This is a genomic window from Bifidobacterium myosotis (assembly GCF_002259745.1).
Lineage (GTDB): Bacteria > Actinomycetota > Actinomycetes > Actinomycetales > Bifidobacteriaceae > Bifidobacterium > Bifidobacterium myosotis.
Genome location: NZ_MWWW01000032.1, coordinates 1 through 54,693, shown reverse-complemented (window position 1 = coordinate 54,693; position 54,693 = coordinate 1). Strand labels below are relative to the sequence as shown.

43 protein-coding genes and 2 pseudogenes are annotated in these 54,693 nt (G+C 62.0%); 10 read left to right on the top strand and 35 right to left on the bottom strand.

The window, feature by feature from the left end:
• Both BMYO_RS11040 and tenA read right to left on the bottom strand, forming a co-directional pair.
• On the bottom strand, positions 1-285 hold a 285-nt coding region (locus tag BMYO_RS11040), incomplete at its 3' end, for a transposase family protein (RefSeq protein ID WP_143249183.1).
• Between the two features lie 280 nt (positions 286-565).
• A complete protein-coding gene (gene tenA, locus BMYO_RS11035; RefSeq protein ID WP_094668503.1) occupies positions 566-1,333 on the bottom strand; it encodes a thiaminase II in 768 nt (255 codons plus the stop codon).
• 356 nt (positions 1,334-1,689) lie between these two features.
• On the opposite strand from tenA, the gene BMYO_RS11030 reads away from it, so the two are divergent.
• Positions 1,690-2,436: a metallophosphoesterase family protein gene (locus BMYO_RS11030; protein WP_094668502.1), complete on the top strand. Its 747-nt coding sequence runs from the start codon at positions 1,690-1,692 to the stop codon at positions 2,434-2,436.
• A gap of 170 nt (positions 2,437-2,606) precedes the next feature.
• Complete coding sequence (locus BMYO_RS11025) at positions 2,607-3,455, top strand: aldo/keto reductase (RefSeq protein ID WP_094668511.1); 849 nt, start codon at positions 2,607-2,609, stop codon at positions 3,453-3,455.
• 276 nt (positions 3,456-3,731) lie between these two features.
• Here the strand turns inward: BMYO_RS11025 and BMYO_RS11020 are convergent, their stop codons facing one another.
• The 9 genes from BMYO_RS11020 to glgA all read right to left on the bottom strand — a co-directional run bounded on the left by BMYO_RS11020 (position 3,732) and on the right by glgA (position 12,914).
• Positions 3,732-3,965 (bottom strand): hypothetical protein, encoded by a 234-nt coding sequence (locus BMYO_RS11020; protein WP_094668501.1) that lies wholly within the window; start codon positions 3,963-3,965, stop codon positions 3,732-3,734.
• Positions 3,966-3,968: 3 nt separating this feature from the next.
• Positions 3,969-4,760: a DUF1295 domain-containing protein gene (locus BMYO_RS11015; protein ID WP_094668500.1), complete on the bottom strand. Its 792-nt coding sequence runs from the start codon at positions 4,758-4,760 to the stop codon at positions 3,969-3,971.
• A 235-nt stretch (positions 4,761-4,995) separates the two neighbouring features.
• Entirely contained in the window at positions 4,996-5,859 is an 864-nt protein-coding gene (locus BMYO_RS11005; protein WP_169834143.1) for a nitrilase-related carbon-nitrogen hydrolase, read from the bottom strand.
• A 128-nt stretch (positions 5,860-5,987) separates the two neighbouring features.
• The gene (locus BMYO_RS11000; protein ID WP_094668499.1) at positions 5,988-6,986 is read right to left on the bottom strand and encodes a hypothetical protein; all 999 of its coding nucleotides are present in this window, start codon (positions 6,984-6,986) and stop codon (positions 5,988-5,990) included.
• Between the two features lie 23 nt (positions 6,987-7,009).
• Complete coding sequence (locus BMYO_RS10995) at positions 7,010-7,918, bottom strand: TerB family tellurite resistance protein (RefSeq protein ID WP_233428268.1); 909 nt, start codon at positions 7,916-7,918, stop codon at positions 7,010-7,012.
• A 9-nt stretch (positions 7,919-7,927) separates the two neighbouring features.
• Positions 7,928-9,535 (bottom strand): hypothetical protein, encoded by a 1,608-nt coding sequence (locus BMYO_RS10990; protein WP_094668508.1) that lies wholly within the window; start codon positions 9,533-9,535, stop codon positions 7,928-7,930.
• Between the two features lie 135 nt (positions 9,536-9,670).
• Positions 9,671-10,513: an HAD family hydrolase gene (locus BMYO_RS10985; RefSeq protein ID WP_420807312.1), complete on the bottom strand. Its 843-nt coding sequence runs from the start codon at positions 10,511-10,513 to the stop codon at positions 9,671-9,673.
• A gap of 11 nt (positions 10,514-10,524) precedes the next feature.
• Positions 10,525-11,376, bottom strand: a complete 852-nt coding sequence (locus BMYO_RS10980) for an ABC transporter ATP-binding protein (RefSeq protein WP_094668497.1) — start codon at positions 11,374-11,376, stop codon at positions 10,525-10,527.
• Positions 11,377-11,666: 290 nt separating this feature from the next.
• The gene (gene glgA / locus BMYO_RS10975; protein WP_094668496.1) at positions 11,667-12,914 is read right to left on the bottom strand and encodes a glycogen synthase; all 1,248 of its coding nucleotides are present in this window, start codon (positions 12,912-12,914) and stop codon (positions 11,667-11,669) included.
• A gap of 299 nt (positions 12,915-13,213) precedes the next feature.
• Between glgA and BMYO_RS10970 the strand changes: the two genes are divergently transcribed.
• A complete protein-coding gene (locus BMYO_RS10970) occupies positions 13,214-14,842 on the top strand; it encodes a proline-rich domain-containing protein (RefSeq protein WP_143249182.1) in 1,629 nt (542 codons plus the stop codon).
• Positions 14,843-15,058: 216 nt separating this feature from the next.
• Here BMYO_RS10970 and BMYO_RS10965 read toward each other — a convergent pair whose 3' ends face one another.
• The 13 genes and pseudogenes from BMYO_RS10965 to BMYO_RS11600 form a co-directional block, all read right to left on the bottom strand.
• Positions 15,059-15,523 carry a hypothetical protein gene (locus tag BMYO_RS10965; RefSeq protein WP_094668494.1) on the bottom strand — a complete coding sequence of 155 codons (465 nt, stop codon included), beginning with the start codon at positions 15,521-15,523 and terminating at the stop codon, positions 15,059-15,061.
• A 153-nt stretch (positions 15,524-15,676) separates the two neighbouring features.
• Positions 15,677-17,554 (bottom strand): annotated as a pseudogene (locus BMYO_RS10960) (DUF5696 domain-containing protein); the annotation flags it as partial.
• A 316-nt stretch (positions 17,555-17,870) separates the two neighbouring features.
• The gene (locus tag BMYO_RS10955) at positions 17,871-19,511 is read right to left on the bottom strand and encodes a peptide ABC transporter substrate-binding protein (RefSeq protein WP_094668492.1); all 1,641 of its coding nucleotides are present in this window, start codon (positions 19,509-19,511) and stop codon (positions 17,871-17,873) included.
• A 231-nt stretch (positions 19,512-19,742) separates the two neighbouring features.
• Positions 19,743-20,612 carry a C39 family peptidase gene (locus BMYO_RS10950; protein ID WP_158216992.1) on the bottom strand — a complete coding sequence of 290 codons (870 nt, stop codon included), beginning with the start codon at positions 20,610-20,612 and terminating at the stop codon, positions 19,743-19,745.
• A gap of 416 nt (positions 20,613-21,028) precedes the next feature.
• Positions 21,029-21,766 carry a hypothetical protein gene (locus tag BMYO_RS12265; protein ID WP_233428267.1) on the bottom strand — a complete coding sequence of 246 codons (738 nt, stop codon included), beginning with the start codon at positions 21,764-21,766 and terminating at the stop codon, positions 21,029-21,031.
• A complete protein-coding gene (locus BMYO_RS10940; protein ID WP_233428266.1) occupies positions 21,763-22,317 on the bottom strand; it encodes a hypothetical protein in 555 nt (184 codons plus the stop codon). The genes BMYO_RS12265 and BMYO_RS10940 overlap by 4 nt, the downstream gene beginning before the upstream one ends.
• 367 nt (positions 22,318-22,684) lie before the next feature.
• The gene (locus BMYO_RS10935; RefSeq protein ID WP_094668490.1) at positions 22,685-24,223 is read right to left on the bottom strand and encodes a glutamate synthase subunit beta; all 1,539 of its coding nucleotides are present in this window, start codon (positions 24,221-24,223) and stop codon (positions 22,685-22,687) included.
• A gap of 1 nt (position 24,224) precedes the next feature.
• Positions 24,225-28,796 (bottom strand): glutamate synthase large subunit, encoded by a 4,572-nt coding sequence (gltB, locus tag BMYO_RS10930; protein WP_094668505.1) that lies wholly within the window; start codon positions 28,794-28,796, stop codon positions 24,225-24,227.
• 222 nt (positions 28,797-29,018) lie between these two features.
• A complete protein-coding gene (locus BMYO_RS10925) occupies positions 29,019-29,948 on the bottom strand; it encodes a XamI family restriction endonuclease (RefSeq protein WP_094668489.1) in 930 nt (309 codons plus the stop codon).
• Between the two features lie 3 nt (positions 29,949-29,951).
• The gene (locus tag BMYO_RS10920) at positions 29,952-31,469 is read right to left on the bottom strand and encodes a methyltransferase domain-containing protein (RefSeq protein ID WP_094668488.1); all 1,518 of its coding nucleotides are present in this window, start codon (positions 31,467-31,469) and stop codon (positions 29,952-29,954) included.
• The gene (locus BMYO_RS10915; protein WP_094668487.1) at positions 31,466-31,645 is read right to left on the bottom strand and encodes a hypothetical protein; all 180 of its coding nucleotides are present in this window, start codon (positions 31,643-31,645) and stop codon (positions 31,466-31,468) included. The genes BMYO_RS10920 and BMYO_RS10915 overlap by 4 nt, the downstream gene beginning before the upstream one ends.
• A 540-nt stretch (positions 31,646-32,185) precedes the next feature.
• Positions 32,186-33,343, bottom strand: a complete 1,158-nt coding sequence (locus BMYO_RS10910) for a glycerate kinase family protein (RefSeq protein ID WP_094668486.1) — start codon at positions 33,341-33,343, stop codon at positions 32,186-32,188.
• Between the two features lie 16 nt (positions 33,344-33,359).
• Positions 33,360-33,557, bottom strand: coding sequence for a hypothetical protein (locus BMYO_RS11600; RefSeq protein WP_143249181.1), 198 nt, complete (start codon positions 33,555-33,557; stop codon positions 33,360-33,362).
• A gap of 73 nt (positions 33,558-33,630) precedes the next feature.
• Between BMYO_RS11600 and BMYO_RS10905 the strand changes: the two are divergent.
• Positions 33,631-34,743, top strand: a pseudogene (locus BMYO_RS10905) (oxidoreductase); the annotation flags it as partial.
• A gap of 45 nt (positions 34,744-34,788) precedes the next feature.
• Complete coding sequence (locus tag BMYO_RS10900; RefSeq protein ID WP_094668484.1) at positions 34,789-35,577, top strand: SDR family NAD(P)-dependent oxidoreductase; 789 nt, start codon at positions 34,789-34,791, stop codon at positions 35,575-35,577.
• Between the two features lie 30 nt (positions 35,578-35,607).
• On the opposite strand, the gene BMYO_RS10895 is transcribed toward BMYO_RS10900, so the two are convergent.
• From BMYO_RS10895 to BMYO_RS10885, 3 genes are read right to left on the bottom strand one after another with little or no spacing between them, the layout of a single operon-like run.
• Positions 35,608-37,131 (bottom strand): amidohydrolase family protein, encoded by a 1,524-nt coding sequence (locus BMYO_RS10895; RefSeq protein ID WP_158216991.1) that lies wholly within the window; start codon positions 37,129-37,131, stop codon positions 35,608-35,610.
• 28 nt (positions 37,132-37,159) lie between these two features.
• The gene (locus BMYO_RS12365) at positions 37,160-40,504 is read right to left on the bottom strand and encodes an ABC transporter permease (protein ID WP_094668482.1); all 3,345 of its coding nucleotides are present in this window, start codon (positions 40,502-40,504) and stop codon (positions 37,160-37,162) included.
• A gap of 5 nt (positions 40,505-40,509) precedes the next feature.
• Entirely contained in the window at positions 40,510-41,211 is a 702-nt protein-coding gene (locus BMYO_RS10885; RefSeq protein WP_094668481.1) for an ABC transporter ATP-binding protein, read from the bottom strand.
• 231 nt (positions 41,212-41,442) lie between these two features.
• On the opposite strand from BMYO_RS10885, the gene BMYO_RS10880 reads away from it, so the two are divergent.
• On the top strand, positions 41,443-42,063 hold the full coding sequence (locus BMYO_RS10880) for a TetR/AcrR family transcriptional regulator (RefSeq protein WP_094668480.1): 621 nt from the start codon (positions 41,443-41,445) through the stop codon (positions 42,061-42,063).
• A 61-nt stretch (positions 42,064-42,124) separates the two neighbouring features.
• Here the strand turns inward: BMYO_RS10880 and BMYO_RS10875 are convergent, their stop codons facing one another.
• Positions 42,125-43,189 (bottom strand): LacI family DNA-binding transcriptional regulator, encoded by a 1,065-nt coding sequence (locus tag BMYO_RS10875; protein WP_094668479.1) that lies wholly within the window; start codon positions 43,187-43,189, stop codon positions 42,125-42,127.
• Positions 43,190-43,533: 344 nt separating this feature from the next.
• On the opposite strand from BMYO_RS10875, the gene BMYO_RS12360 reads away from it, so the two are divergent.
• Positions 43,534-43,662 carry a hypothetical protein gene (locus BMYO_RS12360; protein WP_258186142.1) on the top strand — a complete coding sequence of 43 codons (129 nt, stop codon included), beginning with the start codon at positions 43,534-43,536 and terminating at the stop codon, positions 43,660-43,662.
• A gap of 145 nt (positions 43,663-43,807) precedes the next feature.
• On the opposite strand, the gene BMYO_RS10870 is transcribed toward BMYO_RS12360, so the two are convergent.
• Positions 43,808-44,299 (bottom strand): formate/nitrite transporter family protein, encoded by a 492-nt coding sequence (locus BMYO_RS10870; RefSeq protein WP_211276859.1) that lies wholly within the window; start codon positions 44,297-44,299, stop codon positions 43,808-43,810.
• Positions 44,274-45,152 (bottom strand): LysR family transcriptional regulator, encoded by an 879-nt coding sequence (locus BMYO_RS10865; RefSeq protein WP_094668478.1) that lies wholly within the window; start codon positions 45,150-45,152, stop codon positions 44,274-44,276. The genes BMYO_RS10870 and BMYO_RS10865 overlap by 26 nt, the downstream gene beginning before the upstream one ends.
• A gap of 240 nt (positions 45,153-45,392) precedes the next feature.
• Here BMYO_RS10865 and BMYO_RS10860 point away from each other — a divergent pair, with 240 nt between their 5' ends.
• Positions 45,393-46,241: an SDR family oxidoreductase gene (locus tag BMYO_RS10860; RefSeq protein ID WP_094668477.1), complete on the top strand. Its 849-nt coding sequence runs from the start codon at positions 45,393-45,395 to the stop codon at positions 46,239-46,241.
• 30 nt (positions 46,242-46,271) lie between these two features.
• Here the strand turns inward: BMYO_RS10860 and BMYO_RS10855 are convergent, their stop codons facing one another.
• The 3 genes from BMYO_RS10855 to lepA form a co-directional block, all read right to left on the bottom strand.
• A complete protein-coding gene (locus BMYO_RS10855) occupies positions 46,272-47,264 on the bottom strand; it encodes a Gfo/Idh/MocA family protein (protein WP_094668476.1) in 993 nt (330 codons plus the stop codon).
• A gap of 180 nt (positions 47,265-47,444) precedes the next feature.
• Positions 47,445-48,821, bottom strand: coding sequence for a radical SAM family heme chaperone HemW (gene hemW / locus BMYO_RS10850; RefSeq protein ID WP_094668475.1), 1,377 nt, complete (start codon positions 48,819-48,821; stop codon positions 47,445-47,447).
• Positions 48,821-50,707, bottom strand: coding sequence for a translation elongation factor 4 (lepA, locus tag BMYO_RS10845; RefSeq protein ID WP_169834142.1), 1,887 nt, complete (start codon positions 50,705-50,707; stop codon positions 48,821-48,823). Before lepA ends, hemW begins: the two co-directional genes overlap by 1 nt.
• Before the next feature lie 140 nt (positions 50,708-50,847).
• Between lepA and rpsT the strand changes: the two genes are divergently transcribed.
• Positions 50,848-51,108 (top strand): 30S ribosomal protein S20, encoded by a 261-nt coding sequence (rpsT, locus tag BMYO_RS10840; RefSeq protein ID WP_094668474.1) that lies wholly within the window; start codon positions 50,848-50,850, stop codon positions 51,106-51,108.
• Positions 51,109-51,456: 348 nt separating this feature from the next.
• Here the strand turns inward: rpsT and BMYO_RS10835 are convergent, their stop codons facing one another.
• Positions 51,457-52,242: a trimeric intracellular cation channel family protein gene (locus BMYO_RS10835; protein ID WP_094668473.1), complete on the bottom strand. Its 786-nt coding sequence runs from the start codon at positions 52,240-52,242 to the stop codon at positions 51,457-51,459.
• 355 nt (positions 52,243-52,597) lie between these two features.
• Entirely contained in the window at positions 52,598-53,569 is a 972-nt protein-coding gene (locus tag BMYO_RS10830; RefSeq protein WP_233428269.1) for a MazG nucleotide pyrophosphohydrolase domain-containing protein, read from the bottom strand.
• 644 nt (positions 53,570-54,213) lie between these two features.
• Between BMYO_RS10830 and BMYO_RS12255 the strand changes: the two genes are divergently transcribed.
• A partial coding sequence (locus BMYO_RS12255) for a helix-turn-helix domain-containing protein (RefSeq protein ID WP_143249180.1) occupies positions 54,214-54,693 on the top strand: 480 nt, incomplete at its 3' end.

The window sequence follows — 54,693 nt, the reverse complement described above, 5'->3', positions numbered from 1 at the left end:
CGTCACCCCGTGCTCGCGGCACGCGACGCGCGGCGGCGCGTACTCCAGCAGGAGCCTGGCGCACCCGAGGTCGAGGTGACGCCAGCGTCGCGTGCCCAGCCAGTCGTACGGACGGCCGTGCCTGCCGCACTTCGCGCACCGGTCCATGTCGTTCGCGTACGGGCGCACCGGCACCGTTACCACGGTGCCGCCATGTGGATCCTCCCCGATGCGGGGCTTGCGGACCACGATGTTGGAGGGCAGGCTGAGCATGCGCTTGAGCGCGCCGGCTGATATGGTGGGCACAGGCGTTCCCCTGTTCTTCGGTTCCATTTCTTGGCGGAAACAAACCATACAGGAGAACGCCCCTCTCACACCCACACACGAAAAAGCCCCGGCGAAGACGCCGAGGCTCAACACCCCACCACACAAACTGGCGAAGGCTCAAATAATTGAGGGCTTCAGCTTTTTCTCCCCAGTCGTCTTCGCTGACAGCCCTCTCATTAGAGAGGGCCGATACCACTCAAACAATTGAGAAACAAACCATTAGCATCCAAGGAACGACGACGTCCCCGCTTGGCAGCGCTCACGCGCGTGCCCTGTCCCATTCGGGCTTCCACGAGTACTGCATGTCGTAGGCGCTGGCCCAGAACATGTACTCGTTTTCGACACCGACGACGAAGATCTCTGTGAGTTCAGCCTTGCGCTCCTCGCTCAGCCCCTCCACGAGCGTCTCGATGTGCTTGAGCAGCCACGCCGCCGAGCTCCAGAACTCGTCGGTCTTGTACGTGTCGACCCAGCTCTTGTATGGGTTCGACTCCAGCGAATCGCCGAATTCGCGGGCGAGGCGCTGCCCGTAATCGGCGTACACCCAAGCGCAGGGCAGCACGGCCACGAGAACGTCAACCAGCGGATTGCCGTAGGCGATGGACAGGATGTTCGACGTGTAGGCGCGTGCGAACGCCGACTGACGCACCGAGTTCATCTCCGCCTCGGTCACGCCGAAGCTCGCCATGTACTTGCGGTGCATGGCGGATTCCACATTGAAGATGGCGTTCTGCACATCGACCATGAAGCGCATGATCTCGGGGTCGTGCGTCTTGGTGAGCGCGAGGGCGTGGACCTTGGCATAGTCGTCGAGGTAGCGGTAGTCCTGCAGCAGGTAGAAAGCGAACTTCTCACGGTCGAGCGTGCCGGCGCCAAGTTCGCGCAGGAACGGCTGGCGGTATCCCTCCTCCCAGACGTGGTCGGCGGCCTTGCGCAGACGCTGAGCGAACGGCGGCAGATGGTCGAGCGTGATGGGTCCGAATGCGGCGGCGTCGAACGACGATGACGTGACGGTGTCGGCGGTCATATGCGATTGCTCCCTTCGATGGTGTTGGCCAACAGGTTCCAAGGGTCAGGCCCGCGCCTTTCTCAACCTCGAGCCGGCCGAGCGGATATCCAAACGTCCAGATCATCCAGACGGGATTCGCGCGGCCGGCTCAGGTTCCCCTGCAACGTCGCTCATTATAACGGCAGACCGGGCGCAGCGCCATGGCGGCAAAACCGCAGTAGATGCGATCGACGATTCGGCCGGCGTATAACGCCTCCCCGCGGAACCGCCTACTCTGGAATCAGAGGTTGATGAGGGTTGTTGAGGGGTCCGCAGGAGCAAGCAACAACAGACGCGACCGCAGGACAGTCTCAGCCGTCGAGAAGGAGCATACGATGCGATATTTCACCACCGACACGCATTTCGGGCATCCGCTGGTCACCGTACTACGCGGATTCACCACGTTCGATCCGAGTCGTTCGACCTACGAGGAGATTCTGCACACTTACGGGCGCAAGGCCGCCGAGGACTGGGCCAAGAAAACCGCGCTCGATTCGGGGCTCACCTTCCGTAAGGCGGCCGACACCGACGCCCACGACCGGGCGGTCATCGATGCCATCAACGCACAGGTCCGGCCCGATGACGAACTCTGGATTCTCGGCGACATCGGATTCCGCACGTCGCTCAATCATTTCAAGGATTGTCTGCGAGCGCTTAACTGCAGGCATCTGCATGGCGTGATCGGCAATCACGACGATTGGTGGCTCGAAGACAAGCCTGCGTGCAACCTGTTCGAAACCCTGGAGCCCAACGACGTCGTCGATATCGGCGGGCTTGGCACGGTCAACCTGTCGCATTTCCCCTATCGTGAGGATCTGGCATACAGCTGGCCCGACGATGTGTCGAAATTCAGCGCGAAGGCACTGCCATTCGACGGCCGGATGCTGCTGTACGGGCACACCCACCAGCTCTCCCCCGACGGTGCCCGCCGCGAGGCGTTGAACGTCGGGCTTGACGCTTGGGCGCTGCAGCCGGTGAGCGAGTCGCAGGTCATCGCATGGTTCCGCGAACACACCACGGCGAGAGACATGGGCAGGGCCAACGCCGCGGGGACTCCGTCGCTCGACATGCCTACGTTCTGAGCGCATCAGGACTGATCGCAATCGTCGCAATAGCCTAATCAGCTTCCGGCGCAGCACGGTTACGACGAGTACAGTTGTCAACGGCGGGGCATCCGCCTCGGCACACTGGCCAAGCACTGGCCCAGATATGCATGCAAACAGCACAAGACAGCAAAGGAGCGATGATGACGCTGATGGAACCGCCGGCAATCCCCACGCGCAAGGCACATGACGGGCTGGAATTGCCCGCCATCGGATTCGGCACATACAAAGTGACCGGCTTCGCGGGCGCGGAGGCCATCAAGTCGGCACTGGAGGTGGGCTACCGGCTCATCGATTCCGCGTTCAACTACGAGAACGAGGGCGTGGTCGGCAAGGCGATCCGCGAGTCCGAAGTGCCACGCGAGGAGATCATCGTGGCCTCGAAGCTGCCCGGCCGCCATCACCAGTATGACCAGGCGCGCGTGACCATCGAGGAGTCGGTTGCCCGCATGGGACTCGACTACATCGACCTGTACCTCATCCACTGGCCCAACCCCTCGCAGGGTCAGTTCGTGGAGGCGTGGCAGGCGCTGGTCGATGCGCAGCAGCAGGGCATCGTCAAGCATATCGGCGTGAGCAACTTCCTGCCCGGCCACATCGACCTGCTCATCCGTGCCACCGGTGTGACGCCGGCCGTCAACCAAGTGGAGCTGCATCCGTTCTTCCAGCAGAACGAGCAGCGCGCTTACGACGAGGCCCATGGCATCATCACCGAGGCGTGGAGCCCACTGGGCCGTGCCAACCAGATGCTCAAGGACCCGACCATCGTGCGCATCGCCGAGAAGCACGGCGTCTCCCCCGTGGCCGCCATCCTGCGCTGGCATCTGCAGCTGGGCGACGTGGCGATTCCGAAGTCCATGCACCGCGAGCGCCAGCGTGCCAACCTCGACCTGACCGGTTTCACGCTTGACGAGCAGGACATGCAGGACATCGCCGCCATGGACAACCCGGAGGGCTACACCTTCGGCCAGAACCCCCACTGGCACGAGGAGGACTGAGGCAGCGGTTCGGTGTGGTCGGCATGGTGTAGTCGGTCGGCCTGCAATGATGCCGGATGCCAAGCCCCCGTCACTGACAGGCCGGTGTCCGGCGGATATCGGGTCCCAACGTCATAACTTAGATACTTCCGTCGTTTCTTTAGGATGGGTCACGAGGATAGGTCACGGAGGAAAAACACGTATGCAAAGGCTGAAATACGTGTTCAACGCCCGGAGGCACGTACCTAAGAAACGACGGAAGTACCTAAGAGACAAGCCACGCCCAGGCCGGAGCCGTCAAGCCCCCTGCCGGCTGATGCCGCCCTTGTGTCCTGTGGCCTTGAATGGCTTGGTGCGAACGGAAACGGCGCCTGACAACGACGTCTTGCCTCTCGTGCGCCGCTCGGCATGTTGAGTGGGTTGAGTGGATTGATTGGGCTGCCGGCCGCGTACGCCGGGCTTGGCGTTGATGCCTTTGGCCTGCAGCGCCTTCACCCAACGTTCATCCATATCGTTCTTGTCGTCCTCCATCGCTCACCCCACCAGCCACTTGAATCGGGCGACCGAATACAGTGGAACGAACGGAATCAGAATCGGCGTATGGCTGGCATAGGCACGGTATTCGGGATTGTCGTCATAATTCTTGGTCTGGCGGATTTCGAGCCGACGAGCCCCACCGAACATAATCCAGACAATGCATGCCCAGCCGGCGACGGCCGCCAGCCACTGCCAGATACCGTGCATCGCGGTCCAGCCGGATACGAATACGCCGGTCCATGTCAGGACTTCGCCCAGATAGTTCGGGCAACGCACGAGACGGAATACGCCCACGTCGCAGAATCGTTTCGGATGCTGCTGCTTGAATCGGTTTTTGGTGGCGTCGGCCACGGATTCCAAGACGATGCCAACGGCCATGATCACCGCACCAACGACGGCCACCACATCCGTCGTCGCATTATTGGACAAGCGGAACAGCACCGGAGAGGTCTCGCAGGCATATAGCAGCGCACAGGCAGCCCAGACCAGGATCTTCACGAGGAACGGCGTGCTCGAACCGTCCTTGATTTCGTTCTTCATGGTGGCCTGATATGAGGCGCTGCGGTGCTCACGTATCAGCAGGTATCCGCCCAACCGACATCCGTAGATGACGAGGAGCACAGCCATAATCGCCGTCACCGGCGTGAGCTGTGCCGCGAACATCGCCAGTAACGCCACGCCTATGCCTGCGATTGAAAACCCGTATCCAAGCGAAATGAACCAGACGAATTTCCTGAACCCGATGGCGCTGATTACCAGCGCCACGATGAACATCACCAGAAAGCCCATATCTCTCCTATCACATATCACACTGTTGTGGTCAATCCCGCCAATCAGTCCCCGTCGGCCAGTCGGTCAATCAGCGGTGTGGACACGGATGCCGTCGGCACTGCGGTAACCGTAGCTCATGGTCTCGCTTTTGTACGCCACGAGGCCACGGCCGGCCACCGGCAAGACGATCATGCCGTCATCACCATGATGGTCCGCGACCTCATAGCGTCGCTTACGGCGGTATCTTACCGAATCAGGGTAGTTGCGGGTCGGCGAACCGCCGATCTTTCAGTACCGGCAATACCTCACGTACTCGTTTAAGTCGATTCCGGTCCAAAACAGCGTTGATCAGGCCAGATCGTGTATCGTCAGCCTCAGCCATGGTCTCGCCCATGGGATCGATGATGCGGCTGCATCCGATATTACGTTTGCTCACTTCGCTGCAAGCCAGTACGTAACAGGTGTTTTCCACGGCCCGGGCCGCCGTCAGCAACCTCCAGTGCCGTTCTTTGGAATCGCCTCGCACCCATGCGGCGCTGACCGCGATCGCATCCGCACCACGCACCGCCAATGATCGCGCGGTCTCCGGGAACCGCACATCGTAGCAGGTCATCACACCGATGCGCCACCCATCGAAGCCGACGATGGGAGGAAGTTCCGTCCCGGGCCGAACCACATCGGATTCGTGTGCGGCAAACGCATCATACAAGTGGAGTTTCCGGTAGTCCGCGATGATGTCGCCTTCGCGAACCACCAGAAAGGCGTTGGAAACGCGATTGTCCGGCTGACTATCCCGATGATCGTCGGGGCGATCCTCATCTCCTCGCATATTTCGCGCATCCGGCACGACGTGGACCGTCCCCATCAACGTGATGTGGCGCTTGGCGCTGATCCGCCGCAACCCCGTGACGAACGGACCGTCGATGGGCTGCGCATGGGCGGCGGCGAACGAATCGTCATCACCGTCACGCGCGATAAGGCCCTCCGGCAGCACCAGCAGTTTCGCACCATCCTGCGCCGCATCCCGCGCGAACGCATCAATCAATTCCAGATTGCGTTCCGGCTCCTGTGCAACCGTAAACTGTGCGACTGCCACCGGCATGTACTCGCCGTTCACCAATGCCTCCTCATAGCCAGTCACGAGATGTCCCGCTACAACGTCATACCGTTCGCCATAAAGTTTATGTAACTGTCAGATGTCATTCGACATTGTTTGCATTACCCTCCTCGTGCACGTCCCGCCCATCATTCATCGTTATTCGAACGAATAAGCAGCGCATCGGATTCTGCGGTCAAAGACCCGTCCTCAGATAACAGCGGCGTATCCAATACAGCTTTGATAGAAGCCGCTGTGGCGGCTGCTGAGGCAACGATATGTCTGCTATCAACCGTGAATTGCGAGTAATCCTCTCCTTCGGTGTCGATGACACGCTCCAGTTCGTAGATAAGAGGCAAAAACCTGGCATCAAGCCTGGCTAGCAGTGCGTAGAACATTGCACTGCGCCTGCGAATGGCGATGCACTGGTCGATTCCCGCCATCATTTCCTCGCAGTACTGGCTGGTCTTTGCGGATTGCGTTTTCGCCTCCTCCAGATTCTTGCCGCCTTTGGCACCGACGATGGCGCCCATGACCAGCAACGCGGGACCTGCCACCAGACCGCCAAGCACGGCAACCCCACCAGCCATGCCCATGCCTCCTGCAGCCAACGATCCGCCTCCGAAGAACGCCAAGGTTGCATTGGAGGCAGCGGCTCCGCTTAATGCACTGATGGCGGTACCGGTTGAAGCCGTGGCAAAAGTGGAAGCGGCACTATATGCACCGAACGCGGTAAGAGCTCCGCTGATGGCTCCTGTTGCGCCGCCTTCCAGCAACGACGATGCGACGTTCCCCATTACCTTGAGCTCATCAAACGACGCTTCGTCAATACGAAGACGCTCCAGTTCATCCAAACCTTCCGAGGCTGTGAAATCCACGTTCTTCAACCGCCCAAATCCCTCCAGGAAACGACGCATGTTCCCATCCAGGATGATGATCTTCTCTTTACCCAGCGCGCTGAGCGATTCCGAGCATTGCCCACGCAACTGTTCGAGACGATTCGCCGCCCAAAGAATCCGATCATTGGAATTGGCGTTCAATCGGTCGGCCTTGAACTGGTCGAATCCGCCTTTAGCTCCCATACCCACACCGGCTACACCACCTGCTGCGGCAAGCCCTAAAAACAATGGTGCCATGAAAATCGGCATAATATAACCTTCCTCTACTCCGTCTAATGCTTGCCGCCGAACAGTCCGCCAACGAATCCTTTGACCGCGTTGGCCGCATTATCAGCCTGTTTCTTCGCCTCTTGAGCCGCGTTTCCGGCTTGCTTGCGTACTTCGTCACCCACCGGGTTCAATGCGTCGCCCATGGTTTTTACCGCGGAATTCACGGCGTCACCGGCCTTCGCGACACCAGGAACCTTGACCACGGCTTGTTTGACGGAGTCGGCAGCCCCCTGAACGCCTTGTTGAACCTGTCCCAATACGGGGGTCACGGCTTTATCGACGTTTTCCGCTGCAATGTCGAACATATCCTTACGAACGGTCATCGCCGCGGGAGGCTCGGGCACCATCTCATCGGCGACCAACTGCGTGGCTGCCAATTGGATTGCCGCCTCACGTTCCTGAAGGATCTCCACCACAGGCTGCACCTCGGCGTATGGCCTATCTGAGGATGTAATCCACGCGAGTTCATCCCTCACCGAATGCGCGGATCGCATGAGATGTTCCATTTCCGGGTATAGTGAACGTTCCTTGACCACCGTCCGCGCGATATGCCTGATGAGTTTGCACTCGGCGGGATCATAATTCCCATCCGCATATGCTGCAGCCAACATGTCCCATAACAGCAAACGGGGAACAACACCATCATCCTGGGCATCGGTCCGATGGGACACCGCTTCATCGACGCCCTCGACAATCACATCGTAGCAATCCTCATCAGGATACGAGTGCAGTCTGCTTTCGCATGAATCGATCAACTTCTGCCGATAGTCATGGAAATGCTCCGCGTCGAGCTCTTCACCGATATGGTCGAACAGCTCGAGTTCCTCGTCATCGATGGAACCGTCCACCGCCATCAAGTAATAGAACGCTTGCAGCGCATGTTCTTTTTGAATGCACGTCATCGTGTACATGTTCCTTTCTCACAAAACGAAGTTCTCATCGGAGCTCATCACGTCATCGAACTCCTGTTGTGTACGGAATTGCGGCTTATATCCCAACGCTTCCTGAATCATGGCGTTACCAGCCAAATAGCCATTGACATCATTGGCAGCGATGGCCTGGTCCATGGCCTCGAATCCGGCGTTGAAGGCTTCGGTGTTGTCCGCCAGATACGTGTCCACGGTGTTGTTCAGTTCAATGCGATACTGACGAATCAATTCAATGGTCTCGGCGCATTCGCGTTCCACAAGAATGCGTTCCTCCTTGGCCATCTCGTATTCATTCAATGCCGTGGATAGTTCCTCATACACTGCGATGGCGGCGGTATAACCGATGGTGCTACCCACCATACCCGCAGCGACAGCAGCCAAACCGGTGACTCCAACAGCGGAAGCGGAAGACATGACAGCAGCCGTGCCCATCAGAGCGCCAAGCTGGCCAAGCCCCTGCTGCCCCATCTGTTCAACACACTGTGCGCCGGTGATTTCTCCCCGGCAATATCGCGCAATCGCCTTGGAGACATCCACAGTGGTGGAAACCAACGCGGCAGCCACATTCGTACGGGACAGACCACGCACGTATTCGCTTGACGCATTCTGCATGGCGCCCTTGATGGCGGTGCCCGAAAACGCGGTGACGTAACTGAACGCCGCGGCCATGCCTGCATCCATACCAACGTTTTTGGCCGCTTCCGCCGGCTCGATAGTGCCATTAATACAGCCGACAAGATTACGGACCAATGAAACACCTCCGCCGATCAGAGCACCGGTCTTGGCCTGTTGAACTCCGGCCTTATGAGCCAGCTTGGCCACATCCTTGGCCACAACAAGTTTTGGATGCACAACGGCATTTTCCGCTTCGTGCTTGGTCAGTCCGCTTTTTCGAAGACTCTTCTTGATGGTCCGCAGTTTATCAATCTCCTGCTGGACTTTTTCAGAAGATTCCTTCGAGAGCTGCCCCTCATCAAGCTTCTGTTGCATGCTTCGTATCTGCGCATCGATGCCATCAGGACCATTCCCCATCAGCACGTCATAATAATCATCTGGAATATCCATGCCGACACCGGCATCGCGATACTTTGCGTAATCCTTGCTTTTCAGCGCCGCAAGAAGATCTTTAGGGCTGCTCCCCACGAATTTCATTTGCGCTTGGGAGCCAGACAGGATGTTACCGTTGACGTCGACCTCGACAATGTCGACGATCTGATCGTTAGCCGTGCCCTTCACTGCATCATAGCGTTTGAAACGTCCTGATTCCCCGGCAACAATACGCTTTGCATTCCTACGAGCAGACGATTCAACTTCCGCACTGAACCCGGCCAGCTGCTTCACACCTTGTTTGTCGGCCAACGCCGCATTAACCTTCAGGCTGTTATGCGGAACCTCCTTCAGGTTGACGTCAGCTTCATGATCCACCCCGGAATACGCCGCCAAATGCTCTTTGGCTGCAGCCCCAAATCGTTGAATGGTTTCCGCCGCGGCTCCTTGCAAAGCGGCTTGCACAGCGTGTCGCCCCTTATCATCCTGCTGGCGTTCCCGCTCATGCCGCTCGTCATGCTCACGATTCATGCGCTTATCGTCGTCGGCCATCATGCGCTCCTGTCCGGCCAGCTTCGCCAATCACTAGGCGACGCCGGCGCAATCCATAATCGTTCTGACTGCAATACTATGGCACGATGCGAAACACGGTAAAATTTTACCGACACGGACGAAAACAAGCCGTTTTCACACCAAATCTAGCGTCTTGAAGGCGTTGGCGATGCCGTCGTCGTGGATGTCGGTGGTCTGGATGGTGCAGAATTTCTCGATGCCGTGGATGGCGTTGCCCATGGCCACGGACGTGCCGGCGGCCTTGAGCATGGCGGTGTCATTGTCGGAGTCGCCGATCGCGATCGTGTCTGCGATGTCATATCCCAGCGCCGCGGCCACGTCACGTACGGCGGTGCCCTTGTCGTAGCCAGCGATGAGCAGTTCGCCGTTGTTCGGCGAGATCTTGTCGTACGAGCCATGCACGAGCTCGAACCACGGGGCGAGGTCCCGCTTGGTCTCCTCGAACGTCACATCCGGGTCCGGGCCGGTGAAGTACGAGCCTTTGCTCGCGCGAATCGTATGCCCGAGCGTGGAGCCGGCCGGCACATCCACTTCGTCGATGAGATGCCAGAACCGTGCGAACTCGCCGCGGTTGAACGCCTTGCCCTTCGACTCCAGATGACGGCGGTAGCCTTCGGAGATGTACATGCCGTCGGCGCCCTGCCACTGGTAGTTCTCGATGTGATGCACACGGAAATACTCCATCGCGGCGTCCATCGCCTCGGGCGGCACGAGATGCTGGAACAGCAGCCGATCCCCCACATTCGCCTGCGCGCCGGCCACGGAGACCACGCCGTCGAAGCCGAGGTCAAGAATGCTGCGTTCGATCTTCGGCATGGACCGCCCGGTGCAGATGAACAGCTTGTGCCCGTTGCGCTGTGCTTCGGCGCACGCCTCACGCGCCGAGTCGGGCACCACATGGTTTTCATCCGCCAGAGTGCCGTCGATGTCAAGAAAAACCAGTTTGCTTGCGGTCATTGTCATTCCCCTCACACCGCGTAGGCGGACCAGCGGCCGTGGCTGTGCTCGACCTCTATCGGCATGCCGAACAGGTCCGAAAGGCGCTCGTCGGTCAGGCCGTCCTCGAGCGCGCCGGAATAGACGATGGTGCCGGCGGAGGGATTGCCCATCGCGTCGATGCCGTCGGCGGTGGCGTCCTCTGCGGAGACCGGTTTGCGTCCCATGATGGCGATGTGGTCGAATCCGGCCGGAATCTCCTCGAGCCGATGGGTCACGAGCACCACCGCGCGGTCGGGACTCTCCTCGCCGATGCGGCTCAGGGTGCGCATCACCTGCTCGCGGCCACCCAGATCGAGTCCGGTGGTCGGTTCGTCCATGATGAGCAGTTCCGGGTCACCCATCAGCGCGCGGGCGATGAGCACGCGTGTGCGTTCGCCCTCGGACAGCCTCCACATCTGCTTGCCTTCGAGGTAGCCGACCCGGAAGTCGTGCAGCAGTTGGCGGGCGCGCGCGTACTCCTCGTCCGTGTACGTGTCCCGCCAACGACCGGTCACGGCGGACAGCCCGGTGACCACGGCGTCCAGCGGGTCCTCGAACTCCGGGAACTGGCGGCCGAGGTCGGCGGAGGCGAGACCGATGCGCGTGCGCAACTTGAACACATCATATTTGCCGAGCTGATGGCCGAGGATGAACACGCGGCCTTCGGACGGGAACGTGCGGGTGGCGAGCATGCCCACGGCCGTGGATTTGCCGATGCCGTTCGGTCCGAACAGCACCCACCGCTCCCCCGCACGGATGGTGAGGTTCACGTCGGTGATGATGACACGGCGGTTGCGACGGAATTCGACGTTCTCCAGTTTGAGGACTTCGGCTGAGCTCACGGTGATGCCTTTGCAGTGTGATGGTTATTTTCGATAGTGGACAATCATAATTCGTATGCCATGGTTACGCATGGCATAGTTTGCATGCAAAAGGGAGAGACCATGTGACGATTGGTCTTTTGGTCTCTCCCTTCATCACGCTTCGCGCGACACCTCCCTCCTCAGAGGGGAGGCAGGCTGGTCGTCACGGATGTCTACATCCGACGGCCGGCTCATCCCCTCATCAGAGGGAGGCGAGTACGGGCGTTGCTAAGCCTCCCTTATCAAAGGAAGGCGCGGGGCGCGGCAAACTACTTGCGCTCGTCGAGCACGGACTGGTAGACCTTGACGGTCTCATCGCCGATGGACTCCCAGCTGAACACGTCGCGGGCGCGCTCGTAGCCGGCCTTGCCCATCTTCTCGCGCAACTCCGGGTCGGCCATGATCTTGTTGATCGCGTCGGCCATGTCGTGCACGAACTTGTCCGGGTCGGTGGGGGTGCCGGTGCCGTCGTGCAGCTGGTCGATCGGCACCAGGAAGCCGGTCTCGCCGTCCACGACGACCTCGGGGATGCCGCCGGTGGCGGAGGCGACCACGGGCAGGCCGCAGGCCATGGCCTCAAGGTTCACGATGCCAAGCGGCTCGTAGATGGACGGGCAGATGAAGGCGTCGCAGCCGTGCTCCAGGGCGCTCAGCTCCTTCTTGGGCAGCATCTCCTCGATCCAGATGATGTTGCCGCGCTCCTTGTCGAGCTCGGCGAAGGAGGTCTTGACCTCCTCCATGATCTCCGGGGTGTCGGGCGCGCCGGCGCACAGCACCACCTGCACGTCCTTGTTGACGAAATGCAGCGCCTTGAGCAGGTACGGCAGGCCCTTCTGACGGGTGATGCGGCCCACGAACAGGAGCGTCGGCTTGCTGCGGTCGATGTGGTAGCGGTCGAACACGCCCCACGCCGGATCGTCCTCGGCGGGGGTGGCGAACTCGGACATGGTGATGCCGTTGTACACCACGACCACCTTGTCCGGGTCGAGGTTCGGGTAGGCGGTGAGAATGTCCTTGCGCATGCCGCCGGAGACGGCGATCACGCGGTCGGCGTGCTCGTAGGCGTCCTTCTCGGCCCAGGAGCTCAGGTTGTAGCCGCCGCCGAGCTGCTCACGCTTCCACGGGCGGAACGGTTCGAGCGAGTGCGCGGTGATGACCAGCGGCGTGCCGTGCAGCATCTTGGCCAAATAGCCGGCCAGGCAGGCATACCATGTGTGGGCGTGGATGATGTCGGCGTCCACGTCGTTGGCAATCTGCAGGTCTACGCCGAAGGTCTTGAGCGCGGGGTTCGCGTCGGACAGCTCGGCGGGAGTGCCGTATCCGACCACCTTGAGGCTGCCCTTGGCTTCGGCCGCGTTGGGGATCGCGGGCACGTCGGCCTCGGTGCGCGGGCCGTCGAACGCACGCACGGTCACATCGATGCGCTCGGCCAGCACCTTGGACAGCTCTTCGGCGTGGACGCCGGCGCCGCCATAGACGTGCGGCGGGTACTCGCGGGTCAACAGATCAACTTTCATCAGATGGCTCTCCTTCGTGCATCAGGGAATCAAGCAATTCCCACTTTAAGCCACTATGCCTTGCAAAATGCGCAGATGTTCAGGCATGTCGAGACGCATCGAAGCGTGTCAGGGAGCGTGTCAGGGAGCACGTCAGGGAGCAATGGCCCCCGGTAATCATCGGGCAGCAGCCCCGGATTCTTCCAAACTCCTTGAGACTCTTTCGCCCAGGCTCTGGACTGCCCCTCCGCACCCGGTCTAGACTGGGGTACCATGTGCACCAACGCTCGACGATGAGGGCTCGACGATGAGGGGGAAAGATGACCGAGCAGCACCCAGAACACCACTCCGGACCGCAGCCATGGCAGCCGTCGCAATCGCACTATCCGCAGCAGCCGCAACACTCCGGTCAACCCGGCCAGCCACATTCGTCCGAACAGTACGGCCAGCGCGACCAATCCGGCCAACAAACCCCGGGGGCACAGTACGGCCCGTACAATCCGTATCCCCGCTCCGGACCCTACGGCCAGCCGAACGGACAGGCATACGCGCACCCGCCCGCTCAGCCAAACCAGCCAAACCACCCAACCCAATACCCGCAATACCCTGCCCCGACCTATCCCGGCGCGCCCCGGCAATCCGCAAACGCGTACTCCCAACCCCAGCAACCCCAGCAACCCCACCCGAATCCGCAGAATCCCCGGACCCAGCCGTTCCCCGGCGCCCGGCAAACGAATCCCTACACCCCTCGCCCGGCAAACCCCGCGACCCCCATCGGCGCATCGGCTCCGGCACCGGCCTCATCACCGTATTACTACGCGCGTCCGGCCAGGAAGCGCGGACTCGGCGGCGGAGGCATCGCCGCAATCATCATCACGGTGATTCTGATTCCGGTGCTGCTCTTCGCCGCGGTGATGGCGGGCTTCGTCGCGGTGGCGAACAAGGCCGTCGACGACGCGGCCCGGCAATCCCAGCAATCCCAAAGCCAGACCCCACAGGACACGAAACCCACGGTCAAATACATCTCCATGAAGGAACGCCCCTCGTATCAGGAGACCTTGGATTACGTCAACGGCAAATACACCCAATACAGCGACGAGGCGCTCGACGATCTTCAGGCGTTCATGGACAAATACCGCATCCCCATCACGGATGATGGCGGCAAGTACGTGACCGATTTCATCGCGGTACTGGGCAAATACACCTCGGAGATCAAGCTGATGGGCGACACCATCGGCATCAACGCCGAGGAGATGGACGACCTCATCACCTCGTACCGGACCGATACCGATACGGTGGAGGGACACTTCCTCAAAGGCGAGCCGCTCGCCGTCACGGTGACCCTGACCGGCCGCGACGGCGAGACCTACACGGTGGATGGGCAGAATTCCGTCGAACTCAAACCCCTGTGGGCCGACTTGGAGGCCAAGATCGCCGCAGCAAGCAACTCCATGGGTTCCACCTACGCCGAAAGCGCCCAGAAAATCGTGGAGCTTGCGGGCATGCAGGTGAACTGGGACTTCAACGCCGGCAATCAATACTGCACGAAGTCCTCCTCCACGAACCCGGATATGAAGGCGCTCGAGGACAAGGAGACCTTCGCGTATTACTGCCCGGTGACGCCCAATGTGATCTATGCGAATCCGAACGCCAGTGGCTGGGACACCGATTACGCGCCCGCCGCCGCCATACGGCACGAGCTCGCGCACCACGCGATACACATGTATTGCGGCACCAGCCATCCGCCGATTGCGGTGCAGGACGGCATCGACCGGACCGAAGGCGTCACCAACAGCTACGCGATCAAGTACCTCGGAGCGGATCGCGCGTGGACCGAGGAAAGCGCCCGTCAGGCCGCGGAGGCCCAGCATGCGCAATATCTCATGAACGAGTACACCGACAAGGCCGCCGAGGCGATTCACCGCGGCGAGTGTGAGGCCGTGATGTAGCTGCGGGCGTATGTGCGTGTGTGCGTGTGTGCGTGTGTGCGTGTGTGCGTGGAATATGGTCGCGTACACGCGCATCGCGCATTTACAAACGCGCACATACCCGTCCGCACATACCGTCCGTACAAGCCGCAAAGCCAAAGAAAAACGGTCTTCCGGGGGCGCAAACCCCGAAAGACCGCAATACGATTACGCCCGAAGACGACGAACAGCAAGGACTCAGACGGCGGTGCCGTTCTGATCGAGGTTCGGGTTGTGCTTGGAATCGCCGGCGGTGAAGAACAGGCTCACCACACCCACGATGAACACGCCGGAGACGGTGGCGATGAGCCACATCGGGTGGCTCGGCAGCCACATGACCACGAAGAACGCGATGATGGCCAGCGAGATCAGCGTCCAGCTGCCCACGCGGAACCACTGGCGCACGGAATGGGGCGCCTTGAACATCTTCGGGTTCGTGTAGTCCGGATTGGTGTTGAGCACGGTCTCGGGCTCCGACTCGACAACAGCGCTGGGCTTCCACGGGCCGAGCGATTCGCCGTCCTGCAGCCTGCGGGAACGCTCCTGCAGCTGGTATTCGTCAATCATGCCGCCACGACCGCGACCGCGGGTGGAATCATACTGCGACGGCACTCCCCTACGGTTGGCCTTGGCCTGGGCACGACGTTCTGCGCGATTTGGCATCTTACTACTCCTGTTTCAGCGATGACACTGTTGGCTATATTACTCGCTTGACGACTCGATGGCTCGCCTGACGACTCACTTGTCCGCAACCGTCGATGCAGCTGTCGAGGCAACCGTCGATGCAGTTGTCGCAGCCACGCCCGCATCGAACCCCGAGAACCGATAGCCCTGCGTATGGAAGTCACAGGTGACCGCGGAACCGTCGGCGAACACCGACCGCTGCACCAGCGGGTCGCCGTCGACGAATTCGTGGCGCACGAGCTCGAGCATGCCGACGCGCTCGTGGAATCCGGCGACCACATGGCAGCGTTCAATCTCGTTCTCCGTGCGGGCGCGCTGTTCCGCGTCCATGTCGCCGTCCACGCCGATGTACGCGGCGTCACGGATCAGGTAGGGGGCGCCGCCGTTGAGCAGGGCGTAGAGCATGTAGTCATCGCCGTCCACGACGCGGTCCATCATCCACGGCTCGATAACGCAGTCGTGGTAGACGAGGTTGTACAGCGGCACCGGCACGCCGTGGCGCGGCGCGCTGGGCGAGCGCATCTGGAAGTCGTACGGCGCGTAATGGCAGAACACGAGGCTCGGCACGGCCCAGTCCGACACCTCCTCGGACGAGGACAGGATGCCGTGCGAGAGCAGGTATTCGAAGCATTCGGCGCGACGCTCATAGCATTCGCGACGCGTCATGCGATGCTCGGGGTTCGAGCATTCGTCGCCCTCGTTGCAGGTGAACACGTCCAGATACGCGCAGTCAAGCCGGATGCCGTGCGCGGCGATCTCGGCGAAGTTGCGGCGCACGTAGTCCGGGGCGAGCTCGGCGCACAGGTAGGTCTGGTGGCCGCCGGCCCAGCGCGCGTGCTCGGGCATCGTGCCGTCTGCCAGACGAATCGCGTTGTTCGGGTCGAACGTCTTCGCGGTGAAGTAGTAGTCGCGGTACTGGTCGTGGGTGCCGAAGATGTCGCCCTGCTCGTGGCAGGTGTCCACGAGCGCCTTCATGCCATCCCAGCCGCCGGCCTCCTCGCACGCGGGCAGGTAGTCGGGGTGCTCGTTGTCGTATCCCGGCTGGGCCCAGCCGTCCAGATGCATGTACAGCCGGCCGGCGCCCATGTCGTGCAACGTGCGCATCTGCTTGATGCGCTGGGCGAAGGTGACGAGCGAGCCGTTGTTCTCGGGATGGTCCTTGTCGTAGTAGTACGAGTCGGGCTGTACCTTGGTCTTGATGCCGACGTGCACCCACGAGCGGCCGATGAGGTCGCGCACGGAGGGGTTGCGCGCCGCCTTCTCGGCGAGCGTGCGCAGTCGGCCCCGCTCGTTGACGTACGCGCGGTACTCCTTGCACACGGCCGTGTGGTCGGCGTGGTCGAGGAGACGGAAGCGCACGACGCGGCGGTAGTCCATCGTCCCGAGACTGGGCTCGAACCATGTGCCGACGTGCGTGTACGGGCCGCCGGCGGGATGGTCGATGCCGTATCCGGCGTTCCACGGGGTCTCGCAGATGGCGATGTAGCCGTGGCCGTCCTCGCGCAGCTGGGCGAACCAGGGCATGTAGCCGCCGGCCGTCTCGAATCGGCCGTCGAAGGTGATGTCCTTGGTGGCGACGGGCGTGGGCCAGGTGTTGGGGATCATCACGCCCTGTTCGTGGGTGATGAGCGTGACGTCCTTGTCGCTCGCACGGTCGAAGGTCAGGGCCGCCGGCCAGACGACCTTGGTGACGTCCAGTCCGCTTTCGTTGAGCGGTATCCATTCGAAGAGCACGTCGCCGGACGCGCGTTCGATCCACACGTAGGTCTCGAATGCGTACGCTCCGTGGTCGAAGCCGGTGAAGACGCTGCGTACGCCGACGCCGGTGCCGGTCTCGCGCGCCTCGTGGCTGATGGCCGCGGCCTGGTCGAACGCGAACGTGCCCTGCGCGCTTTCCAGCCGTGGTCCGTCCTCGGTGACGGTGGTCCATTCGGCGCCGTCGCGCTGGACCGTGAACTGCAGTGTCCGCTCGTCGAAGCGTACGGTGGTGCCGGACGCGGTGAATTCCATGATGTGCTGTGCTCCTGTTTTCCTGTGATTGTTGCGGTTGGTTTGCGCTTGATTTGCGTTTGGCTTGGGAATCAATCGATTGTTATGTTCCGGTGATGTCCCAGTGATGTCCCGATGATGCTCCGGTTATCCCGTGACGACTGTACCCGATAATCCGGGCGGGCGGGCCGTCCGACGATTCCGGAACCTGCGCACAAGACGCCCGTCTGCCGAATCAGGGCAGGCGGGCGTCGTGGGACATCGATATGGCGTCAGCTAGGCATTACAGCGACGCCGGCGGGCGGTCGGAAGACGTTCACGGCCGCCCGCCAATCGGTCACTTCTTGGTCAGTTCGGTGAACACCGGGCCGCCGCCGTAGTCGAACTCGACGCCGGAGACGTTCGGGGTGCTGACCGCGGTGGCGTTCTGGTTCCACAGCGGGATGGCTGGCAGATCCTGCATGAGGACCTCCTCGCCCTGCTGGTAGTACTTGTCCGCCTCCTCGGTGGACGGCGCGGAAAGGGCCTTGTCCATCAGAGCGTCGAACTCGTCGCTCTTGTAGTTGCCGCTGTTCGCGCCCTTGCCGCCGGTGGAGCTGGAGTCGTACAGCTGGATGAGGTAGTTGTCGGCGGACGGGTAGTCCGGGCCCCAACCGCTGCGGTAGGCGGTGGTCATCTTGCCGGAGTCGACGTTGGACAGGAACTCGTCGGAGGTGGACATCGGCGCACCCTCGGCGTTGATGCCGAGCGAGTTCTTGATGTAGTTGCAGACCGCTTCCACCCAGCCCTTGGCGTTGCCGTCGGCGTTGTAGGCGATCTTGAAGTCGCCGCTCCACGGGGAGATGGCGTCGGCCTTGGCCCACAGCTCCTTGGCCTTGTCGGGGTTGTACTTGAGCACTTCGTTGCCCTTGAGGTTCTCGGAGTACGCGCTGATCGGCGCGGCGAGGAAGTCGACGGACGGCGTGGAGGTGCCGTTGAAGATCTTCTCGGCGATGGTCTTGCGGTCGATGGCCATGGAGATGGCCTGGCGGCGCAGGTTGCCCTCCTCGTTCTGGCCGAAGTGGTCAAGCCATTCGGGGATGGTGAAGGTGAGCGTGTTGCCGCCGGGCTGGTTGTAGGCCTTGATGGTCTTGTCCGACTGGAAGGACTTGAGCGCGGTGGAGGGGATCGCGTGCGTGAAGTCGAGGTTGCCGCCGCGCAGGTCGGCGTAGGCGGAATCCGGCGAGGTGTAGATCTTGAAGGTCAGTCCGTCGTTCTTGGCCACGCGGTTGCCCTTATAGTCCGGGTTCTTCACCATCTCGATGCTGCGGTTGTGCGTCCACGAGACGAACTTGTACGGACCGTTGCCCACCGGGTTCTCGCCGAACTTCTTCGGGTCCTTGAACGCGGACTCGGGCAGCGGCATGTAGGCGTGGCTGCCGGACTTGACCGGGAACGCCGAATCGGGCTGGCTCAGGCGCACGTCGATGGTGCTGTCGTCCACGGCCTTGAGGCCGGAGAGCGTGGCCTTGGGGTCCACGTCCGGCTTCTGGAGGTCGTCGTATCCCTCGATGGTGCTGAAGAAGCTGGCGCTGCCCTGCTTGTTGGCGCTGTTGGCGGTGTAGTTCCAAGCGTCCACGAACGAGTGGGCGGTCACCGGCGTGCCGTCGGTGAACTTCCAGCCGCTCTTGATCTTGATGACGTAGTGCGTGGCGTTGTCGCTGGAGGTGATGCTTTCGGCCACCTCGTTGTGGATGCCGCCCTTGGCATCATAGGTGACCAGACCCGCGAACAGCTGGTCTACGACCTTGCCGCCGCCCGCCTCGGTGACCGCGCCCGGGAACAGCGGGTGCGCCGGCTCGCTGCCGTACACGGAAATGATGTTGTTGTCCGCAGAGCTGCCGGAGTTCGACGTGTTGCCGGTCGATCCGCAGCCGCTGAGCAGCATGACGATTGCCGCACCGGCCGCTACCAGTGCCGTGACATGACGTTTGTTCATGAACCTCTCCATCTGATGTTTGCCGCCCGTTGGCGACAGGGAAACACTGTAGGAGGGTTTTGTTAACTTTATATGCACAATTCCCGAAATATAAACACCGGATATACACACCGGTCATCTGGATGGTGAGGCGGCCTGTTCGATAGACAGCAATGCGGGAATTCCGGCGTGATTGACCTTGATTAGCCTTGATTGACCTTGATTTGAGATGTCATTACTCCATCTTCAACGTCACCAAATATATGCCGGCTCCTTATTGGTCACAATCGCATTGATCATCTCTTCTGCGGAAGCGGTCTTCAGCCCTCCGTAATCGGCATCCTGCACCTTGTAGTAGGGGTCGATGAAATAGTATTGCGCAATGGACCCGTCCGGCACCGCATCATATCCGACAATGACAACCGCATGGCTGGCATGGCCGATTTCCGGATACAGTACGTGAATGTCGAGTGTGACGATGGGCGGATACCCGGCAGACAGACCTTCCCTCACCCGAGAGGCGAACGTGCTGGCTATCGCCGGATCCGTATCACCTCGGTCAATGGCCTGCACATGGTATCCGTCGCCACTCGGATTGGAATCTTCGGCACCGAATAGATAGGCGTTGACCACACGAGCCAAATCCACATCCACCGTGCCAACATCCGATCTGGCATTCATCCGTTCAGCCAACGTGGCCTGACTCACATCGATCCCGCGATAGGCCAATATCATCTGCAACGCCGCCGGCATACACCAGTAGCTTCTCTCCTGCACACGCTGCGGTATCTCAAGCATCACACGGTTGGTTTGCGTCTCGGTTTGCTTCGTCTTATCCGTGCATTCCCGCATCGATCGGGCTTTCTCGCCGGCCGCATTGCAGAACCATCCGTCGCCGGGATAGGAATCGTCGACGCCCTCGTTCAGCCCGGCCAGCACGGCGGGGTCGACCAGTCCGTCCTTGCCGGTGTCCGCATTCGTGTCTGGTGAGGCTGAGGGGCCATCATCAGGTGTGATTGCGCCGGACACGCTGGAGTTGCCCCCGGAGGAGACGGCCTGATTCGCGGCATGATCCCCATGGTTCAGGCCGTATTGCCGGACCAACGCATAGCCGCCGAACACCGCAAGAGCCACCGCCATCACCGTGATGCACACAATCAGCCAACGCCGTCGTTCCCGCCCCATCGCGCACCGCCTTCCGATGATTCCATCATATCGGAGCAGCGCCGTCGCCGTGCCGGCCGGCAATGTCCCGGTTCCGGCGCATCCGACAGACGTGCGGTACGATACGCGAAATCAAGTGTTTTTCGCATATCGTACCGAGCCATCACCAAGATATGCTGTGGCTCGTATGTCAAGAATGGCTTATTTCCGCGGTTTTCATCATCGTCACGTTGGTACGATGTCTGTTGCAAACGATTGCTTCGGCTGTTGTACCGCAATACTGCGGTACAACACTTCAAAAACCGCCAAATCAGTGTATCGTACCGCATCGCCCCGGCTCCCATATTGACGACGACCGTTAGCGTTGGGGATTTTTACCATGTGGCAAGCGTTTCGATGGTATCCAGTCCGTCTTGGCGATGTGGTTCGTCGAGGTTGTTCCAGTATGGGGAGTCCTCGGTGAGCTTGTCATGCAGGAGCTTGATGCGTTTGCGGTCGGTGTTGCTGTGCAGACGTGCGAGTTCGGCATCGGGACCGGGGATGAGCGATGCGAGCATGGCGGCGTCGTAAAGATGTCGGTCGCCGTAGCCGGCGTGATCGGCACTGTAGGCCGCGCTCTTGAGTATCAGTACGCCAAGCAGATCCGGGATGCGAATCACGGCATCAACATCGCTTCGATCATCGACGAGACGAACCTGCATGCTACGCTCCACAGCCTGCGCTCCGCCCGGCATGGACAATACCGGCGTGCCGGAGATGGTCGCATCGGCCCCGAGGAACTTGGGCAGATGGTCGGCGACCAGCAGATCCACGACGTCACCGTTCGGTGCGCTCATGCGGGTCGTGTATCCGGTCAGCGTGCCCGGCTGCGTCTCGAACCCACGGGAAGCAAGGATATTACGCAGTCTGGCAATACCGCGTCGGTCGGCCATGAAATCGACGAGCAAATCGGCGTCGGTGGTGGGACGTGCGATCAATCCACCCATGATGGCGTGCAGTTGGACCATGAGCCCACCCGCAAGAAGCCATGATTCCGGGATGTCGGCAGCGGCGACCGCGTATACGGTGCTCCAGGGATGACCCGTGCCGAGCATGTGGATTGTCGGAATCATGTCTGATGCTCCTTGCGGTGGTAGTCGTCGATCAGCTGTTGAAGGGTTTCCAATCCAGCACGCTGCTCTCTCGGATCATCGGATTCGGCCAGGTCGGCCGCACAGACACCGAGAGGCATCGGCCCTTCTCCGACGGGAAGATCGCCGGCGACGTGGAGCCTTGCTCGGATGGGCGTCACGTTTTGCTTCAGCCGGCATTGCTGGACGACATCATCCAGGGCGTCGGCGGTGACATAGCCTTCCACCACGTCCGTGGCGGTCAGCCGGAACAAGTCCGCCAATGTTCCGGTGGCGGCGGAAGGACGAATGAAGTCCGCAACCTTGCCGAGATTGGAATCCCTGCACCAATAGTCGACCGTCGTCGCGCGCCTCCGGACAAGACGGGTCAGATTCTCCACATCCACCTGCCTCAGATATCCCTTGAGTCGATACCGTTGCTGCCGGCCCAGCCACGACGCGTCGAGTCCACTGAGCACGTACAGCGCGGCGAACGCCATGTCCGGCGAATACGGACGCCCACCTGCACCTTGCCACCGTGCCTGGCGCCGCACGGAATTCTCCGTGACCAACGCGCCGTTCCCTGCGGAAAACGATTCAAGCCGGCCCGCAGCGCAAAGCGCGCTGACCCGCCGCTCACTCACTCCGAGTCGCCGGGCAGCTTCCGCACGTGTAAGCAACGTGTGATTCGTCCTAATAGCCACATCACTATTGTATACATAACCATTCCTAATTGAGAATAGTTATGTATACATTTTCCGGAAACCGCCCTTGCCCCATGTATACAAATCAGATCCTTCGGCGGTCCGCATTCGGCGGAAAAGCGGCAAAAACGACGAAGGCTCCCCATGATGGGGAGCCTTCGCAAATTTGGCCTAAAACTACGACCGTGCTCTCAGGCCACGACTGCGCCGGATGCCGTCAGCGGGGCAGCATCATCGGGCGGTCGCTGGCCTTGATCGGGGCGGGCAGCTCGCTGGTCTTCTCGCTGGACAGGTACTCGTCCACGGCGGCGGCGCAGGAGCGGCCCTCCGCGATGGCCCAGACCACGAGGCTCTGGCCACGGCCGGCGTCGCCGCACACGAACACGCCGTCCTGCGAGGTGGCGAAGTTGTCATTGCGGGCGATGTTGCCGCGCTTGTCGAGTTCGACGGGCAGCTGGTCGAGCAGCGTGGTGGTGTCCGGGTGCAAGAAGCCCACGGAGATGAGCACGAGGTCGGCGGGCAGCACGCGCTCGGTGCCGGGCTGGCGGGTGAACGGGCCGTTCTCGCCGGGGGCCACGGAGACCACCTTGAGGCCGGTCACATGACCGTGCTCGTCCGCCACGAAGCCTTCGGCGGTGGTGGAGTTCTCGATCTTCACCTTGGCCTGCTCCTCCTCGGACCCGATGAAGTTCACGGAGTCGGTGCTGTACAGGTAGGTGCCGCCCTCGGCCATGGACGTGGTCTTCTGGTAGGTGCGGGCGAAGGTCGGCCACGGCTGGTTGGCCGGACGGGTCTCCGGCTCTTTCGGCATGATCTGCAGCACGGTCACGTCCTTGGCACCCTGGCGGATCGAGGTGCCGAGGCAGTCGGAACCGGTGTCGCCGCCACCGATAACGATGACGTGCTTGTCCTTGGCGGTGATGTCGTTGACGGGCTTGACGCCGAAGACGCGGCGCGTGGCGTCCGGCAGGAAGTCGAGGGCGAAGTGGATGCCGTCGAGCTCGCGACCGGGAATCTTCATGTCGCGCGGCACGCGGGAGCCGATGGCCACCACGACGGCGTCGTAGCGGTCGCGCAGGTCGTCCCACGAGATGTCCTTGCCGATCTCCACGTTGGTGCGGAAGCGCGTGCCTTCGGCCTCCATCTGCTCCACACGACGGTCGAGCAGCCCCTTCTCGAGCTTGAAGTTCGGGATGCCGTAGCGCATGAGGCCGCCGATGGCATCGTCCTTCTCGTAGACGACCACGGTGTGGCCGGCGCGGGTGAGCTGCTGGGCGGCGGCGAGGCCGGCGGGGCCGGAGCCCACCACGGCCACGGTCTGGTCGGTCAGACGCTGCGGCGGCAGGGGCTTGACGTAATCCAGATCCCATGCCTGATCGATGATCGTGCACTCGTCGTTCTTGATCATCGTCGGCGGCTGATGGATGCCGAGCACGCAGGCCTGCTCGCACAGGGCCGGGCAGATGCGGCCGGTCACTTCGGGGAAGTTGTTGGTCTGGGACAGACGGTTGTAGGCGTCCTCCCACTTGCCCTGGCGCACCAGATCATTGAACTCGGGGATGACGTTGCCCAGCGGGCAGCCGGTCATGCAGAACGGGGTGCCGCAGTCCATGCAGCGTGCGGCCTGTTCGCGGGTCCACGGCTGCAGACCGGATTCGGCGTGGACGTCGAACCAGTCCTTGATGCGCTCCTCGATGGGTCGTTCGGCCAGCTCGCGGCGCGTACGGACCTTCAGGAATCCTCTCGGGTCGCCCATGTCAGCGCACTCCTTCCATGACGTGCTCGTAGACCTGATCCCAGGCTCCGGGCGAATTGAAATCGATGTCGTTGGCCTTGGCCTCTTCCATGGCGCGGGTCATGGCCAGATACTGCTTCGGCACCACATGCGTGAAGCGCTTGACGGTCTCGTTCCAGTCCTCGAGCAGGGCCGAGGCGAACTGGGAGCCGGTCTCCTCCGCGTGGCGCTTGACGAGGTCGTACACCAGCTTGGAGGTCTCGGAGTCCAGGGACTTGAAGAGCAGCGCGCCGGACTTGATGGCGCCCGGATTGACCTTCTTCATGTCGAGGTCGAGCACGTAGGTGTTGCCGCCGGAGAAGCCGGCGCCGAAGTTGCGGCCGGTGGGGCCGAGCACCACCACGGTGCCGCCGGTCATGTACTCGCAGCCGTGGTCGCCCACGCCCTCGACGACGAACGTGGCACCGGAGTTGCGCACGGCGAATCGCTCGCCTGCGCGCCCGGCCACGAACATCTCACCGGAGGTGGCGCCGAAGCCGGTCACGTTGCCGGCGATAACGTTCTCGTGGCGATCGAAGGTGACGTTGGTCTCCGGACGCACGATCATGCGGCCGCCGGACAGGCCCTTGCCGGCGTAGTCGTTGACTTCGCCGTAGATGCGCAGGGTCTCGCCGCGCGGGATGAACGCGCCGATGGACTGGCCGCCGGAGCCGTGCAGGGTCATGTCGATGGTGTCGTCGGGCAGGCCCGGCTCGCCGTAGCGGCGGGTGATCTCGTAGCCGACCATCGTGCCGACCGTGCGGTTGACGTTGCGAATCGGCATCTCGATGCGCACCGGCTCCTTGCGCTCCAGCGCCGGCTCGGCGAGCTTGATGAGCTCGTTGTCGAGCGACTTCTCGAGCTCGTGGTTCTGCTCGATGGTCTGGTGCAGAATCGTGCCCGGCACCGGACCGGCCTGCTTGAGCACGTTCGACAGGTCGATGCCGTTGGACTTCCAGCGCTTGATGGCCTCGTTCTGATCCAGGCACTCGACGTGGCCGACGGCCTCCTCGAGCGTCCTGAAGCCGAGCTGGGCGAGGATCTCGCGCACCTCCTCGGCGATGAACATGAAGAAGTTGACCACGCTTTCGGGCTTGCCGCGGAAGCGGGCGCGAAGCTCCGGGTCCTGCGTGGCGATGCCCTGCGGACAGGTGTTCTTCTGGCAGGCGCGCATCATGACGCAGCCCTCGACGATCAGCGCGGCGGTGGCGAAGCCGAACTCCTCGGCGCCCAGCAGGGCGGCGATGACCACGTCGCGGCCGGTCTTGAGCTCGCCGTCGCACTGGACGACGATGCGGGAGCGCAGGCCGTTCAGGATCAGCGTCTGCTGGGTTTCGGACAGGCCGATCTCCCACGGCGTGCCGGCGTGGCGGATGGCGTTGAGCGGGGCCGCGCCCGTGCCGCCGTCGTAACCGGAGATGAGCACCACGTCGGCATGGCACTTGGCCACGCCGGCCGCGATGGTGCCGACGCCGAACTCGGAGACGAGCTTGACGTGGATGCGAGCCTTCGGGTTGGCGAGCTTCGCATCGTAGATCAACTGCTTCAGATCCTCGATGGAGTAGATGTCGTGGTGCGGCGGCGGGGAGATGAGCTCCACGCCCGGGGTGGCGTGGCGCACGGTGGCGATCCACGGCGGCACCTTGGCTCCCGGCAGGTGGCCGCCCTCACCGGGCTTGGCGCCCTGGGCGAGCTTGATCTGCAGGTCGGTGGCGTGCACGAGGTAGTCGGAGGTGACGCCGAAGCGCGCGGAGGCGATCTGCTTGATGCGGCTGTAGCGCTGCGGGTCCTCGATGCGGTCGTCGGACTCGCCACCCTCGCCGGAGTTGGAGCGCGCGCCGATCGAGTTCATCGCGATGGCGAGCGTCTCGTGGGCCTCCTGGCTGATGGAGCCGTAGCTCATGGCGCCGGTGGAGAAGCGCTTGACGATTTCGCTGGCCGGCTCGACCTCGGAGATGTCGATGGGCTTGCGGGTCTCGTTGAACTTCATCAGGCCACGCAGTGTCATGATGCGGTTCGACGTGTCGTTGATGTGGTGCGAGTACTTCTTGAACATCTGGTAGTCGCCGCGCTGGGTCGACTGCTGGAGCAGGAAGATGGCCTCCGGGTCGTTGAGGTGATCCTCGCCGGTGCGACGCCACTTGTACAGGCCGCCGGTGCGCAGGTTGCGGTGCGGGGCCGCGGTCCACTGGTTCGGGTAGGCCACGCGGTGGCGGATGGCCACCTCCTCGGCGAGCTCGTCGAGGCCCACGCCGCCCACGCGGGAGGTGGTGCCGGTGAAGTACTCGTCCACGACCTCCTGGTTGAGGCCGACGGCCTCGAACAGCTGGGCGCCGCGGTAGCTCATGATGGTGGAGACGCCCATCTTGGACATGATCTTGAGCACGCCGATGGACAGGGCCTTGGTGAGGTTCTTCACGGCGGTGTCCGCATCCACCTTGAGGTAGCCGGTACGCGCCAGGTTCTCCACGGATTCGAACGCCAGGTACGGGTTCACGCAGGCGGCGCCGTAGGCAATAAGCAGGGCCACATGATGCACCTCGCGCACGTCTCCGGCCTCGACGGCCATGGAGATCTGCGTGCGGGTGTGGCGGCGCAGCAGGTGGTGCTGCACGGCGGAGGTGAGCAGCAGCGACGGGATCGGACCCCACGTGTGGTTGGATTCACGGTCGGAGAGCACGATGAAGTTCTTGCCGTCCTCGATGGCCTGGTCGATCTCGGTGAAGATCTCGTCCAGACGCTCCTTCAGGGCCTTGCCGCCGCCGGCCACCTGGTACAGGCCCTTGACCACGTACGGGCGGTAGTAGCCGCCGAGCACGCGGGCCTTGTCGAGTCGCTTCAGCTGGGCCATCTCGTCGGAGTTGACCACGGGCAGCGGAATGAGGATCTTCTTGGCGTGCAGCTCGGAATCGGCCAGCAGGTTCGGCTCGGGGCCGATGGCGGATTCGAGGGAGGTGACGATCTCCTCGCGCTCCCAGTCGAGCGGCGGGTTGGTCACCTGCGCGAACTTCTGGTGGAAGTAGTCGAAGAGCATGCGGCTGCGGTTCGACAGGGCCGGCAGCGGGGTGTCGTTGCCCATGGAGCCCAGCGGCTCCTTGCCGGTGTTGGCCATCGGGGTGAGCAGGAGCTTCAGGTCCTCCTCGGTGTAGCCGAAGGCGCGCTGACGGCGCTGGACGGACTGGCCGGAGTGGTTCACATGCTCGCGCTTGGGCAGGTCGGAGAGCTCCACGGAGTTGCCCTCGACCCACTTGCGGTACGGGTGCTGGGCGGCGAGGTTCTTCTTGATCTCCTCGTCCGGGATGATGCGGCCCTCGGCGGTGTCCACAAGGAACATCTTGCCCGGCTCGAGGCGGCCGTTGGCCACCACATGCTCCGGGGCGTTCTCGGGGATGACGCCGGCCTCGGATGCCAGCACAAGGTAGCCGTCGTCGGTGAGCTGCCAGCGGCCGGGGCGGAAGCCGTTGCGGTCGAGCAGGGCGCCCACCTGGGTGCCGTCGGTGAAGACGATGTCGGCCGGGCCGTCCCACGGTTCGATGAGCGTGTTGTTGTACTCGTAGAAGGCACGAACGTCCGGGTCGAGGCTCAGATCCTTCTCCCATGCCGGCGGCAGCATCATGCAGATGGCATGCGGCAGGGATCGGCCGGCGAGGTGCAGCAGCTCGAGGCATTCGTCGAAGGTGCCGGAATCGGAGTAGCCGGGCGTGGTGATCGGCAGCAGCGGCTTGAACTCGCCGAGCAGTTCAGAGCTCAGGCGGCCCTCGCGGGCGGACAGCCAGTTGCGGTTGCCCTGAATGGTGTTGATCTCGCCGTTGTGGGCCAGCAGGCGGAACGGCTGGGCCAGCGGCCAGCTCGGGAACGTGTTGGTGGAGAAGCGGGAGTGGACGATGGCGATGACGGCCTTCATGCGCCCGTCGTTGAGGTCCGGGAAGAACTTGGTGAGCTGCATGGTGGTGAGCATGCCCTTGTACGTGATGGTACGGGCCGAGAGGGAGGCGAAGTACACGCCCACCTCATGCTCCACGCGCTTGCGGATGCGGAAGGTCTTGCGGTCGAGGTCGATGCCGGCGAGGGAACCATCCGGGGAGGCGACCACAAGGGTCTTGAAGCCCGGCATGGCGGCGAGCGCCTGCAGGCCGAGGCCGTCCGGGTTGGTGGGCACCACGCGCCAAGCGAGCACTTCGAGGCCCTCCTCGCGCACGATCCTGGCGATGGCCTGCTCCTGCTGGCCGGAGGTCTCGATGTCGCGGTCGAGGAACGCGATGCCGGCGGCGTAATGGCCCTCCTCGGGCAGGTCGGTGGGGATGGTGGCACGCATGAACTCGTCCGGCATGCTCATCAGGATGCCGGCGCCGTCGCCCGTGTTCTCCTCGGCACCCACGGCACCGCGGTGATCCAGGTTGACCAGCACCTCGATGGCGTCGGTGACGATCTTGCGTTCCGGACGCTTGTTCAAGGTGGTGACCATACCCACACCACAGGCGTCATGCTCGTTGGAGGGGTCGTACATGCCGTCCGGAGCATGGACCGTGAGATCAAGCGGGGCTTTGAATGTCACCGAAATCACCTCAATTGCTTATGGGCGCGCTCACAGACGTGCCACTTCCTAAGTTGCTGTTGACAGAGTAGCGTTGCGGTATGTCGATTGCGTTTCGCTGTCCATATACCGAATTGCAGAAAAAGTCAAGGCTTGATTTTAGCCGATTTTGCTGATAAGCCGCGCCGGGAATTACACCTGCAGCACGCGAGTCACCTGCTCGATATTCGCAGGACGTCAATGTCAGCGTTCCGTGTCCGCCACGAAATCAACGAGTTCCTTCAGATTCGCCGACCAGAAAATGGCGACACCGGCTTTCTGCGCCAGTTCGAGGTTGTCGACGGCGAAAACCCCTTGCAGGACGCAGCCACCCACGATTCCATTACTGCCGAACATGCGGTTCCATTTGACGATTTTGTCTACCGTCTCATGGTTGAGTCGTTTGTATGAATTCACCGCCGTATTCGACACCTTGCATTCCAGAGCCATGATTCTGCCGTCATACAGTCCGAAAACCACATCGGCCTTGACTCCATCGATCGAGGTCTCCTTATGGAATATCTCACCGGGTTTCGGCCCGTCCGACAGCATCCGGAAATCACGAGCCTTGACCATCCGGTACCCGGCCCCATCGATTAATGCCCTGCGCACCGCCTCCTCCTGCGACTGTGATTGCTTGTTTCTGAGCATCGTCTTGGTCTTCTGGTCGGCCACCAGCGCTGCGACGGCATGCTTGGCCGCGTTCAATTCGCTTTCGGTCGGATCCACCCCGCTGCCGAACCATGGGAAAACCCGGGTGTTCAGGTTACGGAGAAGATACTCCATGGCCAATGCCGCGTTTCCCGGCTGACTCAGTCTTCCTTTTGCTGTGGTGTTCGTCTCGGATAGTTTCTTGAAATCATCGGAACTGACCGTAGGCCGTTCCATATACCGCAAAACATCGAGATATCCTTCTTCGAATAGCTGAGCCGCCATGGCCTCGAGATTCGACAATTGGCCGGTCGTCGAGAGAACATGCTCGATTTCGGCGTAAGCCGTGTCAAAAGCGGAATCATAGAAGGCGGCAGTCGACGCTTCCGCATCCGTTCTCGTTCGCTTGAAATGCTCGCCGGCGATTGCCGCCGACTCCGCAAGCTCCATTCGCGTGAATCGTTTCGGCTGTTTGAAATCCATGGCTCATGCCTCCAAAGTCTCCAACGCGGGCACCATGATGGCCTCCGCCTCACGAGGCTCGAATTTGACGAGACCTCCGCAGTAGGTTCTTCCATCAGCCGTATCGACCGATTCGTTCAGAAACGTCGCGAGCCGATCCAATGCCTTCGGCGTCATATTCACACATGGGTAAAGTCCGTGCACGACGTTCAGCATAGGCAGTTTCCGACGATTCACGACGAACGTCGGCTTGCCCCTTCCCATATACGTCATTAATATCGCCGGAGGCTGCGGAGGCCTGATGGACCACCACTTTCTCCTATGACGCGCTACGTAACCCGTATCGACGCCCTGGGATTCGCCTTGCGCGATGATGTACTCCGCCGCTTTATGCGAGGCGGAATTCAAATCCTCGGTGTTCTCGGGAAGCACTATCAGCCTGCCCAGCGATTCAGGCGACGACTGCGCTATGCAATCCCCCATGATCTCCCTCGCATGCGCGATAACCGGAACGGTAAGCTCATCGGGGATGCCATCCAGATCGTCCGGCCGACGCACCCAGAACTTATTGTCCCCGGTGACCACACCCCTGTGCACCTTCGCCAGCGATCCAAGGGGAACCATGCCGTCCGGCTCGTTCCTCCGATCATCAACGCCCTCGGATTCAATCAGTCGCGTCCAACGCGTGTCACCACTGAGAAGACTGACGGGAATCAGCCTGCTCGCGTTGTCCGGGAATCGGATCAGCACCTCATCGGTTTTATGACCAAAGGCTACAACCACAGCCGTCGTGTCAGCCGTCTCGAACACCTGGCTCGTCTTGTCGAACAAACGCAATTCGTCCAACCCCAGACGTTCCGTCAGGAGCCTGCGCACGAAAGAGCCATAGTTGACATCCATCCATTCGGCGCTCGTCACCAGCACCCCATAGTCTCCATGCCTCCATTGCCTTGCGATGGAAGCGAGGAAATGCACATGGAGACCGGACAGCCCACTCGCTTTCAGTCCCAGTTGCTTCGCAACGGATTTGAATCGGGCCTTGGTCTCATTGTCGATATCGTGATGCCTGATGTATGGGGGGTTCCCAATCCACAGCACGGGACCATCGCCCGGCCGGCCCACCTCATAATCGGTGAAATCGGCCTGAACCACCTCCACCCGGGAGGCCAGTCCGGCAGCGACGACGTTTGCCCTGCACATCGCAATCGCGTCCGACGAATTATCCACCGCCAGCACCCGCGCGTCGGGGAATCTCCTGGCACACGCCAGAGCGTATCTACCGCTGCCACACCCGCAATCGACTATCAACGACGGACGTATTTGCCGATAGGCCATCTCGACCATTTCCTCAACGATTGCAGACGGCGTATAGGTACTGCCGCTGGAGCGACGCATCTCGGCGGTATTACAGCCCATATATGCGTCCCCCAGTAGATCATCCCCGGCGGCGAGGGACAAGGAGAGCTCTCCCGCTGATCGCGACCCCAGAGAGACTTCCGCCGCATATCGGCGAATGTCCTCATTGGAGAGAAGGTCGTTCACCGAACCACCCCCTTGCCGTTTATCGCTTCGAATGGCAGTCCATGCTCCCGAACTGCCGCCTTGAGGAACATGGCGGCCGCTCCAGCCATACTCAATCCCGATGGTTCGAACGTCCTCGTGGTCTCGTCCTTCAGCCCGGGTTCGAGGTGTATGGTCATGGTCGGCGTATCCGCCATGCCCGTCTCCTTCCTGCCTGTTCCATAGATATGAACAGTGTACTTGCATTCGTCGCGCGTCAATGTTCCAGCAGCCCATGATCCGACCTCCCAAATTTGGAACGTTTGTTCGAATATAGGCAATCGTAAACCCGGATTACAGCCGACGGTAAAATTTTACCGACACAGACCGATTTCCAACGATTTCCGGCCATGGCAGAACCGACACAGCCGACCCGTGGTCACATCCGTCGAAGCCGCATTCGCCAAACAGCCCCGACTGGCGTGCCGGACGCTCTCACAATGTGGTTCGTGGCTCGTAGCTCCGGCCGCTCCGCGCCTGCGAGCAGAGCGTGGACGCAATCGTGCAGTTCGGGTCGCGCGAGTGCGCCCGTCTCCGGATAGAGCGGTTCCGCAATAGGTCATCAAATCGTCGCGGTCGCCGAAATAGTTGTAGAACTTGGCGCGAATCGCGAAGAAGGCCGGATTCACCGTCGCGGAAATCCATACGGATGCACGCGTCCATCGGCGATCGATGCCGGCCGGCGGAACCGTCTTGGGTCATTTCCTCCCCAGCATGAGCAGTCGCGTGACCTGCTCCGCGGTGCGTTCCACATTCGCCGACGCATCCTCAAGCAGATCCTGCAAGGTGGCCGCACCGGGGGCGATGCCGAAGATGGCGTCGATGCCGACGGCATGCAGCTCGTCGATGCCCTCGCCCACATGACCGGCGATGGCGACGACCGGCCTGCCATAGCGCTTGGCGGTCTCGGCCACCCCGGCGGGGGTCTTGCCGTATCGCGTCTGGGCGTCGATCGACCCCTCCCCGGTGAACACCACATCCGCCCACCGGACCGCATCGGGCAATCCCACGGTCTCGATGACGACGTCCACGCCATGACGGAACCCGGCATCGAGAAAGCCCCTCAACGCCGCACCGATGCCGCCAGCCGCCCCGGCACCGGGAACACCGGCCACGTCCACGGACAGCCGCCGCTCGACAACCCCGGCGAAGCGGCCGAGCGCGCGGTCCAGCAGCGCGACGTCGTCGGCGGTCGCGCCCTTCTGCGGGCCGAACACGGCACTGGCACCCTGCGGACCGACCAGAGGATTGGGGACGTCGCACGCGGCGATCACCTCGACGTCATGCAGCCGCGCATCGAGCCCCGAAACATCGATGTCGGCCAGCCGAGCCAGCGCCGCTCCCCCGGACGGCAGCTCGCGGCCTTCATCATCGAGCAGCCGCACGCCAAGCGCCTGAAGCATGCCGGCACCCGCGTCGCTGGTCGCACTGCCGCCGAGCCCGACGATGATCCTGGTCGCGCCGTCATCCAATGCCGCGCGGATGAGCTCGCCGGTGCCATATGACGAGGTGATCAGCGGATTGCGTTCGGAAGGCGCAAGCAATGCCAGACCACTCGCCGCGGCGACCTCCACGACTGCGGTCGCACCGTCGCCGAGCAGGCCGTATTCCGCCGTGATGCCGCGGCCCAATGGGTCGTGAGCCGCTGTCGTCCGCATCGAACCGCCCGTGGCATCGACCAGCGCGCGGGTCGTACCCTCGCCGCCATCGGCCATGGGCAGCAGGCGGATTTCGGCATCGGGGTCGGCCCTGCGGATGCCTGCCGCCATGGCCTGCGCCGCTTCAGATGCGGTCAGGCTTTCCTTGAACGAATCGGGGGCGCATACATATCGGGCGTATCGGGTATTTCCGGTCATGGCATCAGCTTATCCATCACATCGCCATATCCCCACCCCGGCAATCCAGAGTTAGCTGATTTACCGCCACCGATGTCACAAAACCATGCAGCCCGCACGCCGAGCCCGGCGAAGGCGGCGGGATGAGACGTCCAGCACCTTTCATCGCGCCGGAGAAGGCGTCGAGCGTGCGCAATGCGCCGCGGGATAGTTTTGCATTCAGGTCCTTTTTCATGTCACGTCCCTTTCATTTTCTCGTTGGCTCCTTTGGCGCCATCCGGTAATGGCGCCGGGCTGCCGGCGTACTCGTCACCGGCAACGTGATGGTAGACCGAACACAGCTCGGCGAACCGGGCAACGTCGCCGTCGAGGACGAGCGCGACCTTGACATGCTGCGTCGGTGGGCCGCTGCGGGAACCCGCAACGGCGCCCATTGCTGGATGCAGATCAACCACCCCGGACGCCAATCCCCCATCACCATCAACCAACATCCGTACGCGCCCAGCGGCGGCAAACTGGAAGGAGACTACGGACGCTTCTTCGCCGAACCGACCGCACTCACCGTCGAGCAGATTCACGACATCGTGCGCCGATTCGCCACGACGGCGCGAATCGCGAAGAAGGCCGGATTCACCGGTGTGGAAATCCATGCGGCCCACGGCTACCTCATCAACCAGTTCCTCTCCCCCGAGGACAACCGGCGAACCGACGAATACGGCGGCGACATAGAGCATCGCTCGCGATTCCTGTTCGAAGTGTTCGCCGCGGTGCGCGAGGCCGTCGGACCCGATTTCCCGGTCGCGGTGAAGCTCAACTCCAGCGACGTGCCGATCGCCGTGAAGATCGACGAGCGCGGCGGGTCGTTCTCAGGCTTCGATGAGAAGGAGTCCATCTGGGTCATGAAGCAGCTCGAGAAGCGCGGTGTCGACCTGATCGACATCTCCGGCGGCACACTCGAGAAGCCGGTCATCCAAACCAACAGTGGCGCACTCGAGGATCGCAGGCGCGGCGTGTACTTCACCGAATTCGCCAGACGCGTCAAGGGCGAGCTCACCGTGCCGGTGGCGCTGACCGGCGGGTTCCGCAACGCGCGGGACATGGAGCGCGCGCTCGACGAGGGAATCACGCAGATGATCGGCATCGCACGCCCGCTGGCCCTCGTGCCCGACCTGCCGAAGCGGATCATCCGCGACCGTTGGGAGGGCAGCGTGGACTTGCCGTGGGTGACGACCGGAGTCAAGGCGCTCGACCGTGCGTTCGGCGGCATCCTCGTCATCAGCTGGTTCGAGCTGCAGATGAACCGCATCGGACACGGAAAACGTCCCGATCCACGGATCGGCGGATTGCGTGCGCTGTGCTTCGCGATCGGCAAGCACGGACCCGCGGCGCTCGCACCGCGCCGACGCAAGGGCCATCAGTGAACATCCATGACAGACAGCCGAGAAACAACCTTCGGGAGGCATACCATGACGACACCCAACAACACTGAACACGCCAACATCGCAGTGATCACCGGGGCCTCGTCCGGTCTGGGGGAACAGTTCTACGAGACCATCGCACACCGATACCCCGATATTGACGAGATCTGGCTGATCGCGCGGCGCAAGGAACGGCTGGAAGCGCTGGCTGAACGATTCATGGATATCCATGCGCATGTGCGCGCCATGTCGTTCGACCTTGCGCAACCATCCTCCTATGAAGAACTGTCCTCCATACTCGCCGAGGAACAGCCGGTCGTACGTGTGCTGATCAACAACGCCGGATTCGAACGCGAAGGATTACTGCGCGGCATGGCCCCCAAGGATATTCTTGCGATGATCGATCTCAACATCATGGGCATGACGATGGTGAACCGCGTGTTTCTGCCGTATATGCGCGCTGGCTCATTCGAAGTAATCACCGGATCGGTCTCCTCATTCGCCCCGATCCCATGGCAGACGGCGTATTCGGCGAGCAAGGCGTACACCCGTTTCCTCGCGCGGGCATTGCATGAGGAGGAGCGCAAGCGTGGCGTGAACGTGCTGCTGATGAGCCCCGGAAACATGAACACCGAAATGAACGTGCAGGGCACCTCGACCGGCAAGCTCGGACATCTGCCCTATCTCGACCTCAAACGCGAAACCGCACGCACACTCATGATGGCCGAACGCGGGCACGCCACCTACACGCCGATGCTGTTCTACAAGCTCTACCGGGCGTTTGCGAAGCTCATGCCGAGCGCGCTCGCCGTCAAAGTCACCAGCTTCGAGGACTGATCCGGCCGGCGACTGCCTACAGCCTACAGCCTACAACCGCCGGCCGGTGAAGGGCATGGGCCTGCGATGGGGCGCGACGGCCGTACCCACAACCGATCCGTCGGGTTCGGACACGTCAGCATCGAGGTGGACGGTGAGCGGGCCGAAGGGCAGACGCACGCGAATGTCGAACGAATGCCGCGTTCCGTCGCGCACGCCATCACGGTAGGATGCTACGATTCCCATGATTTTCGCCTTGCCGTGGAACGAGGTTCGGGTCGCGTCATCGTAGGAGACGATCACAGGGATCGCGATTACGCCCACCGGCGAGTTGAGCCGCACGTCATAGCGGGCGGTGAGTGACGGGTCGTCGCCGGAATCGGGCGCAAGGCGCGCGGCGGCGGCATCGCGGACGGCCCCGGCGATCCTTGGGGCGGCCTCGTGCGGCGGGACGGGCACGCGCACGGCCACATGCCTATGCGGGAAGAGATCGTGCAGGAGCCGGACATACCACCGTCCGTCCCGCTCCCCCACCGCATTCCCCGTGGGCTCGGAAGCCGCCCGGGCCAATGCCGGGATCCCAGCGAGCTTCGGGTTGACGGCGAGCGCATTGCCGGTGAACGCCATGCGCTTCTGCTCCTCGGTGAGCTTGTCGGTCCCTTCCAGCGCTCGAGCCTGGCCGAGCACCGCCTCGATGGGCGTGTAGGGGATGTCCGACCCGTACAGCAGGTGGGTGTCCGGCACGTTGCGTAGAAGGTCGGCAAGCTGCTTGGGCTCACTGAATCCGGCAAGGTCGTAGTACACATGGGACATGGCGTCCATATAGTCGACACGACGGTCCGGGTCAGCGAAGCGCAGCATGAACGCGAAGCTTTCGAACCGGTCGGCGAGGACGGAGACGAACGCGCCGGCATGCGGCATCACCCAGCGGATGTTCGGGAACTTGACGAACGTATCCTCCAGCACCATGTTGGTGAAGGCCCGCGTGGTTTCCACGAAGTATTCGAAAGCAGGAAGGGACAGGCCCTCGCACGCGCCGGGCACGGACACGGGCGGCGCGGTGGGATGGACGATCGCCATTGCGCCGCGGCCGTCCAGTTCGCGCATCACCGGATCGAGTCGGGGGTCACCCAGATACACGCCATGGTGGTTGGTCGTCAGTCCCACGCCGTCGGCCTTGAGCTCGTCGAGCGCACGCCGGGCCTCTTCCACGGATGCCTCGGCCCATGGCAGGGGCAGTGTGGCAATCAGCCCGAACCGGGTCGGGTTCTCGGCGACGATTGCCGCCCCCTGATCGTTGATCTTCCGGGCCAGCCGCAGGCAGTCGTACACCTGCGGCAGGAAGACATTCGGCGAGGAGAGTTCCAGATGTGCGTAGGCGATGCCGAGCAGGTCCATCTTGTCGCGCTGCCAGTCAGGGGTCCAGTAGTCGGGCGTGGGATAGCCGTCCGGGTTTCCGGGATAATGCGCGCGCAGGAATTCCAGATACGCAGGCGGCAAGTAGTGCGACTGGAAGTCGATCTTGCCACGGAAGCGCAGCGGGGCAGCATCATTCGATTCGACCGGATGGTTCATGGTTTTCCTTTCTTTCTCCATTCCCGGCTCATTCCACGCTCTTCAACGCGCCGAGCATGTCCACGTCCTTGAGACGGCGGTACACCACCCAGCCGAGCATGGCGAGCACCGCGACCACCACGGCAAGCGGCACGGCGAACGCAGGCCAGGCGAGGCCCGGGTCGAACATGACCTCGTCCGGCGGCACCTCGGTGATGATGTATCGGTGCAGGCCGGCGCCGAACACGTATCCGGCCAGCACTCCGAACGCGGACAGGACGATCGTTTCGCGATAGATGTACATGGTCGTTTCCCCAGTGTGGAAGCCGAGCACCTTGATGGTGGACAGTTCGCGAATGCGTTCGGACACGTTGAGGTTGGTGAGGTTGTAGAGGATCACCACCGCGAGCAGCACGGCCACTAGGATGAGCACCTCCATGATCTGGTCGAGCGAGTCGACGATCGTGGCCACTTGGTTCTTCATGGTGATGTTCTGCACCACGCCCCTGACCCCGTCCACGGCCATGAGGTCCGCTCCCTGCCTGTTGGCGTTGTCCACGGATGAGTCCTTGAGGCGGACCATGTAGGCGTTGGACTGGTAGTCGGCATCGAACGCACGACCGTAGCCGCCGGAGGACATGAACATGAAGTGTCCGATGTACATTTCGGTCACGCCGTCCACGCGCACCTTGCGCTCCACGCCGTCGGGATCCGTCACGGAGATGGTGTCCCCGGCCTTGGCATCGAGCATGTTCGCCATGCGTTCCGAGATGATCGCACCTCGGTCGGTCAGGACCTGCGGGCCGCGCGAGACGCGGTCGCGCAGGGTGATGTAGTCTCCGAAGTTGTAGGCGTCGTCGGTGACGATGAGCGTGATTGTCTGCTTGTCGCCCTGCTTGCCGGCGGTGGTGGTGAGTTCCTCGTAGCGGATCGGTGCGGATTGGTCGATCGCCCCGTTCCCGTCGTCCCCATCCGCCGGGGCAACGGCCTTGGAGACGGCGTCGCGCTGGTCGGCGTTGTTGTCCGATTTCTCCGCCACGATCAGGTCGTAATGGATGATGTCGCCGAACTGGCGCTCGCCGATCTGGCCGATCGACGCCTGTACGCCCAGCCCCGCGGTGAGCAGCGACACCGCGCCGGCCACGCCGAAGATGGTCATGAAACCGCGAGACTTGTAACGAAACAGGTTGCGGGCCGTGACCTTACGGGTGAAGCTCAGGCGATCCCACACGGGCGTGATCCGCTCAAGGAAAATCTTCGAGCCCTTGGCGGGCGGTTTGGGCAGGAGCAGCGCGGCGGGCTTCTCCTTAAGCTCGTGGGACGCGGCGATCCACGCGGGGGCCACGGCGCTTGCCCATGCGAGCAGGAACGCAGCGACGGTCACGCCCAGGTGGAAGTGCAGCTCGATGCGCGGCATGGTGAATCCGGAATCGTAAGCATGGTAGACGATAAGCGGCAGAATGGTGTGCCCGGCCGCCACGCCCAAGACCGTACCGACCGTGGAGGCGGAGAAGCCGTAGACGAGGAATTTCTTCATGATGTCCGCGTTCCCATATCCCAACGCCTTAAGGGTCCCGGAATTGGTGCGCTCCTCGTCCACCATGCGACCCATGGTGGTGAACGTGACCAGCGCGGCTACGAAGTACAGGAAGATCGGGAAGATGCGCGCGAGTTTCATGACGATGTCCGCGATGATCTCGTACACGCGGTATCCCTCGGAGGTGAGTCCCTCACGCCGTCCGTCGATCGAGTACGCGGGCACTTCGAGGGTGTCCACCTTTTCGCTCGCCAGTTTGATCTGATGTTCCGCGTCGGCGATCTGCTTCTCGGCCTCGGGCTTGGCATCGTTGAATTCCTTGAGCTTCTGGTCGTATTCGTCCTCGGCCTTCTCGAGATCACGCTGGCCTTGGATCATCTGTGAGGCACCGTCGGACGCCGATCCGGATGCGGCCGTGGAGACGGCGTGCCCGAGTTCGGTCTGCTTGGATGCAAGCAGTTTTTGGGCTTCCGCGATCGCGGCCGCGTTCTTTTGGTACTCCTCGGATCCCTGATTGAGCTTGGCGGCCCCTTCGTTGAACTGTTCAAGGCCGCTATGGTATTGGTTCAGCATGGCGTTGTACGTGTCCGCGGCTGTGTTCCAGTCGGCGAGCGCCCAATCGTATCGCGCCTTGAGGCTTTGGTATGCCTTGCCGGTTATCCCGGTTTTCTCCCATGCAGCAAGCAGACGACCGGTGGCGTCGAGCGCGATCCTGGAAGCGTCGAGCGCCGCGCGGGCTGCGGTAAGCTGCATGCCGGCCTGGTTGAGCTGCAGCCAGGCGAGTTCGAGACTGCCCTGGCTCTGATTGAGTTGCTGGGCGGCGGCGGCCAGCTGGGTTTGGGCGGCGGAGAGCGTGGAGTTGGCGGAAGCGATCTGCGCGGTGGCGCCGGCGAGTTCGGCGGCCGCGGAGGATGCCTGGTCGACGGCGTCAAGCTGCCCCTGGGTAATCTGGTCCTTGCCGGATTCGATCTGCGCCTTGGCGTCGTCAAGCTGGGCTTGGGCGTCCGCGAGCTGCTGTTTGGCGTCGTCCACCTGCTCCTGCGCCTTGGCGATCTGCTCGCGGCGTTCGGAACGGATGGAGTCGCGGCGGGCGGAGGGCTGGTTGGCGAGCCGCCGGGAGAGGATGGTTTTGTGGTCCTGCACGCGGTCGCGGTAGGCGTCATCCCAGTAGTTCAGTCCGGCTGTGTCCTCGAAAGTGACGCGGCCGATCATCGCCACGGATGAGTCGAACGTGCCCGTGGTGACCACGGCGTATCCGTCGAGTTCGCCGGATCCTGCGGTGGACTGTCCCATGTTGAGATTGGAGACGGTATCGCTGGCCTCCACGAAGCCGACCACGGTGAAGTCGGTCCGTCTCAACACGGTGTCGCCGGCGATGTCCGGCAGTTCGGTCACGCGGATGGAGCTGCCCACGGCGAACCGATCACGCTCCCCCGAGTCAAGCGCGATCTCCCCGGCCGCTTGCGGTAGTCGGCCCTCCACGACCGCATAGGTGGAAACGGTTTCGGGCAGCGAGTGGACGCGCAGGCTGTGGTCACTGTCCGCGATCGTCACATCCTTGAAGTAGCCGAATTCGGCGTCCTTCACGCCGGCTGTTCCACGAATGATCGCCTCGTCGTCGGCGGTTAGGCCGTAGTCGCTGATCACGGTCACATCCGCAAGATTGTGCTCGTCGTAGAACGCGCGGCCTGTGGCCCGCATGTCGGGCGCGGTGGCGAACAGACCCACGAGGGCGAACGATCCTAGGGCCATGAGGCTCACAATGGAGGCGAACCTCCCCTTGGATTTGGCGAGGGTGGCACGGATGTCGCGCCGCAGCATGCGTTTGCGAGGTCTGCGAAGCCTGCGAGACGTCATAGCGCTCACCATTCCAAGTCCTCGATGTCCATGGGGTGCTCGTTGACCTCGATGGATTTAACTCGCGCGTCATGCATGTGGATCACGCGATCGGCGATGGGCGCGATGGCGGAGTTGTGGGTGACGATCACCACGGTGGCACCCTTGACGCGGCTCTGGTCCTGCAGGATGCGCAGCACCTGCTTGCCGGTGTTGTAGTCGAGCGCACCGGTCGGCTCGTCGCACAGGAGAATCTTGGGGTTCTTGGCCACAGCGCGGGCGATGGCGACGCGCTGCTGCTCACCGCCGGAGAGCTGCGCCGGGAAGTTGTCGATGCGGTCCTTCAGCCCCACATCCACGAGCGCCTGAACCGGATCCTGCGCATCGCGCACGATTTCGGAAGCGAGTTCGACGTTCTCCTTCGCGGTGAGATTCGAGACGAGGTTGTAGAACTGGAATACGAACCCGATGTCGGTGCGGCGGTAGTCGGTCAACTGACGTGCGGTGTAGTTCGAGATGTCCTTGCCGTCGATAATCACCTGTCCCTCGCTGTTGGTGTCCATGCCGCCCAAAATGTTGAGTACGGTAGATTTCCCTGCGCCGGACGAACCGAGGATGATTGCCAGTTCACCTTTCTCGATGCTGAAGTTCACGTCGTTGTTGGCGACGATAGTGGCGTCGCCCATATGGTAACGCTTGAAACTATGCATCATTTCAATGTAGGCCATCGATACCACCTTCCTTTGAATAAACAACATGTTGATTTATTGCCATGATGATAAGGACGGCACAAAAGCCATGTCAACGAACGATTTCTGCCATTCTGTTCAAATTGAACAGTCTTATAAAATCCGTTCATTATGGCATTAATGAACAACATGTTGATAGAATCTGTTGTAGATTGCTATGATTCAGCAATAGCCGATCACACAATTCAACTCATACTTGAGGAGAAGCCCATGGCATCCGCAACCGGCAAACGCAATACGAAAACCGAAGCCAAAATCAAGTCCGCATTCACCACGCTGGTTAAGTCGAAAGGCTTCGAAGCGATGACCGTCAGCGATATCGCTCGAACCGCAGACATCAATCGCGGCACGTTCTATATGCATTATGTCGACAAGTTCAACCTGCGCCAACAACTCATCAACGACACCATTGACGATTTGACGCGCATTCTCGTCGAACGCGTCAATCCAACCGAACCGACGATCAGTCAAGCCGGCAAATCAGTCGTTGACGTATTTCAATCTCAATCCATCGCCAAAGCACTGCAATATGTGAAAAACAACTATGCATTCTTCGACGCGATATCACAATCCGGCAACGATATGTCTCTTTACGAGCGCTTCAAGGACGTACTCAAGCGACTCATCATCACGCAAGCGAAACACCGAGACGCCGAACCACAAACCATCTACAACGGCATTCCGGCCGACTATGCGATGGAAATTCTCGTCTCCGCCGTCGCCTCTATCGTCTGGCTGTGGATTCGACGAGGATGCAAAGAATCCCCTGAGGAAATATGTCTCATTATCGAGCGCAACAAAACCACCGCACCGGCGGACATTCTGTGGTGACTGCACTCGCGCCCAGGTCTGGCACATCGCGCTGTCATGGTGGCGCCATGTGGGACCCCGCTCACCGTGACCCATGGCTCGTATTCTTCGACGGATTCAACTGCGTGCGCTCGGAAGCGCGCAGTCGCGGACGACCCTGCACCACCTCGATCTGAGCGGGCGGCGGCTCCTGGCCGTTGCGCTGCGCCTCGATCTGCCCATACAGCATGCGGAAGGCCCGCTCCCCCATCTCATGGAAATTCTGGGTGTAGCTGGTGAGCGCCGGTTCCCACATGGCATCGAAGCGCATATCGTCGAACCCCACCACACTCACGTCATCCGGGACGCGCCGTCCCGCCTCGCGCAGCCCCTTCATCACTGCAATGGCGATCTCGTCGGTGGCGGCGAATATGGCGGTCACGTCCTTGCGTGCACCGAGCGTCCGCCCGAGCGCGACGGCCGCGCCGAGGTCGCCGAAGGGCACCAGAATCGGCTCCGAAGCCTCGACTCCGCGCTCGGCAAGCGCATCACGCCAGCCGTTCGAGCGTGAGTTATCGCCGGTTTCACGGTCCCACGCGACATGGAAAATCTGCTCATGCCCCAGATCCAGCAGGTGCATCGTCATCCAGCGTCCGCCGTCGCGTTCGGCGTTGATCACCTGATAGTCGCCGTCGCCGAAACCGCCTCCCACCACGACGGTCGGCACGTCCTTCGGCAGCCGCTTCAGCGCCTCGACACCGGCCCAGCCATACTCGTAGACGATGACGCCCGCCGGCCGCACGGACAGCCCCATACGCACGCGCGCCTCGACCGACCCCATGTCCGACTCGTCCAACGAAACAATGTTGAGCAGGAACCCACGTTTGCGCGCCGCCGCTTCCACGCCATGGTTCGTGGCGGACGTGGAAAAGTCATCCGGATTGGCGGCGAACACCACCACCGAGTCCATCTCACGGTTGGACAGTGCGCGTGCCGCCACACTCGGCTCATATCCGAGTTCCTTGATGGCCTCGGCGATGCGGCGCCGTTTGTCTTCGGTGACGTTGACCGTGCCGTTGAGATACCTCGAAACCGTCGGAGCGGAGACCCCGGCCAGACGTGCCACGTCCTTGATCACCGGCCGCGTGCGCCCCGCGTTCCTCGCCATGTCGACTCCCCCGTTTCCGTCGTACCGCATCCGCTCGTGTGGTCCGATTCCACAATAGCGTCCCCGGCATATCCCCAATAATCCGGCTCGCAATTATCTGCATGATTGGCCCGCTGATTGAGGGGGCTGTCAGCGACAGCTGACTGGGCATCCGCAGACGATAACATCGAACCGGTTCGACGACGGTAATCACAAGAATGGCGAAATATGGCGCGAAACGCCGATGACCATGTGGTAACTTGCCGACGCGCGCAAGACGCGCTATTCTGAAACCGGTTTCAGAAAGAATGAAACCGAAACAACAACTCAAAGCCACCCGGCTTTGACCAACGAAAGGAATGATTATGTCGTTCAAGGATTCCATGATTCGCGGTCTGGCGATGTACGGTGTGAGCTCCATGGCCCAGGCTGGTATGACCAACGCCAAGGTGATGCGCGACATCATCAACGACGTCGAGAAGAACGCCCGCTGAGCCCAGCCCCTAGCGGGCGCACGGGTCCGTCATCATCCGATGGACTCCCCGACCTATACGGTCATGACAGTGATAATTCGATAATTCAACCATCGGCGGGAAGCCGGTATAACTGAATATCGGACAATGGCGTCCTCTTTATTTCTTAGCATTTCTTCGCGTTGAGATACCAGTAGCCCAACGCCACAAACAACGATCCGCCAAGGATGTTGCCCAACGTGGCCGCGGACAAGTTGTACACGATGGCACCTACGCTCAACGCGCCCGCATCCGCCACGCCAGCACCGAATCCGAGCAGCTTCGCCGCCAGCCCCATCGGCAGGAAGAACATATTGGCCACGCAGTGTTCGAACCCCATCGCGACGAATCCCGCGATGGGCAGCAGGATGCCCAGCACCTTATCGGACACCGAGCGCGCGGCGAATCCGATGCGCACCGCCAAGCAGACCAGCACATTGCACAGGATGCCGCGCGCGAACAGGGTCCACCAGTCGGGCGTGACCTTCGCCACGGCCGTGGACACCGCAAGGTCCCCCACCGCGCCATCGGTAAGGCCCATGGTCCCGGCCGCCGTGACCAGCAGCACCAGCAACAGGGCGCCCTCAACCCGGCTACAGCACTTCCCGCAACGCCTCAAGGAACGCCTTAGCGGCGGGAGGCAGCGGCTGGTTGTTCTTCCATGCGATCGCCAGATGCGTGGAGACCGCAGGCTCGAAGGGACGGAAGCACAGGCCGCTCTCCGGCGATGCATCGACCATCCCCTGCGGGCCGACGGCGCACGCGAACCCCTCCCTCACGAAGCAGCTGGCGTTGTACATGAGGTTCGTCGTGGCGACGACCCGGAGGCGATTCCCATACCGACCCAGCCAACCCGACAGGTCCCCACGGCCCAACACGCCGCGAGGCACGATCAGCGGCACGCCGTCGAGGTCCTTAGACGTGACATGCGGCGCCGCGGCAAGCGGATGGTCGCGGAGCATAAGCAACCCCATGGGGTCGCCGCCCGGCAACGGGAGCGAACCATACCGACCCATGTCCACCGGCTGTACGAGCACGCCGAAATCAGCCAGCCCGTTGTCGAGCCGTTCCATGATGTTGGCGCCGAAATCATCATGCAGCTGCACCATGATGTTCGGGTATCGTCCTCGCAGACGAACCGCCGCCCGCGCGACCACGCGCATCACCACGCTCTGGGCCGCGGCGATATGCACCTCACCGGCGATGTCACGCCCATCGTTCATCTCCGAACGAGCGCGGTCGGCCAGTTCCACGATCTCCCTGGCCCGCCGGTACATCAGACGGCCCTCCCCCGTCAGCTCGATCTCACGCGCGCGATTGCCGCGGACGAAAAGCCTCACTCCCAGCTCGCTCTCCAGGCCGCCGATCTGCCGGGACAACGCAGGCTGGCTGATGCGCAAGACGTCGGCGGCCGCAGTCACGCCGCCCTCCTCGACCACCGCGATGAAATTGCGCAGCACCTTCAGCTCCATATGCCCTTTCCTTCCCGGCCTGGCGAGGATACCCGCACCACCTTCAAAATACATGCTCTTTGTGCATATATATCAATCATATAGCGTCATTTGTAATGCAGAAACGGGACTCATACCATTGCCTTCAGCGGCATCCAACGGGAGCCGAAACACCCCGAAGGAACGCAGCCAAGCCACCGCACGCAGTCGCCTCGCACCAACATGCGAGCGCCATGAACGCGCACCATGAAAGGACCGCATATGACAGCATCCCATTCCACCCACGACATCATGATCCTGGTTGGCGCCGGGCAGATCGGCATGGCCATCGCCCGTCGCATGGGCCACGGCATGACCATCCTCGTGGCGGACAAGAATCCCGACCATGCCGCCGATATCGCACAGACCATGACGAACGCCGGCTTCGACGCCCGCCCCGAAACCGTGGATCTCGCCTCGCGCGAGTCCATCACCGGGCTCATCGGCAAGGCGACCTCCCTCGGCGACGTCACCATGCTGGTCAACGCGGCCGGCGTCTCCCCCAGCCAGGCATCCATCGAGACGATTCTCAACGTGGACCTGTACGGCACGGCCGTGCTGCTCGAGGAAGTGGGCGAGATCATCGCCCCCGGAGGCGTGGGCGTGACGATCTCCAGCCAGTCCGGCCACCGCATGAAGCAACTCACCGCCGAGGAGGACCGTCTGCTCGCCACCACGCCCACCGAGGAGCTGCTCGGACTCGACATGCTGCAGCCCGGCAACATCGCGGACACGCTGCACGCCTACCAGATGGCCAAGCGCTGTAACGAAAAGCGCGTGATGGCCCAAGCCGTGGTATGGGGCGAACGCGGGGCGCGACTCAACTCGATCTCCCCCGGCATCGTCGTCACGCCGCTGGCCATCGACGAGTTCAACGGACCGCGCGGCGACTTCTACAAGAACATGTTCGCCAAGTGCCCGGCAGGACGCCCCGGCACCGCCGACGAGATCGCCAACGTGGCCGAGCTGCTCATGAGCGAGCGCGGCGCGTTCATCACCGGCACCGACGTGCTCGTGGACGGCGGCGCCACCGCCAGCTACTTCTACGGCCCGCTCCAGCCCACCGCGTGATAGCCCCTACAACAGACGATATAGCGGCCCTCAGCGCTCCTCCTCCGGGTAGGTCATATTCCACTGGCCGCGGCGAATCTCGGTCATCATGGACATCACGTCGCGCGTGTAGTCCAAATGCATGACCGACGGGTCGCCGGCGATGGCCGTCTCCATGTCCGCCACCTCGTAGGCGAGTGCATCGGTGGTGCTACCGGCCTCGATGGTCTCGGTGCGGCCGTCGTCCACCCATGTGATGGTGGCTCGTTCGCCGCGCGGGTAGTCGGTGACCTGCACATAGGCCTTGTCGAACACGGCGAGCCCTCGCTTGGGTTGCTTGGCGTGCAGCGACAGCGTGACCGTGGCCATCTGGCCGTCCGGATTGGTCAAGAGGATGCCGGACTGCTCGTCCACGCCGGTGGGCGCGTACTTGACCTGCGAAAGGATTTGATCGGGCTTGGAGCTCATGAACCAGCGCACGAAGGAGAGCGCGTACACGCCGATGTCGAGCATGGCGCCGCCCGCGAGGTTGCGGTTGAAGAAGCGGTTGGCCATGTCGTACTCCTTGTAGGAGCCGAAGTTCACCTGCAGGAGCTTCAGTTCGCCGAGCGCGCCGGAACCGATGAGTTCGTCAAGCTTCTTATAGATCGGCATGTGATAGAGAGTCATGGCTTCGGCGAGCACCACATGATTGGCCTCGGCGAGCGCAATCGCCTCGTCCAATTCGTCCGAATTGAGTGTGATGGATTTTTCGCACAGCACATGCTTGCCGGCGGCGAGCGCCTTGCGCAGGAATCCGATGTGTGTGTTGTGCGGTGTGGAGATGTAGATCACGTCCACCTGCGAATCGTCGAACACGTCGTTGAGGTCGTCGTAGACCTTGCCGATGCCGTACCGTTCGGCGAATGCGACCGCCTTGTCGTGCGTGCGGTTGGCCACCGCGTACAGTTTGCGGCCGCGGCTTTCCAACGCCTGCTCGAGCTGGTTGGCGATGACGCCGGTTCCCAATGTCGCCCAGTTGAGTCCGCGCATATCCGTCTCCATGATCGGCTCCTTTCCGTTGACGGTCCGTGTCCGGTTCTGATCATCCGTTACGTTGTCCAACAATGATTCTGCCATATGCGCCGGCGGCACTCGGCGATGGCAGGTTATCTGGTGTCCCATATCAGAAGTTCGTCTATGTCATTCTCGATTCCCCTCGTTTGGGGAGCCAAAATATAGACACTAGACGCCAATAAGGTCAAAGAACCGCTCGATGACGGCGTCGTTGAGCAGGCGGCCCTCGCGGGTGGGGATGATGCGGGCGTCATCGGCAGCGTCAGCCGAATCACTGGGACCAGCGGCATCGAAACCGTTGGCTTCACCGGACTCAGGGACATCACCTGAATCAATAGTGATCAGCCCTTCGTTGATCAACGGCCGCAACTGGTCCACGGTGATGGGACGTAACGAAGGCGACGGCTCTCCCGCTGGTTTCGCGGCGTTGATATCCGCGATTTCGCGGTTGATGCGGCCGAGGTCGAGGCCGTCATGGATACGCAGGCCCAGCATGATGAGCTCCTCGAGGTTCTCGGCCGGGGTGATCGTCTCGCTGCCGCCCCATGGCACACAACCCTCGTTGAGCGCGGTCCCCCACATGCGCGGATGCGCGATGTCCCAGGCACGCAGACCGTGACGGTCGAGCCCTGCGCCCACGCGGTCAGGGGATTCCGCTGTCGTCGGGATGCGAAGACGATCCGATGCGACGGAGATGGAATTGGACACCGCGTTGTAGTGCGAATGCGCGCCGGGTCCGAGTCCGGCCCAATCAACGTTGCGCCAGTAGCCCAGGTTATGCCGGCTCTCATAACCCGGACGGGCCCAGTTCGAGACCTCGTACCAGGTGAGACCGGCGGCGGCGAACAGATCGTCGGCGATTTCGTACTTGGCGGCCTCGTCGTCGTCATCGGGCTTGGGCAGCGTACCGACGGCGATCTGACGGCCCATCTTGGTGGTGGGTTCAACCGTGAGCGCGTATGCGGAGATGTGGTTCACGCCAAGGTCGATGGCGGTTTCGACCGAGGTGCGCCAATCGTCGAGGCTCTCCCCCGGCGCGCCGTAGATGAGGTCCACGCTGGAGCGCAGCCCGAACCTGTTCGCGGCGCGCACGCCGGCCTCCACGTTGGCGGGCGTGTGCGTGCGGTCGAGGGTCCTGAGCACATGCGGCACGGCGGATTGCATGCCGAAGGAGACGCGCGTGAAGCCACCCTCGGCGAGCTTGCCGATGTAGTACTCGTTGACGGTGTCCGGATTGGCTTCGGTGGTGATTTCGGCATCGGGCTCGAGACCCCAGATGCGCCGGATCGCACCGAGCATGGCCACCAGGTCGTCCGCCGAGAGGATGGTTGGCGTGCCGCCGCCGAAGAACACGGTGGAAGCCGGCGGCTCCTCGATGCCGTGGTCGAGCTGCCACTGCCGGGTCAGTTCCATCTCGCGGATGACCATGTTGGCGTAGTTGCCGCGCGAGGCGCCGGCGCCCATGTCCACAGCCGTATAGGTATTGAAATCGCAATACCCACAACGACGCAGACAGAACGGCACGTGGATATAGACCTCGAACATCAGCCTTCGGTCTTCTGCGCGGCGCGGATCTTGTCCTTGGTGTCGCGGTCGTTGGAATCATCGCCGGTGGACAGGGCGGCGATGAACGCCTCCTGCGGCACCTCCACATGGCCGAGCATCTTCATGCGCTTCTTGCCGGCCTTCTGCTTCTCGAGCAGCTTGCGCTTACGGGTGATGTCGCCGCCGTAGCACTTGGCGAGCACGTCCTTGCGCAGGGCGCGGATGTTCTCGCGTGCGATGATGCGCGAGCCGATCGCGGCCTGAATCGGAATCTCGAACTGCTGGCGGGGAATGAGCTCGCGCAGCTTCTTGGTCATCATCACACCGTAGGAATACGCCTTGTCGCGATGCACGATGGCGCTGAAGGCGTCCACCTTCTCCCCCTGGATGAGGATGTCCACCTTGACCAGATCGGCGGACTGCTCACCGTCCTCGTGGTAGTCGAGCGAGGCGTAGCCCTTGGTGCGGGACTTGAGCTGGTCGAAGAAGTCGAACACGATCTCGGACAGCGGGATACGGTAGTGCATCTCCACACGGTCGGTGGAGATGTACTCCATGGTGCCCATCTGGCCGCGGTGGTCCTGGCACAGGTCCATGACCGAGCCGATGAACTCCTTGGGCGTGATGATGTCCGCGGCCACCATCGGCTCCACGATCTTCTTGATCTTGCCGTCCGGGAACTCGCTCGGGTTGGTCACATGGTGCTGGCTGCCGTCCTCGGCGGTCACGTCGTAGGTGACGTTCGGGGCGGTCTGGATGAGGTCCAGGCCGAACTCGCGCGACAGTCGCTCGTTGACGATCTCCATGTGCAGCAGTCCCAGGAAGCCGCAGCGGAAGCCGAAGCCCAGCGCCACGGACGTCTCCGGCGTGTAGATGAGCGCGGCGTCGTTGAGCTTCAACTTGTCGAGCGCGTCACGCAGTTCGGGGAACTGGGCGTTGTCGATCGGGAACAGGCCGGCGTACACCATCGGCTTGGGGTCGCGATAGCCGGGCAGCGGTTCGGTGGCGGGGCGGACGGCCGAGGTCAGCGTGTCGCCCACCTTCGACTGGCTCACGTCCTTCGCGCCGGTGATGATGTAGCCGACCTCGCCGGCGCCGAGCGCCTTGGTGGCGGTCATGTCGGTGCTGATCACGCCGATCTCGATGGGGTCGTGGCTCATGCCGATGCCCATCATGTGGACCTTCTCGCGGGCGTGCAGTTCGCCGTCCTCCATGCGGATGTACGTGACGATGCCACGGTAGGAGTCGTAGACGGAGTCGAAGATGAGTGCGCGGGCGGGCGCGACCGGATCGCCGTGCGGCGCGGGCACCTCGAGCACGATGCGGTCGAGCAGCTCCGCCACGCCTTCGCCGGTCTTGCCGGAGACGCGCAGCACGTCGCCCGGCTCGCATCCGATCAGTCCGGCGATCTCCTCGGCGTGCTTGTCCGGCTCGGCGCTCGGCAGATCGATCTTGTTGAGCACCGGGATGATGGTCAGGTCGTGGTCGATGGCCATGTACAGGTTGGACAGCGTCTGGGCCTCGATGCCCTGCGTGGCGTCCACGAGCAGCACCGCGCCCTCACAGGCGGCCAGCGCGCGCGAGACCTCGTAGGTGAAATCCACATGGCCGGGGGTGTCGATCATGCCAAGCGTGTATTCGGTGCCGTCGAACGTCCATGGCACGCGCACGGCCTGCGACTTGATGGTGATGCCGCGCTCCTGCTCGATGTCCATGCGGTCGAGGAACCGGTCACGCATCTCGCGCTCGGGTACGATGCCACTCAACTGCAGGATGCGGTCGGCCACGGTGGACTTGCCGTGATCGATATGCGCGATGATGCAGAAGTTGCGGATCAGCGACTGATCGGTGGAACCCGGCTGATTGTGTTGAACGACCAACGACATTCCTCCTCTTGGAATTACTCAAACTCGTCCTATTCTAGCCGAGGGACTGTATGCGGCGTGGCTCGGTGCGGGTTTTTCCGGGGCCGGTGCTATACTCACACTTTTGTATGTCCTTGTAATACACATCGTTTGGAGTAAACGTGGCAAACATTAAGTCGCAGAAGAAGCGCGTGCTCACCAATGAGAAGGCGCACCTTCGCAACGTGGCTGTGAAGTCCGGCCTGAAGACCGCCATCCGCGCCACCCGCGAAGCCATCGCCGCCGGTGACAAGGCTGCCGCCGAGGCCGCCTACAAGGTCGCCGCCCGCAAGCTGGACAAGGCTGCCGGCGCCGGCGTGATTCACAAGAACCAGGCCGCCAACCGCAAGTCCGGTCTGGCCGTCGCGATCAACGCTCTGTGAGCATCATCGCGTAAGCGCTGACCTGACGTCACACGACCGTCAAGGTTTCAGAAATCCCGCAAGCCGTTTGGTTTGCGGGATTTTTGTTATGGTGCTTGCGTTTGGCTTGTCATGTTGCCATGTGCCATGTGGCATGTACCATGTTTCGGCGTGATGCTCCGGGATGCCAAGTCGGATGAGGCCCCGGGATTCCCGGGCGATGTTTCGGTGCAACCGATGCACCCGATGCAACTGATGGAACTGATGCAACCGATGCGCCCGCACAAATCGTCAGTCCCCCTGCTACCATGGCGCGCGACACCGGCATCATGGGTCGAACCACTGTGGGACCGCCGCCGACGCGCTGCGTCATCGACGGCGGCGACCATGCCCCTCGACGGCTTCGTCATCCTCGTTGCCGTCATCCTCATCCTCCCCCACATGCGGGTGGATGACCGGACGGCGCAGGTACCGCCTCTCCCCCGCAAGATAGACATGGTGACGCTGCATGGCACCGGGCATGGTGACGTTGAATCCGACCGACAGCAGACGGATGGCCACCACGATGATGACGATGAGCACATCCAAGATCATTTCCGAACGCATGTCGAACCACCCGTAACGTACCCCGCGCCATACGAGCACGGTCAGGATGCAGCCGATGAACGAGGGCACGGCGTACAGATGCTTGTCGCGGATAATCATCGGGACGTCGCCGATGAAGATGTCTCGGATGAGTCCACCGGCCAGGGCGGTGAACATGCCGAGGAAGACGGCCGTCATGCCCGACATGCCGAACGACAAGGCCTTCGCCGTGCCGTTGACGGCGAACAGGCCCAGACCAAGCGCGTCGATGATGGTCATCGTCCATTTGAGCTTCGCGATCTCCGGATGCGCGACCACCACGACCACTCCGGAGAACAATGTGGTGAGCACATAGCCTTTGTCGGTGATGCCGACCGGGGGCAACGCGCCGAGCATCACGTCGCGGAACAGACCGCCGCCCAACGCGGTCAACCAGCCGCACAGCATGATCGAGAAGATGTCGTAGCCCTTGCGGATGGCGGAGAGTCCGCCTGACAGGCCCCAACACAGGATGGCGAGGTATTCGATGCCCACGAACACCACATTGTTCTCCAACGCCACCTGCTGCATGAGTTCACACTCCTCCCGCATCGCTTCGGTTCGGTTTGTTCCGGTTCGTGCCGGTTCGGCCGTGTTCGCCTTCGCTCGCTTTGCTCGGCACTAACGCCGTACCCGAGCCTACCCCAACCTCACCTGATTGAGCACCGCGACACCACGCCGGGTAGCGCTGGGTTGCGCTGAATAGCGCCAGGAGCTATGCAGGGCGCGTCCCAGAGTAACCAAGCCGACCGGATGCTCGGTATCATCAGCCTGTCAATCCATGGCCGGATGCCTGTGGCCGGATAACGACTCCGCCGCCTGTCAACGCCACCGCCATTACGCGCATTGCTGCAGACGAAGGTACAGGCCATGCCGGCGTTTCTCATCATGCACGGCTATGGGATTCGATATCAGCGACGCGCGATTCGACATCACGTAGACGATTGCGCAGCGCGGCTTCGATATCGATTCCGTCGATTCGAGCTTTGCGCACGATGTCGAGAATCGCATTCGCGTATGCATCAGCCTTCTCGCGCTCAGAAGTCACATCGCCATTCAGCGCGGATTGTTCCGCTTCCTGGAATCGCCCTGCCGCATGTCGTTCGTCATCGTGTTGGCCCTTGCTCAAGGGCGTCTCATCGAAGGCCTTGAACAGTTCATCGGCATTGGGCGACTTGGAGATGCGGGAGACGACTTTGGCCGCACGGGGCAACGCACCTTGCGATTGGGAGATGCCCTCCAGGACGGAAGTACGATGCTTTTCCTGCTGTTTCATCTTTTCCCATAGCGCCAGAACGGCTTCCGGGGATTCCTGTTGCAGGGATGCGTTCCCGTCTTTGGCATTGTCGCCGCCATCGGCCGAGTCGGCAGTATTGGTGGTATCAGTGGTGTCAGCGGCATCGGGGGCTGAATCGGGGTCAGTCTCGGCATCGGCCGCGAAGACATGCGGATGACGGGTGATGAGTTTGTTCACCAGACGGTCGGCGACCTCGTCGATATCAAAGGGGTCCTCGGCATCCGACTCGCAGACCCGTGCTTGGAACACGGACTGCAGCAACACATCACCCAACTCTTCGCGCATATTGGCACGGTCATGAGTCTCAACCGCATCGACATACTCATACGTCTCCTCAAGCAGATTCTTAAGCAACGACTCGTTCGTCTGCTTGCCGTCCCACGGGCAACCGCCCGGTGAATACAGCACATCCACCACGGCTTTGACCCGGTCCAGCGCAGTCGCCGCCTCCGTCACCGGCTTCAATTTCGAGCAATGCTCGAATCCGTCCGGCAAACGGTATTGTGTACGGCATTGCGGATCGCGGTTTGCCTGCATTGCGCCAACGCCGGAATCGTTCATCATCAGACCTCATCTCATTCAGCGAAGATTGTTCTCTCCTTACCATCTATAGCGTAATCAGGTGGGTCCATGTCCGAGCCCGGGGAAATAGCTTTGTGCCTTGCGCTTTGGCGGGAGGCGGCCGGTAGCTTCAATCAGGTGATTTCATCCGCGAGGGGCGAGAGGGATTCGTGTAATAGTGCCCCCAGTGTGATTAGCGTGCCCCCGCAGCCCAAAATCACATGAAAATCGCCTGCGGGGGCACACCCCCATTCTGACCGAAATTGCGCCATTCAACGACAATGGCGGAATCATGCGGTTTTCAATCCAGAACCGTGTGCCCCCGTAGCCGAAAAACACCTATATGACAGCTGCGGGGGCACAGGCCGTGCCCCCGCAAGCAAAATCATGGCAAGAATCACCTGCGGGGGCACAATTCCGTGCCACGCAAACCCAAAAACAGTGCAATACACGCTGCGGGGGCACAGTTTCAGGGCTCATGTAATGACAGATGACCGCCTCGCCCGTCAACTGGCCTTAATTTAAGGCGCTATTGCTGTTTTCGTGGGTGGTTGTTTGCCGGTGAGGCGTTGAACCGGTAAGAGAAGAGCGCTTTTTGGTTAGGATGTTCATCGACCAAGAAAAACACAACCGAAAAGCGCCTGATGAACAGCATATTCAAACAGCTCCTCAACGTCAAAGGCATGGTCGTCGAGAACGTCTGCATCGTCGATGGTCCCATGCGCCCCGAACCCGTGCTCGAGGTGCGGGTGCGTCCGCGTGCGGGCATGCTCAGGTGCTCGAGGTGCGGGCGGAAGCGTCGTGGCTATGACCGTGGCGGCGGCGTGCGCCGATGGCGCCATCAGGATTTCGGATGCTGGCGGGTCGAACTGGTCGCCATGATGCCCAGGGTGGACTGCCCGAAGTGCGGCGTGGTGGTCGCGTCCGTGCCGTGGGCGGAGCCGGGAAGCCGGTTCACGCGGGACTTCGAGGCGGAGTGCGCGTGGCTGATGACCGTCGCCAACCAGAAGACCGTGAGCGGGTTCCTGCACGTGGCGTGGAGGACCGCCGGCCAGATCGCCCGCAGGGTCGCCGGCCGGCTCAGGGCGTCGGCGCCCTCGCCGTTCGACGGTCTCACGTCGATC

Excerpts from the sequence above, each read along its gene's own strand:
- BMYO_RS10985 (WP_420807312.1), bottom strand. The coding sequence starts at position 10,513 with ATGACCGCAAGCAAACTGGTTTTTCTTGACATCGACGGCACTCTGGCG.
- BMYO_RS10875 (WP_094668479.1), bottom strand. The coding sequence starts at position 43,189 with ATGGCGAGGAACGCGGGGCGCACGCGGCCGGTGATCAAGGACGTGGCA.
- BMYO_RS11600 (WP_143249181.1), bottom strand. The coding sequence starts at position 33,557 with ATGAAAAAGGACCTGAATGCAAAACTATCCCGCGGCGCATTGCGCACG.
- glgA (WP_094668496.1), bottom strand. The coding sequence starts at position 12,914 with ATGAAAGTTGATCTGTTGACCCGCGAGTACCCGCCGCACGTCTATGGC.
- BMYO_RS10855 (WP_094668476.1), bottom strand. The coding sequence starts at position 47,264 with ATGGAGACGGATATGCGCGGACTCAACTGGGCGACATTGGGAACCGGC.
- BMYO_RS12265 (WP_233428267.1), bottom strand. The coding sequence starts at position 21,766 with ATGATTCCGACAATCCACATGCTCGGCACGGGTCATCCCTGGAGCACC.
- BMYO_RS11030 (WP_094668502.1), top strand. The coding sequence starts at position 1,690 with ATGCGATATTTCACCACCGACACGCATTTCGGGCATCCGCTGGTCACC.
- BMYO_RS10880 (WP_094668480.1), top strand. The coding sequence starts at position 41,443 with ATGGCATCCGCAACCGGCAAACGCAATACGAAAACCGAAGCCAAAATC.
- BMYO_RS10895 (WP_158216991.1), bottom strand. The coding sequence starts at position 37,131 with ATGAACCATCCGGTCGAATCGAATGATGCTGCCCCGCTGCGCTTCCGT.
- BMYO_RS10885 (WP_094668481.1), bottom strand. The coding sequence starts at position 41,211 with ATGGCCTACATTGAAATGATGCATAGTTTCAAGCGTTACCATATGGGC.
- BMYO_RS10990 (WP_094668508.1), bottom strand. The coding sequence starts at position 9,535 with ATGGCCGACGACGATAAGCGCATGAATCGTGAGCATGACGAGCGGCAT.
- BMYO_RS10900 (WP_094668484.1), top strand. The coding sequence starts at position 34,789 with ATGACGACACCCAACAACACTGAACACGCCAACATCGCAGTGATCACC.
- BMYO_RS10935 (WP_094668490.1), bottom strand. The coding sequence starts at position 24,223 with ATGGGCGACCCGAGAGGATTCCTGAAGGTCCGTACGCGCCGCGAGCTG.
- BMYO_RS10955 (WP_094668492.1), bottom strand. The coding sequence starts at position 19,511 with ATGAACAAACGTCATGTCACGGCACTGGTAGCGGCCGGTGCGGCAATC.
- BMYO_RS10970 (WP_143249182.1), top strand. The coding sequence starts at position 13,214 with ATGACCGAGCAGCACCCAGAACACCACTCCGGACCGCAGCCATGGCAG.
- BMYO_RS10835 (WP_094668473.1), bottom strand. The coding sequence starts at position 52,242 with ATGCAGCAGGTGGCGTTGGAGAACAATGTGGTGTTCGTGGGCATCGAA.
- BMYO_RS10915 (WP_094668487.1), bottom strand. The coding sequence starts at position 31,645 with ATGGCGGATACGCCGACCATGACCATACACCTCGAACCCGGGCTGAAG.
- hemW (WP_094668475.1), bottom strand. The coding sequence starts at position 48,821 with ATGTTCGAGGTCTATATCCACGTGCCGTTCTGTCTGCGTCGTTGTGGG.
- lepA (WP_169834142.1), bottom strand. The coding sequence starts at position 50,707 with ATGTCGTTGGTCGTTCAACACAATCAGCCGGGTTCCACCGATCAGTCG.
- BMYO_RS12365 (WP_094668482.1), bottom strand. The coding sequence starts at position 40,504 with ATGACGTCTCGCAGGCTTCGCAGACCTCGCAAACGCATGCTGCGGCGC.
- BMYO_RS11000 (WP_094668499.1), bottom strand. The coding sequence starts at position 6,986 with ATGCCGATTTTCATGGCACCATTGTTTTTAGGGCTTGCCGCAGCAGGT.
- BMYO_RS12360 (WP_258186142.1), top strand. The coding sequence starts at position 43,534 with ATGTCGTTCAAGGATTCCATGATTCGCGGTCTGGCGATGTACGGTGTG.
- tenA (WP_094668503.1), bottom strand. The coding sequence starts at position 1,333 with ATGACCGCCGACACCGTCACGTCATCGTCGTTCGACGCCGCCGCATTC.
- BMYO_RS11015 (WP_094668500.1), bottom strand. The coding sequence starts at position 4,760 with ATGGGCTTTCTGGTGATGTTCATCGTGGCGCTGGTAATCAGCGCCATC.
- BMYO_RS10830 (WP_233428269.1), bottom strand. The coding sequence starts at position 53,569 with ATGAACGATTCCGGCGTTGGCGCAATGCAGGCAAACCGCGATCCGCAA.
- BMYO_RS11020 (WP_094668501.1), bottom strand. The coding sequence starts at position 3,965 with ATGGAGGACGACAAGAACGATATGGATGAACGTTGGGTGAAGGCGCTG.
- BMYO_RS10965 (WP_094668494.1), bottom strand. The coding sequence starts at position 15,523 with ATGCCAAATCGCGCAGAACGTCGTGCCCAGGCCAAGGCCAACCGTAGG.
- BMYO_RS10995 (WP_233428268.1), bottom strand. The coding sequence starts at position 7,918 with ATGTACACGATGACGTGCATTCAAAAAGAACATGCGCTGCAAGCGTTC.
- BMYO_RS10860 (WP_094668477.1), top strand. The coding sequence starts at position 45,393 with ATGACAGCATCCCATTCCACCCACGACATCATGATCCTGGTTGGCGCC.
- BMYO_RS10865 (WP_094668478.1), bottom strand. The coding sequence starts at position 45,152 with ATGGAGCTGAAGGTGCTGCGCAATTTCATCGCGGTGGTCGAGGAGGGC.
- BMYO_RS10925 (WP_094668489.1), bottom strand. The coding sequence starts at position 29,948 with ATGGATTTCAAACAGCCGAAACGATTCACGCGAATGGAGCTTGCGGAG.
- BMYO_RS10910 (WP_094668486.1), bottom strand. The coding sequence starts at position 33,343 with ATGACCGGAAATACCCGATACGCCCGATATGTATGCGCCCCCGATTCG.